Annotated in this window: 57 protein-coding genes (2 of these 57 only partly in view); 19 read left to right on the forward strand and 38 right to left on the reverse strand. The window is 55.8% G+C overall.

Going from position 1 to position 56,512, the window contains the following annotated elements:
- Nucleotides 1–522 carry the 3' portion of a TRAP transporter small permease subunit gene (locus tag H7U06_RS00565; RefSeq protein ID WP_175624295.1) on the forward strand. Its footprint begins 105 nt before the window's first position, so only the last 522 of its 627 coding nucleotides appear in the window; the start codon falls outside the window, past its left edge; its stop codon occupies nt 520–522.
- Nucleotides 519–2,465, forward strand: a complete 1,947-nt coding sequence (locus H7U06_RS00570) for a TRAP transporter large permease subunit (protein ID WP_175624296.1) — start codon at nt 519–521, stop codon at nt 2,463–2,465. The genes H7U06_RS00565 and H7U06_RS00570 overlap by 4 nt, the downstream gene beginning before the upstream one ends.
- 74 nt (nt 2,466–2,539) lie before the next feature.
- Here H7U06_RS00570 and H7U06_RS00575 read toward each other — a convergent pair whose 3' ends face one another.
- From H7U06_RS00575 to H7U06_RS00600, 6 genes are all read right to left on the reverse strand, one after another.
- Nucleotides 2,540–3,469, reverse strand: coding sequence for a hydroxymethylglutaryl-CoA lyase (locus H7U06_RS00575; protein ID WP_175624297.1), 930 nt, complete (start codon nt 3,467–3,469; stop codon nt 2,540–2,542).
- A gap of 83 nt (nt 3,470–3,552) precedes the next feature.
- Nucleotides 3,553–4,572, reverse strand: coding sequence for a biotin synthase BioB (gene bioB, locus H7U06_RS00580; RefSeq protein WP_175624298.1), 1,020 nt, complete (start codon nt 4,570–4,572; stop codon nt 3,553–3,555).
- A 42-nt stretch (nt 4,573–4,614) separates the two neighbouring features.
- The gene (gene bioD / locus H7U06_RS00585; RefSeq protein WP_175624299.1) at nt 4,615–5,325 is read right to left on the reverse strand and encodes a dethiobiotin synthase; all 711 of its coding nucleotides are present in this window, start codon (nt 5,323–5,325) and stop codon (nt 4,615–4,617) included.
- A 2-nt stretch (nt 5,326–5,327) separates the two neighbouring features.
- Entirely contained in the window at nt 5,328–6,512 is a 1,185-nt protein-coding gene (gene bioF / locus H7U06_RS00590; RefSeq protein WP_175624300.1) for an 8-amino-7-oxononanoate synthase, read from the reverse strand.
- Nucleotides 6,509–7,867 carry an adenosylmethionine--8-amino-7-oxononanoate transaminase gene (gene bioA, locus H7U06_RS00595; protein WP_175624301.1) on the reverse strand — a complete coding sequence of 453 codons (1,359 nt, stop codon included), beginning with the start codon at nt 7,865–7,867 and terminating at the stop codon, nt 6,509–6,511. Before bioA ends, bioF begins: the two co-directional genes overlap by 4 nt.
- A 25-nt stretch (nt 7,868–7,892) precedes the next feature.
- A complete protein-coding gene (locus H7U06_RS00600) occupies nt 7,893–8,279 on the reverse strand; it encodes a YchJ family protein (protein WP_175624302.1) in 387 nt (128 codons plus the stop codon).
- A 134-nt stretch (nt 8,280–8,413) separates the two neighbouring features.
- Here H7U06_RS00600 and H7U06_RS00605 point away from each other — a divergent pair, with 134 nt between their 5' ends.
- The gene (locus tag H7U06_RS00605) at nt 8,414–9,478 is read left to right on the forward strand and encodes an MBL fold metallo-hydrolase (protein WP_175624303.1); all 1,065 of its coding nucleotides are present in this window, start codon (nt 8,414–8,416) and stop codon (nt 9,476–9,478) included.
- A gap of 303 nt (nt 9,479–9,781) precedes the next feature.
- Here H7U06_RS00605 and H7U06_RS00610 read toward each other — a convergent pair whose 3' ends face one another.
- The 16 genes from H7U06_RS00610 to H7U06_RS00685 form a co-directional block, all read right to left on the reverse strand.
- A complete protein-coding gene (locus H7U06_RS00610; RefSeq protein WP_175624304.1) occupies nt 9,782–10,573 on the reverse strand; it encodes an SDR family oxidoreductase in 792 nt (263 codons plus the stop codon).
- A gap of 86 nt (nt 10,574–10,659) precedes the next feature.
- Nucleotides 10,660–11,319: a thiol:disulfide interchange protein DsbA/DsbL gene (locus tag H7U06_RS00615; RefSeq protein WP_175624305.1), complete on the reverse strand. Its 660-nt coding sequence runs from the start codon at nt 11,317–11,319 to the stop codon at nt 10,660–10,662.
- Between the two features lie 15 nt (nt 11,320–11,334).
- Nucleotides 11,335–11,931, reverse strand: coding sequence for an SPOR domain-containing protein (locus H7U06_RS00620; protein ID WP_175624306.1), 597 nt, complete (start codon nt 11,929–11,931; stop codon nt 11,335–11,337).
- A gap of 52 nt (nt 11,932–11,983) precedes the next feature.
- Complete coding sequence (argS, locus tag H7U06_RS00625; protein ID WP_175624307.1) at nt 11,984–13,717, reverse strand: arginine--tRNA ligase; 1,734 nt, start codon at nt 13,715–13,717, stop codon at nt 11,984–11,986.
- Nucleotides 13,718–13,794: 77 nt separating this feature from the next.
- Nucleotides 13,795–14,193: a gamma-glutamylcyclotransferase family protein gene (locus H7U06_RS00630; RefSeq protein ID WP_175624308.1), complete on the reverse strand. Its 399-nt coding sequence runs from the start codon at nt 14,191–14,193 to the stop codon at nt 13,795–13,797.
- A gap of 153 nt (nt 14,194–14,346) precedes the next feature.
- Entirely contained in the window at nt 14,347–15,123 is a 777-nt protein-coding gene (locus tag H7U06_RS00635; RefSeq protein WP_175624309.1) for a GntR family transcriptional regulator, read from the reverse strand.
- Nucleotides 15,124–15,149: 26 nt separating this feature from the next.
- On the reverse strand, nt 15,150–16,064 hold the full coding sequence (locus H7U06_RS00640; RefSeq protein ID WP_255485051.1) for an ACP S-malonyltransferase: 915 nt from the start codon (nt 16,062–16,064) through the stop codon (nt 15,150–15,152).
- Nucleotides 16,061–16,918: a triphosphoribosyl-dephospho-CoA synthase MdcB gene (gene mdcB / locus H7U06_RS00645; protein WP_175624311.1), complete on the reverse strand. Its 858-nt coding sequence runs from the start codon at nt 16,916–16,918 to the stop codon at nt 16,061–16,063. Before mdcB ends, H7U06_RS00640 begins: the two co-directional genes overlap by 4 nt.
- Nucleotides 16,909–17,595, reverse strand: a complete 687-nt coding sequence (gene mdcG, locus H7U06_RS00650) for a malonate decarboxylase holo-[acyl-carrier-protein] synthase (RefSeq protein ID WP_175624312.1) — start codon at nt 17,593–17,595, stop codon at nt 16,909–16,911. The genes mdcB and mdcG overlap by 10 nt, the downstream gene beginning before the upstream one ends.
- Nucleotides 17,596–17,606: 11 nt before the next feature.
- Nucleotides 17,607–18,308 (reverse strand): biotin-independent malonate decarboxylase subunit gamma, encoded by a 702-nt coding sequence (locus H7U06_RS00655; protein ID WP_175624313.1) that lies wholly within the window; start codon nt 18,306–18,308, stop codon nt 17,607–17,609.
- Complete coding sequence (locus H7U06_RS00660) at nt 18,301–19,200, reverse strand: biotin-independent malonate decarboxylase subunit beta (RefSeq protein ID WP_175624314.1); 900 nt, start codon at nt 19,198–19,200, stop codon at nt 18,301–18,303. Before H7U06_RS00660 ends, H7U06_RS00655 begins: the two co-directional genes overlap by 8 nt.
- On the reverse strand, nt 19,197–19,511 hold the full coding sequence (mdcC, locus tag H7U06_RS00665) for a malonate decarboxylase acyl carrier protein (RefSeq protein ID WP_175624315.1): 315 nt from the start codon (nt 19,509–19,511) through the stop codon (nt 19,197–19,199). Before mdcC ends, H7U06_RS00660 begins: the two co-directional genes overlap by 4 nt.
- A gap of 6 nt (nt 19,512–19,517) precedes the next feature.
- Entirely contained in the window at nt 19,518–21,176 is a 1,659-nt protein-coding gene (gene mdcA / locus H7U06_RS00670; RefSeq protein WP_370458588.1) for a malonate decarboxylase subunit alpha, read from the reverse strand.
- Nucleotides 21,173–22,681 carry a tripartite tricarboxylate transporter permease gene (locus H7U06_RS00675; protein WP_175624316.1) on the reverse strand — a complete coding sequence of 503 codons (1,509 nt, stop codon included), beginning with the start codon at nt 22,679–22,681 and terminating at the stop codon, nt 21,173–21,175. Before H7U06_RS00675 ends, mdcA begins: the two co-directional genes overlap by 4 nt.
- Before the next feature lie 35 nt (nt 22,682–22,716).
- On the reverse strand, nt 22,717–23,223 hold the full coding sequence (locus H7U06_RS00680; protein ID WP_175624317.1) for a tripartite tricarboxylate transporter TctB family protein: 507 nt from the start codon (nt 23,221–23,223) through the stop codon (nt 22,717–22,719).
- 13 nt (nt 23,224–23,236) lie between these two features.
- Complete coding sequence (locus H7U06_RS00685) at nt 23,237–24,241, reverse strand: tripartite tricarboxylate transporter substrate binding protein (protein WP_175624318.1); 1,005 nt, start codon at nt 24,239–24,241, stop codon at nt 23,237–23,239.
- Between the two features lie 520 nt (nt 24,242–24,761).
- Here H7U06_RS00685 and H7U06_RS00690 point away from each other — a divergent pair.
- The 5 genes from H7U06_RS00690 (at nt 24,762) to H7U06_RS00710 (ending at nt 29,525) form a co-directional block, all read left to right on the forward strand.
- The gene (locus H7U06_RS00690) at nt 24,762–26,072 is read left to right on the forward strand and encodes an ABC transporter substrate-binding protein (protein WP_175624319.1); all 1,311 of its coding nucleotides are present in this window, start codon (nt 24,762–24,764) and stop codon (nt 26,070–26,072) included.
- Nucleotides 26,073–26,144: 72 nt separating this feature from the next.
- Nucleotides 26,145–27,026 (forward strand): branched-chain amino acid ABC transporter permease, encoded by an 882-nt coding sequence (locus H7U06_RS00695; protein WP_175624320.1) that lies wholly within the window; start codon nt 26,145–26,147, stop codon nt 27,024–27,026.
- Complete coding sequence (locus H7U06_RS00700) at nt 27,023–28,054, forward strand: branched-chain amino acid ABC transporter permease (RefSeq protein WP_175624321.1); 1,032 nt, start codon at nt 27,023–27,025, stop codon at nt 28,052–28,054. The genes H7U06_RS00695 and H7U06_RS00700 overlap by 4 nt, the downstream gene beginning before the upstream one ends.
- Nucleotides 28,051–28,818 carry an ABC transporter ATP-binding protein gene (locus tag H7U06_RS00705; RefSeq protein WP_175624322.1) on the forward strand — a complete coding sequence of 256 codons (768 nt, stop codon included), beginning with the start codon at nt 28,051–28,053 and terminating at the stop codon, nt 28,816–28,818. Before H7U06_RS00700 ends, H7U06_RS00705 begins: the two co-directional genes overlap by 4 nt.
- Nucleotides 28,818–29,525, forward strand: coding sequence for an ABC transporter ATP-binding protein (locus H7U06_RS00710; RefSeq protein ID WP_175624323.1), 708 nt, complete (start codon nt 28,818–28,820; stop codon nt 29,523–29,525). The genes H7U06_RS00705 and H7U06_RS00710 overlap by 1 nt, the downstream gene beginning before the upstream one ends.
- Here the strand turns inward: H7U06_RS00710 and H7U06_RS00715 are convergent.
- The 3 genes from H7U06_RS00715 to H7U06_RS00725 all read right to left on the reverse strand — a co-directional run bounded on the left by H7U06_RS00715 (nt 29,522) and on the right by H7U06_RS00725 (nt 32,856).
- Entirely contained in the window at nt 29,522–30,676 is a 1,155-nt protein-coding gene (locus H7U06_RS00715; RefSeq protein ID WP_175624324.1) for an MFS transporter, read from the reverse strand. The genes H7U06_RS00710 and H7U06_RS00715 overlap by 4 nt on opposite strands.
- A gap of 160 nt (nt 30,677–30,836) precedes the next feature.
- Complete coding sequence (locus H7U06_RS00720) at nt 30,837–32,075, reverse strand: iron-containing alcohol dehydrogenase (RefSeq protein ID WP_175624325.1); 1,239 nt, start codon at nt 32,073–32,075, stop codon at nt 30,837–30,839.
- Nucleotides 32,065–32,856, reverse strand: coding sequence for an alpha/beta fold hydrolase (locus tag H7U06_RS00725; protein WP_175624326.1), 792 nt, complete (start codon nt 32,854–32,856; stop codon nt 32,065–32,067). Before H7U06_RS00725 ends, H7U06_RS00720 begins: the two co-directional genes overlap by 11 nt.
- Nucleotides 32,857–33,037: 181 nt before the next feature.
- Between H7U06_RS00725 and H7U06_RS00730 the strand changes: the two genes are divergently transcribed.
- A complete protein-coding gene (locus H7U06_RS00730) occupies nt 33,038–33,721 on the forward strand; it encodes a GntR family transcriptional regulator (protein ID WP_175624327.1) in 684 nt (227 codons plus the stop codon).
- Nucleotides 33,722–33,808: 87 nt separating this feature from the next.
- Here the strand turns inward: H7U06_RS00730 and H7U06_RS00735 are convergent, their stop codons facing one another.
- Complete coding sequence (locus H7U06_RS00735; protein WP_175624328.1) at nt 33,809–34,627, reverse strand: sterol desaturase family protein; 819 nt, start codon at nt 34,625–34,627, stop codon at nt 33,809–33,811.
- Nucleotides 34,628–34,933: 306 nt separating this feature from the next.
- Here H7U06_RS00735 and H7U06_RS00740 point away from each other — a divergent pair, with 306 nt between their 5' ends.
- On the forward strand, nt 34,934–35,701 hold the full coding sequence (locus H7U06_RS00740; protein WP_175624329.1) for a TerC family protein: 768 nt from the start codon (nt 34,934–34,936) through the stop codon (nt 35,699–35,701).
- A gap of 51 nt (nt 35,702–35,752) precedes the next feature.
- Here the strand turns inward: H7U06_RS00740 and H7U06_RS00745 are convergent, their stop codons facing one another.
- Nucleotides 35,753–37,435 (reverse strand): SulP family inorganic anion transporter, encoded by a 1,683-nt coding sequence (locus H7U06_RS00745; protein WP_175624330.1) that lies wholly within the window; start codon nt 37,433–37,435, stop codon nt 35,753–35,755.
- Between the two features lie 132 nt (nt 37,436–37,567).
- On the opposite strand from H7U06_RS00745, the gene H7U06_RS00750 reads away from it, so the two are divergent.
- Complete coding sequence (locus H7U06_RS00750) at nt 37,568–37,786, forward strand: DUF3717 domain-containing protein (protein WP_175624331.1); 219 nt, start codon at nt 37,568–37,570, stop codon at nt 37,784–37,786.
- 1 nt (nt 37,787) lies between these two features.
- On the opposite strand, the gene H7U06_RS00755 is transcribed toward H7U06_RS00750, so the two are convergent.
- Nucleotides 37,788–39,323: a B12-binding domain-containing radical SAM protein gene (locus tag H7U06_RS00755; protein WP_175624332.1), complete on the reverse strand. Its 1,536-nt coding sequence runs from the start codon at nt 39,321–39,323 to the stop codon at nt 37,788–37,790.
- 138 nt (nt 39,324–39,461) lie between these two features.
- Between H7U06_RS00755 and H7U06_RS00760 the strand changes: the two genes are divergently transcribed.
- Together H7U06_RS00760 and corA are read left to right on the forward strand one after the other, a co-directional pair.
- Nucleotides 39,462–40,289 carry a M15 family metallopeptidase gene (locus H7U06_RS00760; protein ID WP_254873102.1) on the forward strand — a complete coding sequence of 276 codons (828 nt, stop codon included), beginning with the start codon at nt 39,462–39,464 and terminating at the stop codon, nt 40,287–40,289.
- 101 nt (nt 40,290–40,390) lie between these two features.
- Nucleotides 40,391–41,356, forward strand: coding sequence for a magnesium/cobalt transporter CorA (gene corA, locus H7U06_RS00765; RefSeq protein ID WP_175624333.1), 966 nt, complete (start codon nt 40,391–40,393; stop codon nt 41,354–41,356).
- A gap of 21 nt (nt 41,357–41,377) precedes the next feature.
- On the opposite strand, the gene H7U06_RS00770 is transcribed toward corA, so the two are convergent.
- Nucleotides 41,378–43,075, reverse strand: a complete 1,698-nt coding sequence (locus tag H7U06_RS00770; protein ID WP_175624334.1) for a methyl-accepting chemotaxis protein — start codon at nt 43,073–43,075, stop codon at nt 41,378–41,380.
- A gap of 192 nt (nt 43,076–43,267) precedes the next feature.
- The gene (locus H7U06_RS00775) at nt 43,268–44,893 is read right to left on the reverse strand and encodes an NAD(P)/FAD-dependent oxidoreductase (RefSeq protein ID WP_175624335.1); all 1,626 of its coding nucleotides are present in this window, start codon (nt 44,891–44,893) and stop codon (nt 43,268–43,270) included.
- 471 nt (nt 44,894–45,364) lie between these two features.
- Between H7U06_RS00775 and H7U06_RS00780 the strand changes: the two genes are divergently transcribed.
- The 3 genes from H7U06_RS00780 to H7U06_RS00790 all read left to right on the forward strand — a co-directional run bounded on the left by H7U06_RS00780 (nt 45,365) and on the right by H7U06_RS00790 (nt 48,467).
- Nucleotides 45,365–45,859, forward strand: a complete 495-nt coding sequence (locus H7U06_RS00780) for a chemotaxis protein CheW (RefSeq protein WP_175624336.1) — start codon at nt 45,365–45,367, stop codon at nt 45,857–45,859.
- A 112-nt stretch (nt 45,860–45,971) separates the two neighbouring features.
- Entirely contained in the window at nt 45,972–47,678 is a 1,707-nt protein-coding gene (locus tag H7U06_RS00785; RefSeq protein WP_175624337.1) for a methyl-accepting chemotaxis protein, read from the forward strand.
- 258 nt (nt 47,679–47,936) lie between these two features.
- Nucleotides 47,937–48,467, forward strand: a complete 531-nt coding sequence (locus H7U06_RS00790; protein ID WP_175624338.1) for an SET domain-containing protein — start codon at nt 47,937–47,939, stop codon at nt 48,465–48,467.
- A gap of 45 nt (nt 48,468–48,512) precedes the next feature.
- Here the strand turns inward: H7U06_RS00790 and sugE are convergent, their stop codons facing one another.
- Together sugE and H7U06_RS00800 are read right to left on the reverse strand one after the other, a co-directional pair.
- Nucleotides 48,513–48,827, reverse strand: a complete 315-nt coding sequence (gene sugE, locus H7U06_RS00795; RefSeq protein WP_124572966.1) for a quaternary ammonium compound efflux SMR transporter SugE — start codon at nt 48,825–48,827, stop codon at nt 48,513–48,515.
- A gap of 734 nt (nt 48,828–49,561) precedes the next feature.
- Nucleotides 49,562–50,131, reverse strand: coding sequence for a DNA-3-methyladenine glycosylase I (locus H7U06_RS00800; protein ID WP_175624339.1), 570 nt, complete (start codon nt 50,129–50,131; stop codon nt 49,562–49,564).
- Nucleotides 50,132–50,360: 229 nt separating this feature from the next.
- On the opposite strand from H7U06_RS00800, the gene H7U06_RS00805 reads away from it, so the two are divergent.
- Nucleotides 50,361–51,602: a TIGR03862 family flavoprotein gene (locus tag H7U06_RS00805; protein ID WP_175624340.1), complete on the forward strand. Its 1,242-nt coding sequence runs from the start codon at nt 50,361–50,363 to the stop codon at nt 51,600–51,602.
- A 4-nt stretch (nt 51,603–51,606) separates the two neighbouring features.
- On the opposite strand, the gene H7U06_RS00810 is transcribed toward H7U06_RS00805, so the two are convergent.
- Nucleotides 51,607–52,620 (reverse strand): AI-2E family transporter, encoded by a 1,014-nt coding sequence (locus H7U06_RS00810; protein WP_175624341.1) that lies wholly within the window; start codon nt 52,618–52,620, stop codon nt 51,607–51,609.
- A 21-nt stretch (nt 52,621–52,641) separates the two neighbouring features.
- Nucleotides 52,642–53,121 (reverse strand): CreA family protein, encoded by a 480-nt coding sequence (locus tag H7U06_RS00815; protein WP_175624342.1) that lies wholly within the window; start codon nt 53,119–53,121, stop codon nt 52,642–52,644.
- Nucleotides 53,122–53,325: 204 nt separating this feature from the next.
- Here H7U06_RS00815 and H7U06_RS00820 point away from each other — a divergent pair, with 204 nt between their 5' ends.
- Entirely contained in the window at nt 53,326–53,628 is a 303-nt protein-coding gene (locus H7U06_RS00820) for an antibiotic biosynthesis monooxygenase (protein ID WP_175624343.1), read from the forward strand.
- Nucleotides 53,629–53,714: 86 nt separating this feature from the next.
- Here H7U06_RS00820 and H7U06_RS00825 read toward each other — a convergent pair whose 3' ends face one another.
- The 4 genes from H7U06_RS00825 to H7U06_RS00840 form a co-directional block, all read right to left on the reverse strand.
- Entirely contained in the window at nt 53,715–54,053 is a 339-nt protein-coding gene (locus H7U06_RS00825; protein WP_175624344.1) for a DUF3144 domain-containing protein, read from the reverse strand.
- Between the two features lie 170 nt (nt 54,054–54,223).
- Entirely contained in the window at nt 54,224–54,676 is a 453-nt protein-coding gene (locus H7U06_RS00830) for a YiiD C-terminal domain-containing protein (protein WP_175624345.1), read from the reverse strand.
- A gap of 54 nt (nt 54,677–54,730) precedes the next feature.
- Nucleotides 54,731–55,159: a VOC family protein gene (locus H7U06_RS00835; protein WP_175624346.1), complete on the reverse strand. Its 429-nt coding sequence runs from the start codon at nt 55,157–55,159 to the stop codon at nt 54,731–54,733.
- Between the two features lie 57 nt (nt 55,160–55,216).
- On the reverse strand, nt 55,217–55,867 hold the full coding sequence (locus H7U06_RS00840) for a DUF2238 domain-containing protein (protein ID WP_175624347.1): 651 nt from the start codon (nt 55,865–55,867) through the stop codon (nt 55,217–55,219).
- A 320-nt stretch (nt 55,868–56,187) separates the two neighbouring features.
- Between H7U06_RS00840 and H7U06_RS00845 the strand changes: the two genes are divergently transcribed.
- Nucleotides 56,188–56,512, forward strand: partial view of a DUF2946 domain-containing protein gene (locus H7U06_RS00845; RefSeq protein WP_175624348.1) — the 5' portion only. The gene runs 74 nt beyond the window's last position; 325 of the gene's 399 nt are visible here — the first part of the coding sequence; the start codon lies at nt 56,188–56,190; the stop codon falls past the right edge of the window.

Raw genomic sequence — 56,512 nt, forward strand, 5'->3', positions numbered from 1 at the left:
GCACGCTATGCGCTGAACAGTCCCAATCCCTGGTCCTTTGACCTGATGATCATGGCGTATGGCACTGCCTTCATGATGGCGGGTGCATACACGCTGGCAAAGAACGGTCACGTCCGTGGCGACGTGCTGTACGGTTTTTTCCCGCCACGCCTGCAAGCCGGGCTGGATCTGACCTTGTACTTTGTTTTCTTTATTCCTGGCGTCATCGCCCTGGTATGGGCCGGCTATACCTACGCCGCCGAATCACTGGCCATCAAGGAACATTCAACACTTACTGCGAACGGTCCGCCGCTTTATCCGTTCAAGATGGTGATTCCGATCTCGGGTGTGCTCCTGCTGATGCAGGGTGTGGTCGAAATCATCCGCTGCATCATCTGCCTGAAAGAGGGTGAATGGCCTTCGCGTGAAAAAGACGTGGAAGAAGTGGACGTAGATAAACTCAAGGCGATGGTACATGTAAAAGATAAAGACATCGCCGCCGTTGACCAGCTCATCGTCAACAACACAGGAGGTAAGCCATGAGGAAAGAAGTCTGGTTCGGCCTGTCCATCCTGATTGCCATTGTTATTGGTTTGTTTGTCCTGATGCCTTCACCCGAGCATATGACCAACGGTCATCTGGGCTTGCTGATGCTGGCACTGGTTGTAGTTGCCATCATGCTGGGTTTCCCTACCGCGTTTACGCTGATGGGCATGGGCGTGATGTTTGCATGGTTTGCGTTCTATAGTCGGGACCCCAGTCTTGCCACGCAGCAGACGCTGGACCTGATGGTGCAGCGTGCTTATTCGGTCATGGCGAATGATGTGCTGATCTCGATTCCCTTGTTCATCTTCATGGGATATCTGGTCGAGCGCGCCAACCTCATCGAAAAGCTATTCAAGAGCCTGCATATCGCCATGGCACGGGTTCCTGGTTCACTGGCAGTCGCCACCATTGTTACCTGCGCCGTGTTTGCCACGGCTACCGGTATCGTTGGTGCGGTCGTCACGCTGATGGGCTTGCTGGCATTGCCAGCCATGCTGAAGGCTGGTTACAGCACCCAGCTGTCAGCAGGTGCAATCACCGCCGGTGGCTGCCTGGGCATCCTGATCCCGCCATCGGTCTTGCTGATTGTGTACGGTGCGACTGCAGGTGTATCGGTAGTCAAACTGTATGCCGGTGCTTTCTTCCCGGGCATCATGTTGGCCGGTCTGTACATAGGCTATGTGATCATACTGGCGAAACTGAAACCCAGCGTGGCCCCACCATTATCTGCAGCGGAACGTCATGTCGACCTGCCAGCTTACGCGGAAAAAATCTCCACCTCCGTCAGCAATAATGTACTGCCCGGTTTGTTAGGTGCACTCAAGGGACGTCGCAATGCAGATGTCTCCACCCGCACCTTGCTCTCGCAACTGGGCATAGCGCTATTGCCTGCACTGGCATTCGCACTGGTCATGGGAACCACCTATCGCCTGGTGACCAGTCCGGAAGCAGCACCGGTCGAAATCATGGAGATGGGGACAGGAGCAGAAGAGAGCGCTACTGAATCCGGCTCGCTCAATGATGGCTTCGGTGAACCACCGGCCGAAGGCGGCCTCAGCGAACCGCCGGTAGAAAATGCAACGGCAAGCACGGCAGAAGCTGCACCCCCGGCAGCTGCGGTAGCTGAACCACCGGCGGCAGCGAGTGCACCGACGGCACCGACCACACCAGCCGCGCCACACGCCAAGGCTGCACCGCAAAGCTACTGGATCGCATTCGGCATAGGTTTCGCGGCAATGATTGTGTTCTACGCGTTCTTCACCTTTGCCCGGCTGGAAATCTTCAAGATGTTGCTGGGTTCATTATTCCCGCTCGCCTTCATGATACTGGCGGTGCTGGGCAGCATTGTGTTCGGCCTGGCAACCCCGACTGAAGCGGCGGCCATGGGTGCATTCGGCGGCATCGTGCTGGCAGCCTGTTACCGTCGCTTCAACTTCGGCATGTTGAAAGAGTCGGCTTACCTGGCAACCAAAACCAGTGCCATGGTGTGTTGGCTATTCGTTGGTTCCAGTATCTTCTCCGCTTCCTTTGCATTACTGGGTGGACAAGAGATCATCAACGACTGGGTACTGTCGCTGGATATGACACCGCTGCAATTCATGATACTGGCGCAAATCATTATCTTCTTGCTGGGCTGGCCGCTGGAATGGACGGAGATCATCGTGATCTTCATGCCTATCTTTATTCCACTACTGGCACACTTTGATATCGATCCGCTGTTCTTTGGCTTGCTGGTGGCGATGAATCTGCAAACGGCATTCCTGTCTCCACCGGTCGCGATGTCGGCCTTTTACCTGAAAGGCGTCGCACCTGCACACGTGACCTTGAACCAGATCTTCCTCGGCATGATGCCCTTCATGGCGATACAGATCTTTGCACTCATCCTGCTTTACATGTTCCCGGCCATAGGTTTGTGGCTGCCGAACGTACTGTATAACTAAGCAGGCGCACGACAAAAAAACGGGATGTCAGCTCAGGCTGCATCCCGTTTTTTATTGGCCAGCCTGATGCAGGCTTAGCCGCAACTTGCCCCGCGTTTAGCCGCGATCGCATTACCGGCACGGCTGACCGCCTTGCGGCCCAGCTGCTCCGAAATAAATTGTCCGGCATCGACCACTATATCGAAATCGATACCGGTCTCTATGCCCAGGCCCTGCATCATGTAGAGTACATCTTCGGTCGCTACATTACCGGTCGCACCTTTGGCGTACGGACAACCACCGAGGCCTGCCACCGACGCGTGATAAATCGTGATACCGACTTCCAGGCTCGCGTAAATATTCGCCAGCGCCTGGCCGTAAGTGTCGTGGAAGTGACCGGACAAACGGTCGATAGGGAATTCCTCTATCGCGCGCTGCATCACCGTTTGCACATGGCGCGGTGTGGCCACGCCTATGGTGTCGGCGATATCGATTTCATCGCAGCCCAGTTCACGCAACTGGCGCACCACATCAGCCACGCTATCAGCTGTCACCTCGCCCTGGTACGGGCAACCGAAAGCACAACTCAGGGCACCACGCAAACGTAAATTGTGCTGCTTGGCCGCCTGCGCGACATCGCGGAAGCGCGCGATTGATTCAGCGATAGAGCAATTAATATTCTTTTGCGAAAAAGCCTCCGACGCCGCAGCAAAGATCACCACTTCATCGACACCTGCTGCCAGCGCGGCTTCGAAGCCCTTCATATTCGGCACCAGCGCCGAGTAGAGCGTACCCGGACGTCGGGTAATACCGGCCATCACTTCGGATGAAGTCGCCATCTGCGGCACCCACTTCGGCGACACAAAGGAAGCTGCTTCGACATTCGCAAAGCCTGCTTGCGACAAACGGTTGACCAGTTCTATCTTGGTCTCGGCGCTGATGGTTTGCGGTTCATTCTGCAAACCATCGCGCGGGCCGACCTCGATGATTTTGACGGATGCTGGCAGTGGCTGGGCAAGATTCAATTGAGGAACCTCAACTTGGCGGTGGAAGGAAAAACGGCCGGTCGAAAGTATCAACCGGCCGCATCAATTTCAAAAGTTACGAATTACGACGGCGTGACATCGCAGCGCGCATCGATAGCGGTACTGCGGGTATGCATGCCGAGTTTTTCCAGCAAGTCCTGATCGGCCATCGCTTCAGGATTACCGGTAGTCAGCAATTTGTCGCCGTAGAAAATCGAGTTTGCACCAGCAACGAAACACAGTGCCTGGATCGCTTCGCCCATTTCGCGACGACCTGCGGACAAACGCACACGAGCTTTAGGCATGGTGATACGCGCGACCGCAACGGTACGCACGAACTCCAGCGGATCGATCGCTTCGATACCGTGCAAAGGTGTACCTTCAACCTGTACCAGGTTATTCACCGGCACCGATTCAGGATAAGGATCCATATTGCACAATTGCGCGATCAGGCCCGCGCGTTGCAGGCGCGATTCACCCATGCCGACGATACCGCCGCAGCAGACTTTGATACCGGCACCGCGCACACGACCCAGTGTGTCGATACGGTTTTGGTAATCACGGGTCGAGATCACGTTCGAGTAAAACTCGGGCGCGGTATCCAGATTGTGGTTGTAGTAATCGAGACCGGCGTTTTTCAGTTTCTCGGCCTGGCCTTCGCCCAGCATGCCGAGGGTGGCGCAAGTTTCCAGGCCCATGGCCTTCACTTCACGCACCATCTCTTCCACTTTTTCCAGATCGCGGTCTTTAGGTTCGCGCCATGCCGCACCCATGCAGAAACGGGTCGCGCCGTGTGCCTTGGCTTCACGTGCAGCGGTCAGGACTTCTTCCAGCGGCAGGATTTTTTGTGCGGTCACGCCGGTGTCGTAGCGTGCAGCTTGCGGGCAGTAGCCGCAATCTTCCGGGCAGCCACCGGTTTTGATCGACAACAGGGTCGCCAGCTCAACTTCAGTCGGATCGAAGTTTTCACGATGCACGGTTTGCGCACGGAACATCAATTCATTGAACGGCAGATTGAACAAGGCCAGCACATCGTCCACTGGCCAGGCAGTAGGGATGATAGGCGTTACTGGCGCTTGGAATGTTACTGGTTGCGACGACATCGAAAAACTCCTGACTAAAATTTAAATCGGGTATTCGCCAGATCAGGCCCGGGGCCAGTTCGGCAAACACGAAAAATCCAGATACGAAGCAGCAGCGGCTGGCAACGGTGCCGGCAAGCGCGGCACACAACCCAGCAAGGGCGCGGACAAACGCGCGCGTAATGCTTCGACATTATCCTCGGCAAACGGCATGGCAGCATCTACTGTATTTGCCACCCAGCCCACCAGCTTCAGGCCGCGTGCGGCAATCGCATCGGCGGTCAATAAAGCATGATTCAGGCATCCCAGCCGCAGCCCGACCACCATTATGACGGGCAAAGCCAGTTCCTGTGCTAAATCTGCAGTATCCGCATGGTCAGACAAAGGCACGCGGAAACCGCCTACACCCTCGACCACCACGGCATCCGCCATCTCACGCACCTGCGCATAACAGCTCTTAATATGCGCGATATCTATAGCAACGCCTTGCAACTCCGCCGAAATATGCGGCGCGCAGGCTTCATTCAGCAAATACGGCGTCGCCAATTCGCGTGGCAAAACCACATTTGCAGCCTGCGCCAGCGCGTCAGCGTCGTCATTGTGCCAGACCTGACCCTCACTTGTCTGAATTGGCGTGGCTCCGGCCGCCACACTTTTGATCGCCGCCGCCCGCGCCCCTTGTTGCACCAGGGCATGTAACAAAGCAGTGGAAATCATGGTTTTACCGATTTCGGTATCGGTACCGGTCACAAAACAATTAAAAGTAGCCGCCATTTTTATCCTCTGAGTTCCAGTTGCTGCAGCGCCTCGACCAGTTGCGTCACTTCAGCCGCAGTATGCGCCGCCGACAGTGTCACGCGCAGGCGCGCCGTATTGGCAGGTACGGTAGGCGGCCGGATCGCCGGCACCCACAAACCTTGTTCATATAAAGCAGCGGCGATCTTCATCGCCTCATCGTTGGCACCGATGATGACCGGCTGGATCGCGGTATCCGAGGCCAGCGTCTGCCAACGCTGCGGCTGCAGTGCGCTACGCCATTGTGCGATCAGTGTTTGCAGATGTGCACGGCGCTCGCTGCCTTCGGCACCTTCTATGATGTCGAGGCTGGTCAGCAAGGCATACGCAATCGCCGGCGGCGCTGCGGTGGTATAGATATACGGCCGCGCGCGTTGCACCAGCCATTCGATCACGCTCTTGTGGGCGGCGACGAATGCGCCAGCCACACCGGCAGCTTTGCCGAGCGTACCCATATACACCAGGTTGGGTGAACTCAATGCATAGTGCTCCAGCACACCGCGACCATGCTCGCCGAGCACGCCAAAGCCATGCGCATCATCGACTACCAGCCATGCATCATGCTGTTCGCATAAAGCCAATAGTTGCGGCAAGTCGGCCAGATCGCCATCCATGCTGAATACGCTATCTGTTACCACCATCTTATTGCTGGCCGTACTCGCCGCCAGCAGGCTGGCGAGCTGGGTCAGGTCACCGTGCGGATACACCTGCACATTGGCACGCGACAAACGTGCGCCATCTATCAGCGACGCATGATTCAGTGATTCAGAAAACAGGTCAGCACCGCTGCCGGACAAAGCGCTGAGTATCGCGATATTCGCCATATAGCCGGTGCAGAAATACAGTGCGCGCGCATCGGCAATCTGCGGCGCGACGAACTCTGCCAGTCGTTCTTCCAGCTCGGCGTGTGCACGGCTGTGACCGCTGATCAGATGTGAGGCACCGCTACCGGCACCGTACAAGCTGGCACCTTCCTGCAAGGCGTTCACGATGCGGGGATGCGCCGCCAGACCGAGATAATCATTGCTGCAAAATGCCAGCATGTCACGACCATCAACCTGCACCCGTGGTGCACATGGCGATTCGGTAATGCGACGGCGACGACGCAAGCTCTGCGCATCGATGTGCGCGAGTTGTTGTTCCAGTCCTGCGATCAGCTTACTCATGCCCGCATGACCTTTTCAAAGACAGTCTGCGTACGTGCAGCCAATCCATCTATCTCTTCATTGCTCAGGATGTATGGCGGCATCAGGTAAACAGTATTGCCGATAGGGCGCAGCAATAATTCATGCTCGAGCGCAGTCGTGAAGAAACGGCGTGAAAAAGTAGATGCAGCGTCCGCGTTATCGATCACCGCATCAAAAGCCCAGATCATGCCGCGCTGGCGGAAGTTGCTGACTTGCGGATGCGCAGCCAACGGTGCCAATGCTTCAGTCAGGCGTGCCGCTTTGGCACGATTCGCATTGATCACATCATCTTCTTCAAAGATAGCCAGTGTCGCCAGTGCCGCACGGCATGCCAGCGGATTACCGGTATAGGAATGCGAATGCAGGAAGCCGCGCGTCACATCACCGTGATAGAACGACTGATAAATGTCATCGCGTGTCATCACCAGTGACAGCGGAAGGTAACCACCGCTAATGCCTTTGGACAAACACAGAAAATCAGGCCAGATCGCCGCTTGTTCGCACGCGAAGAAAGTACCGGTACGACCACAGCCCACCGCGATCTCATCCGCGATCAGATGCACCTGGTACTTATCGCACAGTGCACGTACTTCCTTCAAATAAACTGGGTCATACATCGCCATGCCGGTCGCACATTGCACCAGTGGTTCGACGATGAGGGCAGCGATATGCTTGCCGCGTTCCTGCAGCAGTGTTTCCAGTGCAGCAGCGGCACGACGCGCTACATCGGCAGCGCTTTCGCCGTCGCGTGCAGCACGCGCATCCGGACTCATCACCACATGCGCATGCTGCAGCATAGAGTCGTAGGCATCGCGGAAGATAGCAACATCCGTCACTGCCAGCGCGCCTATGGTTTCACCGTGATAGCTGCCTTTCAGGCAAACGAATTCACGCTTGTCAGCAAAGCCTTTGTTACGCCACGAATGGAAACTCATCTTCAGCGCGACCTCTACCGCCGACGCACCATCCGATGCATAGAAGCAGTGACCCAAAGCGTGACCGGTACGCGCCGACAATTGCTCCGACAACTGCACCACAGGCTCATGCGTGAAGCCAGCCAGCATGGCATGCTCCAGCATATCGAGCTGGGAACGCAGCGCGCTATTGATGCGCGGGTTGGCGTGGCCAAACATATTGACCCACCAGGAACTGATCGCATCCAGATAACGCTGGCCATCGCTGTCATACAACCATGCGCCGCGACCGTGACTGACCGGTACCAGCGGCAAGGTTTCGTGATGCTGCATCTGGGTACATGGATGCCAGACGCTGCGCAGGCTGCGCGCTACCAGATCGTTATCCTTGTGCGGCGCTTTATTAATTGCATCCACCATTGAGTGTCTGCCTCTCTGCAATAATTTATTCGGGGAAGACGCCGTCTATATAAAACCAGCGTCCGTCTTCGCGTACGAAGCGGCTGATCTCGTGCAAACGCTGGGCACGACCACCGCTCTTCGAACGCGCGACAAATTCAACCGTCGCCTCATCCTGCCCGGGTACAAACTTGCGCACTTCCAGCCCCAGCCATTTGGTGGCGGCATCATGCACAAAATCGGTCAGTGGCGGACGGGTCGATGCGTGCCAAGTCGCGTGCACATAGTGCATCAGACCCAGTGCATACGCGCTGTAACGCGAGCGCATCAGTGCTTCGGCAGTCGGCGCAGGCGTGCCGTCGTGATACGGTTTGCAGCACGTCGCATAATCGCCTTTGCCGCAGGGGCAAGCCGTCGTGATTGTTTTTGCCATCTTCTGTCCTGCTTGTTCAAGTTGCAATGACGTAATCCGAACGAACACCGTAGAATGACGTCATGCATTTCCGTCGGCTATTGTAGGCGCGCCTACCGGGAATGTGAATCTTATTGGATTGATACGGGACCGCGATGAATTTGCTTGAAGCACAACTAGCCTATCCATTTGACGACACGTTGCCAGACGTTGGCAGCACATTCGAGGTAATGCCTGGCATCAAGTGGCTACGCATGGGCTTGCCCTTCGCCCTCAACCACATCAACCTGTGGCTGCTGGCCGATGAATACGAAGGTGAAAATGGCAAGGTACGCGGCTGGACCGTGATCGACTGCGGCATCTCCAACGACGCCACCCGCGCCGCCTGGGAAACCATCTTCGCCACGCAGCTGGAAGGCTTGCCGATAGTGCGCGTCATCGCCACCCACTGCCATCCCGACCATGTCGGCCTGGCTGACTGGATCTGCAGTCGCTGGAACGTGCCACTGTGGATGACAACAGGTGAATACACCTTCGCCCGCATGATGTCCGCCGCCTTACCCGGCGCGGACGGCACCTCGATGTTCCCGTTCTTCAAACGTCATGGCCTGGCTGATCCGCAAATGCTGGCCGAGCTGGAAGGCCGCCGCAGCTACTACCCGACGCTGGTACCTAGCGTACCGACTTCATACATACGCATGCATGATCAGCAAAACTTCCGCATAGGTGATCACGCCTGGCGCGTCATCACCGGCTTCGGCCACGCACCGGAACATGCTGCACTGTACTGTGCAGACCTTAACTTATTAATCTCCGGCGACATGGTGCTGCCACGCATCTCAACCAACGTCTCGGTATTCGCTGTAGAACCCGAATCGAATCCGGTACAGCAATACCTGGACTCACTGCTGAAGTACAAAGACCTGCCGGAAGACACGCTGGTACTGCCGTCACACGGCAAACCATTCCGTGGATTGCATACGCGCATACAGCAATTGTTTGACCACCATGCAGCGCGACTGGAAGAAGTACTTAAGGCCTGCGTCACACCACAATCGGCAGCGGACATCGTACCGATTATGTTTGTGCGCAAACTGGATTCACATCAGCTGAGTTTCGCGCTGGGTGAGGCGCTCGCACATTTGCACAAGCTTTGGAAAGATGGGATGTTGAAGCGGATTATTGGTGAGGATGGGGTGATACGGTTTCAGGTTTATTGAACGCGAATCGACAATACTGCAACTCAAATCCTCATGCCTTAACTTCATCTGCCGCTTTTGAATTCCACTGTGACGATGCCGTTTGTGGGGGACAGAAAATGGAAAAAGAAGTGGGTGTGTTTGAGCGCAGCGAGTTTCGCCCACTTCCCATTTTTTGTCTCCCACAAACGGGAACCCCGCAGGGGAAGCGGCGCCGTGGTCGCCTTTCTTTGCTTACTTTCTTTGGCGAAGCAAAGAAAGTGAGTGGCCGCCGGGCCACACCCGGCAAGTCATCACGAAGAAAGACTGGTATTAGCGAAGAAACTAAAGCTTTCTAGCCTTCCTCGGCGCATTAGCAAACAAAAAATCATAAGCCCAATTAGGCAGCAACCTCAGCACCTTAGCCACCACTCCCATCTGCCAAGGAATCACCCGATAGCTGCAGCCCGCAGCTATCGTGGCAGTCGCCACTTCAGCAAACTTCTCCACCGGCATCAAGAAGGGCATCGCGTAATCATTCACCTGCGTCATAGGTGTATCGATGTAACCCGGCGCTATCGTCACGACCTTGATGCCGGACTTTTTCAACTCCACCCGCAGCGATTCGCAGTAGCTGATGACAGCCGACTTCGACGCACTGTAAGCACCTGCTCCCGGCAAGCCACGTATGCCCGCCACGCTGCCTATGCCAACCAGGCGACAGCTGGTATGCCCGGCTGCGGCTTGCGCCTGCATGGTCGCAATGAAGGGTGAGAAGGTCGCAACCGTCGCCGTGACATTGGTAGCAAACACCTGCTCAAAGACCTGCAAGTCTTCCGCATACTCAGTCAGCGTGCCACGCGAGATACCCGCGTTCGCGATGACGATGTCTATCCCTTGCGCGTGCGCGATGAAGTCAGTCGCGGCTTGTGTCAGCGCAGCATGGTCGTTGACGTCCAGTGCGTAGATCTGATGATCAGCTACGTGTGGCAACTCTGCCACCAGTGCCTGCAGCATCTCGCGACGCCGCGCTACCAGTCCCAGCACTGCACCTTGCTCTGCGTATTTACGCGCCAGCGCCGCACCCAATCCGCTGGATGCACCTGTGATGAATACGCGTTGCCGGTTTGTTGTCATGGCCGTTCCCCAATAAAAAATCCGCAATCTTGCGAGTTGCGGATTTTACTCATGCTGCGATGTGCTGAGTACTCAGCACGGTGATTTTACTTTGCCGATTTGGTAACCAGCCAGTCCATGACTTGCAGGGTAGCTTCGTGCAAGATGGCTTCCGGTCGGTTGCCCAGCGATGCGCCGACGATGGATGGCGAGGTGATGTAACGACCGTCAATCGCGATCATCGGTACGCCGTCAACCTTGTATGCGCCTTGCAGTTGGGTTGCGCGTTGTACTTTGGACTGGATGCCGAAGGAGTTGTAGGTTTCAGCAAATTTTTTCGTGTCTACGCCTTGCTTGGCGATGAAGTCAGCGATTTGCTTGTCGGTATCCAGCGGTTGACGCTCTACGTGGATGGCGCGGAATACTTTGCCGTGCAGGGCGTTAACCCAGCCCAGTGCTTCCAGCGTGTAGTAGAGCTTTTGTTGCGGGATGAAGGAGTCGCGGAAGGCAACTGGTACGCGCTTGAAGTTGATTTTGTCGCCTTGCTTTTTCACCCATGCTTCGAGCGATGGTTCGAGCGCGCTGCAATGCGGGCAGGAGTACCAGAAGAATTCGGTGACTTCGACTTTTTTGCCGCTGTCGACTTGCTGGGCTTTTTCCAGCGTACGGTAATCGGTGCCATTAACCGGAGCGGTTGGCGAAGCGCCAGCGGTCGCGGCAAACAAACTCAGACTTGCGACAGCCAACAGGTGTTGAATAAAACGCATGTAAATCCCTTTCAGTTATTTGCCAATGCGCACCACTGCGACATCGACGCCGTTATCAGACAGCTTGCCACGCACTCGGTTCATTGTTTCCAATTGGCCGAATGGACCGATACGTACACGGTGCAATGCACCGGTATCGGCTTGATAGGCAGAGACGCTTGCTTCGAAACCTAATAATGCCAGTTTTGCCTTCATGTTTTCTGCATCGGCACGTTCACGGAACGCACCAGCCTGCAGATAGTAAATCCATTTTTCATCGCTTTCAGCCTTGGCTGCAGCTTCGACTTTAGCCTGGGCTTTTTCCTTGGCCAGTGTCGATTTGTCTACGACCGGGGCTGCAGGTGTGGTCGTCGCTGCCGGTGCGGCAGGAGCGGCCGGGTCTGTCGTTTCCGCAGGTTTAGGCTGCTTCTTGCCGTACAAAGGTTTGTTCGGATCGGACAGGTCGTTGGTCGCTGGCGGCAGCTGCGTCGAACGTTCCGGCTGCGCGCCGGTTTTGTTGGTGAACGGCAGCGGCGTTTTGGAAATCATCAGCGCCACGCCGACCGCAATACCCAAACCGATAATGAGGCCGAGGATGAGGCCGAGCAATGTACCGCCCGCCTGCTTTTTCATGTTCAGCTTGTTTATATCCTGCTTGCTCATATCTCTCATCTCAAATTTTCTGTTACATGCGCGCCGGTGCCGAAACACCGATCAGGGCCAGGCCGTTACGCAATACTTGTCGTGTTGCACTCATGAGGGCGATACGCGCCATCTTCAGTGCTTCATCATCTACCAATACACGTTCTGCATTGTAGTAGCTATGCAATTCGCCTGCTAAGTCACGCAGGTAGAAAGCGACCTGGTGCGGGCCGAGTTCTTCCAGTGCTTTTTGCAGGGTTTCCGGATATTCGGCGAGCTTGGCCAGCAGCGCTGCTTCGCGCGGTGCGGTCAGCGGCGACAAATCAACATTGGTCAGGCTGGCTTCATCGCCGTCTGTCCATTGTGCAAGCACCGAACAGATACGCGCATGGGCATACTGCACGTAGTAGACCGGGTTTTCATCGCCTTGCGTCAATGCGATATCGACGTCGAATACGAATTCGGTATCGGCCTTACGCGAGATGAGGAAGAAACGCACGGCGTCGCGGCCACGGGTCAGGTCACGGACTTCACCATCCACGGTTTCGCCATTCGACCATTCGATCAGGTCGCGCAGCGTGACGTAGGAACCGGCACGCTTGGAAATTTTGACTTCCTCGCCGTTACGCATGACGGTGACCATTTTGTGCAGCACGTAGTCGGGATAGCCTTGCGGGATACCGATGTCGAGAGCCTGCAAGCCAGCGCGCACACGTGCGATGGTGCCGTGGTGGTCGCTGCCCTGGACGTTGATCGCTTGCGTAAAGCCGCGTTGCCATTTGACGGTGTGATAAGCGACGTCGGGTACGAAGTAGGTATAAGTACCGTCGGATTTCTTCATTACGCGATCTTTGTCATCGCGGTAGTCGGTGGTGCGCAACCACAGCGCGCCATCCTGTTCGTAGGTCTTGTCAGCCTTGATCAGCGCCTGCACGGTTTTTTCTACCTTGCCGTCAGCGTAGAGCGAAGACTCGAGGTAGTAGTTGTCGAACTTGACGCCGAAGGCTTGCAAGTCCAAATCCTGCTCGCGACGCAGATAGGTCACGGAGAATTGGCGTATCGATTCGATGTCGTTGATGTCGCCGCTGGCGGTGACCGGCTCGCCATTGCTGGCGGAGACTGTCTTCTTCGCCAGGAAGTCGTTTGCGATGTCCTGGATGTAGTCGCCGTTGTAGGCTGATTCCGGCCAGCCTTCGACACCCGGTTTCAAACCACGGCCGCGTGCCTGTACCGAAGTAGCCAGGGTCGCGATCTGCACACCGGCATCGTTGTAATAGAACTCGCGGGTAATGTCATAGCCTTGCGCCTGAAACAGCGAAGACAAGGCATCGCCCAATGCACCCTGGCGACCGTGGCCGACGTGCAGCGGACCGGTCGGGTTGGCGGAGACGAATTCGATGATGACTTTTTTGTTATTACCCAGATTGCTTTTGCCGAACTCGGCACCTTGCTGCAATACGGTTTTCACCACAGCCTGGCGCGACGCTGCGGTCAGGCGCAGGTTGATGAAACCCGGACCGGCGATGTCAGCCGATTCGATCAAGTCAGGGTTGGCCGGATTATCGAGCAGGGCGGCGACCAGCGCCTGCGCTACTTCGCGTGGATTTTTCTTGAGCGGCTTAGCAATTTGCATCGCCAGGTTGCAGGCGACATCGCCGTGGCTGGGGTCGCGCGGACGTTCCAGCGTGATGTTCGGCTGCAAATCGGTACCGGCCACCAACGGTGCGACGGCGGCTTGGAAGAGTTCGGTGAGGCGTTGTTTTTGTGCTGCGAGCATGGAGTTGTTTCTGACGGTACAAGACCGAATATTGAATTGGAATAAACGTAGACGGAATTATACTGGCTAGCCAGCCCTCATCCGCCCATTTTGTCGCTGCAATACGTCCCTATGAAACGCGACATCTGGAAAGCCTGCGGCTCCCACGGCAAGCCGGAAAGACGCTGTTCAGCCAAAAAGATGTAAGTACACGCTATCACGGTTTCGCCTGATTCTATTACAACATCGACATCTTGGCGGCGATATTCGCTGCCTTCAAACTGATCCAGTGCGGCCACGTCCTGCGGCGTCACATCATAATAAATTACGCCTTGCACCACCGCATCCGCCTGCGCCACCATGCCGGGATAGGTGTCGTCGGCCAGCGCATAGCGGGCGTGATCGCTGAGCGTTGCTGTTGCCGAAAGGTAATTGCCGCGCACGACCCGCTGCCAGATTTCCGGAAACATCAGCGAGCCGTAGGTAAATATATGCATAGGGGGCGAATAAGCAGGACAGTTAAGCGGGCAGGATATGCCGCCGACTTTCGACCAGATATTCTAAGGGAAGTGCCCTACTGCAGTGTGACAGCGGGAGAGAAATGAAAAGGCAGGCCATACGGCCTGCCTCACAACCAAATTACTTCGTGCTTAATGGGCAGATGGATCAGCCGCGATGGCGTCATGTTCATCCAGCACACCTTGCTGCGCCGCCACTTTACGCGCCAGCGCTTCCGCACTATCAACCAGGCGTTCGGTCGCCTCGCTCACCAGGTTCACATTGCCATACGCAATCGCTTCCGCCACCCCGGCGTGCAGCAAGGCCGTGACCGACAGGTAATCGAAGCTGTTGTAATGACAAAACCAGAAGCGCCGTGACAAGCCCTGGATGGAACGCAGGCTGTCGGTGAGGAATTCATTGCGTGCGCAGTTGAGGCACAGTTCATTGAACTCTTTATCGTTACGGATGAAGAGCATTTTGTCATTCGCCGCAGAAGCTCGGCGGAAGTTGTCACCCAGCAGCGCAAACTGGCGGCGCTGCTCAGGCGTGGCACGCCGCGCCGCATGCTGGAATACCAGCCGGTCTATTTCACGACGCACTTCCAGCAGGCGCAGCTGCGCGACCGGATCGACTTCGGTCACAAAGATGCCGCGCTTGGGCTTCACTACCAGTAAGTGTTCGAAGCACAGCTTGCGCACAGCCTCACGTACCGGTGTGCGGCCAAAGCCAGCGACATCGCTGAGAAAGGCTTCGTTTACATCGGTGCCCGGCTGGATTTCCATCGTGACGATGGCTTCCTCTATGCGCAGATAGGCGCGTTCAGACGAGCTCGCGACGGATGGTCGCGGCGAGGGTAAAGGTTGTCGGGTCGGCGTGAGTTCCGGCCCGATGGATACTGGTTTGACTGCAATACGGTTAGTCGCCATAAATATTTTTCTCTTTGTTTCTATGTTCAGGCTAGCCTGGTCTCCACCCATTTGACGATGCCGTCGAGGGTACGAAAATCTTCTGCCGAGCGCGCCTCCACCGTCGCGCCCAGCTCGTCGAACATGCGGCTCAGCGCGCGGCCGGGCCCCAGTTCCAGTACGACAGTGACGCCGCGTTCCAGCGTCGTCTCCATACAATCCTGCCAGCGCACCGGCTCCGCGATCTGCGCCGACAAGGTATTCGCTATCGTCGCTTCCGCACCAGCGAGGCCATTGATGCCAGCCAGCACCGGCGCTGTCAGCGTGCGCGCAGGCACTGTCGTCAACAAATGGCGGAAGGGTGGCACCGCGGCCCGCATCACCGAGGTATGCGAGGGTATCGCCACATCCAGCGCCTTGCACCAGTGACCGGCGGCTGTAATTTCCGCTGCTGCCAGTTCTATTTTCTGCCGCACACCACCCAGCACAAAGTGATCATCTGCATTGATGATTGCCAACTCAAGGTTGTAACATTTGCAGATGTCATCCAGCGCTGTCGCTGCCAGTCCTTTGACTGCCAGCATACCCGCATGAGCTGGTGCGACCTGATCCATCAGCAATGCACGCTGCGGCACCAACAAGCCCAGCTCCTTCACGTTCCACGCCCCGGCACAGCCATAGGCCGCCAGTTCACCCACGCTGTAACCGATGAATACTTCCGGTTGTGGCAAGCGTTCCTGCAATGCAGTCCAGGTCGCGATCTCGGCACCACAGATCAGCAATTGCGCGTTGCGGTTGCTGAATAAATTCTCACCGCTGGCAGCCAGCGCAACGACATCCACGCCAGTGGTTGCGGAATAGACTTCCAGCCAGTCGCACGCTGCTTCCGATTGCAGCGCGAGATCGAACATCTTAGTATGCTGCGCACCCTGCCCCGGACACGCGATCGCCAGGCCGCTCATATCACCGCCGTCCGCTCAGTCAACGCTGCAATGAATAAAGTCGCTGCCAGCAAGTCGGCTGAACCACCCGGACTCAAACTACGCGCGACGAATGCCTGATGGATGTGCTTCGCACGTTGCAACCAGTTCGCCGCGAACACGCCGCCTTCGGCCAGGAAGGAAATCGCTGAAGTGCGTGCATAGTGCAAACCATCGGCTCCGGCCCTATGCAATAGATTGGTATCTTCCAGCGCCGCCATGATGGCGAAGAAGGATTGGCAACGCGCAGCCACGGCATTGCCACCGGCCTGATGGATCGCCGCCAGGGTTGGCAAACCTATCTTGAAGACATGCGGAAAGCCAGCCGCCGCCTCACCACGCGCACCACCGACCGCATATTTGCGGCACACCAGGTTGCCATGACTGGAACTCATGTCCTTGCTGTCGGCCAGCTTGATGTCTGCACCCCAGCTATCAATCACAATCTGCGCGAGATCAGCATTAGGCAAAGCGGCGGCATCCGCCTTGCCTAATGCCGCGCACAACAAACCAAGATTGAAGATGGCACCGCGATGCGTGTTCACACCTGCAGTCGCACGCAACATGGTCGCTTCCGCTGCGATGCCTAGACGCGTCAGTTCAGCGAAGTCTGCATCGCGCGTACCCGCCTGATAAATCGCTGCGAAGTAATGGCGCAGGCTGAACAGGCTTTTGATAAAGGTGGCAGCCTGCATGTCATCGTGACTGCCGTTATCCGTTTTGCTGACCAGCCCCGGCTTCGGATACAGACACATCTCGTCGTACAGCGCGCGCACGGCCGCCCGTGCCACCTGTTGCGTGCGGAGTCTGTGCGCAGTGCTTGCGATCAATGCCATGCCGATTGCTTCCATACTGATTCCAGTGTTGCCAGTGCAACGCCTTCATTACTTTTGACCATGACCAGTCGTGTGTTCGCCAGCAATTCTTTCCACGCGACGGCACGACCATCCGGGAAAATCATTTCACCATCGAGGCGCACGCGACCTTCTTTTTCCACTGCATCCAGCAAGCGCAAACCGGCATGCGCCTGCTCCAGCGTAGCCGGTGCCAGCAACAAATCGACATCCGAGTTGTCCGCCAGGTAGGGCGTACCGGTCACGCATTGCCAGGCCAGCGAACCATAGATACGCAAGGTCAGGCCCAGCTTGGCCGCATCCGTCTGCAGATGTATCAGCGTGTCATACCAGCCGGCTGGCAACGGCGTTTGCTGCAGCAGGGCTTCCGACAAAGTCATCGCATCACTCGCTTCGCGCACCACCGATGCCGGCACGCAAAATGCCAGTGAACGCTGGTCGGTGGTACGCGGCAGGCGCAAGCCCAGTTGCACCATATCGAGCCGGTCACCGGGTTGACGACTGCGCGCGACGAAGGGCAAGCCACGCGCCGCGTGCTGATGTATCGCAGCGGCCTGCACGCCATCCTGCACATGCATGCGTTCGGCAGCTTCCGGCCAGTTCAGCCAGACGCGTGAATGACGCTTGTATACGAAAGACGATGATTGCGGCGCGATCATGTCAGCCTCCGTCAGTGTTCGCGCACCAGTTGCGCCACCCGTGCAGCGCCGGTGCGGCCACCGCGACTGGCACCCAGGGCGCGCCGCTGGTCCAGCCGGTTCTTGCTGGAAAGCGCGTTCAGCAAACACTGATTCAGCGGACCTTCCCAGATTTCTTCGACGGCACCGAGTGCGACGAAGTTATGTGCGCCTGGACCAAGTATGGGCGAGCTACGGCACAAAGCTTCCAGCTCTTCCAGCGGTAGCTTGGTGATGCGTGACATTGCAGGCAGCGCCATCACGCGTATCTGTGCACCGGGTACCGCATAGGTTTCATCTGCAATCATGCCGAGCGAGAGGAAACCGCCACTGACTGCTTCGCTATAGACCACGCTAAGCAACTGATGACCACGCGTACGCGCCACCGCAAAGCATTTCGCCAGGTGCGCGAGGAAAGGGCTGTTGCCTAATAATTCATCACGGCGCGACAACTGCTGTCCCTGTGTATCGACCAGCATGAGGATAGGTATGCGTGGCTGATCGTTCATGATGGCGATCACGGCCTCGGACAATTGCAGCGCGATATCAACACCAATAGCGGCGTGATCCAGCGTGCCTACCACCGCCACCGTTACATCGCCTACACGTCCCTGTCCGGTCAACACCTGGCCACTGGCCGTGACCGTATGCCCTTGCGGGAACAACTGATCACATAATTCTTTCCACTCAAGCATGTTCTTCCCTCCGCACGTGTGCGCTCATTTCCAGGAACTCGGGTATCTCTGCCAGCGGCACATTCTTCGCATCGGCCACACCCAGCGCCTGCCAGATTTGCGTCGCATCGGCGCAATCAGAGAAACGCTCCATGCGATTCTTCAAGGCCGCGTGTTCCTGCGTGACGCTTTCCAGTGTGAGTGGACGCGAAACACCGAGCAGGCTGACTGCTGCATCGCGAAAAGCGGCGATGTCATCCGGCACGATGAGGTCGGCATCGCCCATCAGGTAGCGATGCTTGCCGCCCATGGTGCGCCACACCAACGCGCGATCACGGGCGTCGAATTCTTCCACGCCTTTGGCAGCTTCTATGACTTCAGGGCCGGAGACGGAAAGGCGACCTTCTTCCGAAATGATCATGTGATCACAGCATTTGGCGACGATGCCTATGCCGCCATAACAACCGTTGGAGCCACCTATCATCACGATGACCGGTATGCCGGCGTTGCGGACTTCGAATACCGCGCGCTGGATTTCAGAGATCGCGATCAAGCCTGCATTCGCTTCATGCAAACGCACGCCACCCGTATCGAGCAGCAGCAATACCGCCGCCGGACGCTGTTCTACCGCACGCTCCAGCAAACCAGTTAACTTCGCACCGTGGATTTCACCAACCGAGCCACCCATGAAGGCCGGTTCCTGCGCAGCGATCAAGACTTTGGCACCACTCAGCAAACCGGAACCAATCACGATGCCATCGTCAAATGCGACCGGCTGCCCCAGCACTGGCAAGTGCGGACTGAAGTGACGTTCTGCAGGTGGCAGGATTTCTGCAAAACTGCCGGCATCCAGCAAGTCGGCAATACGCTGGCGTGCAGTGCGTTCGAGGAAACTTTTATGTGCGCCGCTCATGCGTTACCTCGGAATTCTTCGACTGCCTGCATCAGGCGCAGGCTGACGACGGCCGGAGTTGCGCCCGCATCATTGATGGTAATGACGAGGTTGGCGAGGCGATAGCGTTCGGCGCAGGTGCGCGTAACAGCACGCCAGGTTTCATCGAAACCATGCACCGAGGTTTCGATCACGAACTTTACCTTGTCGTCGAGTTCTGCCGGTTCAAACAGTACTTCCAGATTGCCAGAGCCGACGACGCCGACCAGGCCGCTGCCTATGTTGCGATCAGGGTTGGCACAAGGGCCAACTTCAAATTCAAGTGTTTGCATGGGTGCCTACCAGTTTCTGAATCTGTTTGGTGGTTGATAGAGATTGCCTGACCATCTGACCAAATCCTTCATGGATTTGGCGGCCAGCAAATCGCGCGTCGCCAGTGATACATCGACGCCTATGTCTTCCGGCCGCTGGATCACGCCACGGTCGCGCAGATTGTCGACGACACGCTGGTCGCGCTTGAGGCCAACTGCAGTAAAGCCAGCCACACCACGTACCGCCTGCTCACGTTCCTGCGGGTTGCTGCATTTATGCAAATGCGCGATGCCTTCTTCAGTCACGATTTGTGTGACGTCGTCGCCATACACCATGACCGGTGGCAGTTCCAGCGAGAGGTCTTCCATCAGCTGCCATGCATCCAGCTTTTCCGTGAAAGTCGGGCTCATTTTTTCGCGGAAGGATTCGACCATCTGCACTACCAGCTTGCGACCGCGCGGCATGGTCGCACCGGTCGCCTGCGCCGCTTCCTGTCCCGCTTTCAGCCATGGATAGCTGACATGACGACGCGCCCGTGACTCGGAACCGAAGTTGGGTGCACCACCGAAACCGGTGATGCGGTTGAGGGTGGCGGTCGAGCTATTGCCTTGCGTATCGACTTGCAGGGTCGAACCTATGAACAGATCCGAGTAATGACCGGCGATCTGGCAAAACACGCGATTCGAACGCATGCTGCCATCCGGCCCGTTGAAGAAGACGTCAGGGCGTGCCCGCACATACTCTTCCATACCCAGTTCGGAACCGGCGCAATGTATGCCTTTGACGAAGCCGGATTCAATCGCCGGGATCAGCGTAGGGCATGGGTTGACCGTCATGTAATTACAGATCTTGCCGCGCAGGCCGAGCGACTCGGCATAGGTCGGCAAGATCAGTTCTATCGCCGCAGTATCGAAGCCGATGCCGTGGTTCAGACGGGTAACGCCATACGGGGCGTACAAGCCCTTGATGACCATCATCGCCATCAGGATTTGCGTCTCGGTGATCTGAGCCGGATCACGCGTGAAGATAGGTTCGATGTAATGCGGCTTCGGTGCCTGCACCACATACGAAACCCAGTCACCCGGCACATCAACGCGCGGTACGGTGTCTACGATTTCGTTGACTTGCGCGATGATGATGCCGTTCTTGAAGGCAGTGCCTTCCGCGACGGCCGGCGTGTCTTCGGTATTCGGGCCGGTGTAGAGATTGCCGTTGGCATCTGCACTTTGCGCTGCGATCAATGACACGCGCGGCGTCAGATCCATGAAGTAGCGACCATACAACTCAAGGTAAGTATGGATCGCACCGACATTGATCTTGCCCGCCTTGATCAGGCGTGCGAGGCGCACACCCTGGTCACCGGAGTAGCAAAAGTCCAGGCGCGACGCAACGCCGCGTTCGAATACATCCAGATGCGCAGCCAGTGCCAGATTGGATTGAATGATGTGCAAGTCATGCACCAGATTTGCATCCATCTTGGACAAAGCCGTAGCCAGGAAGTCGGCGTGCTTTTGGTTATTGCCTTCGACACACACGCGATCACCGGATTCGATCACCGCGTGCAACAGGGCGGCGATGTTTTCGGCGGCGACTACTTTGCCGTTGGCGTGCGACGCACCGCGCTTGAGGCGCGCCGCAGTGTTACGGGCCAGCGTATCCCAGTGGAAGTCCGGCGACATTTTCATGCTGCCACCTCCACTGCTTTAGTACGCTTGCTGAAAATCCCCGAGATGACTGGCCACATCAGCGTAATCAATGCCAGCGTGGTGATGGAACCGACCAGGTAGTTGGACCAGAAGATTTCCATGCCGCCATGCGACAGCAACATGGTTTGACGGAACGCATCTTCTGCTTTGTCGCCCAGTACCATTGCCAGCACCAGTGGTGCCAGCGGGTAGTCGAGTTTCTTCAAGACATAACCAACAATGCCGAACACGACCATCAGCCAGACATCGAACATCGCACCGTGCACGGTGTAAGCACCGATCGCACACAGCAGGATGATGACAGGCGCAACGATGGTGAACGGTACTCGCAAGATGGCAGCGAAGAATGGCACGGTACTCAGCACCACGATCAGGCCGACGATATTACCGAGGTACATACTGGCGATCAGGCCCCACACGAAATCCTTTTGCTCAACGAAGAGCATAGGACCCGGTTGCAAACCCCACACCATCAAACCACCGAGCAAAACCGCAGCGGTAGCCGAACCCGGGATACCGAGTGCCAGCATAGGCAGCAGAGCGGTAGTACCGGACGCGTGCGCCGCGGTTTCCGGTGCGATCACACCTTCCAGGCTACCTTTACCAAAGTGCTCTTTCTCTTTCGAGAAACGACGTGCGATACCGTAGCCCATGAAGGAAGCCGCAGTTGCACCGCCTGGTGTCACCCCCATCCATGCACCGACCACGAAGCTGCGGACCAGCGAAGCCCAGTAGCGCGGCAGTTGACGCCAGGTTTGCAGCACCACTTTCAGATTGATACCGGCTTGCTTGCCACGGAAGGCCAGACCCTCTTCCATCGTCAGCAGGATTTCACCGATACCGAACAAACCGATCACGACGATCAGGAAGTCGATCCCGCGCAGCAATTCATCGAAACCGAATGTCATGCGCAAGCCGCCGGTGATGGTGTCCATACCGATGGTGGCGAGACCGAAGCCCAGCATCATCACGAGTATGGTTTTGAATGGCGAACCACCGCCCATGCCAACGAAGCTGCAGAAAGTCAGCAAGTACACCGCAAAGAATTCCGGCGGACCGAATTTCAGTGCGAACGACGCCACCAGCGGTGCCAGGAAGGTAATCAGCATCACCGAGAAAAACGCACCTATGAAGGAACCGCTGAAAGCAGCCGTCAACGCTTCCCCGGCCTTGCCTTTCTGCGCCATCGGATAACCATCGAAGGTCGTCGCGACCGACCACGGCTCACCCGGGATGTTGAACAGGATGGAGGTAATCGCACCGCCGAACAAAGCGCCCCAGTACAGGCAGGACAAGAGGATGATGCCGGCGGTCGGCTCCATCGAGAATGTCAGTGGCAACAGGATCGCCACGCCGTTCGGCCCGCCCAGTCCCGGCAATACGCCGATCAGGATGCCCAGCGTGACGCCTATGAACATCATTAAAATATGCTGTCCCGTAAGGGCGACAGAAAACCCATGCATCAAATAGCCCAGCTCTTCCATGAATGTCTCCTTCTATGGATTTTTGTTAGCGAGATTCAGTAGCCGAATGCCGCTTCAAGCGGGCCCTTGATCAACGGAACCATGAATTGAATTTCAAACAGCCAGAACACAACTGCTACCACCGACAAACCTACCGCCAGTGATTTCAACCAACTGTATTTGCCGAGTACACGCATAAAGCCTGCTATGAGTGCCAATGCCGCGATGTACATGCCGAGGAATTGCGCAATCGCGACAAAGCCGAGTATCGGTGCCAGTACTTGCAGCACCGGTTTGAGTTCTCCGCGTGTGACGAACGATGAGGCGTTGATCGCTTTGCTGCGGGTCGCGTTAAACATCACGACCGCAGCAGCGATGCACATGATGATGCCGATGCGGAACGGGAAGTAACCGGACTTCGGTCCGGCACTTCCCCAGCCTGCGCCCCGGTGGTAGCTGTCCCAGATCAGCAAACCACCGGCAATCATGAATGCCAGGGCGCAGGCGAACTCCGCCACACCGTGCTTGACTAAGACACGGTCTTCTTTTTGATTGCTATCCATGTTGCTGCTCCGTTTATTTACCAGCGGCCAGGAAGCCAGCTTTTTTCAGCAAGTCGTAGTGCATGTCGGCATCGGTTTGCAGGAATTTCTGCAGCGCCGGGCCAGTCAGGAAGGCGTCCTTGAATGCGTTGCGATTGGAGAACTCCTTCCACTCCGGTGTCGCTACGATTTTCTGCATTTGATCGACGTAGTAAGCGACCTGGTCAGGCTTGACACCTGTTGGCAGGAACACGCTGCGTTGCATCAGGTAAGTAACGTTGAGGCCTTGCGATTTGCAGGTAGGAATGCTGGACCAGGATTCGGTCGTTGTGACTTTTTCGGTTTGTGCCATCGGCTTGTCGTCGAATACGCACAGTGGGCGCAGCTGACCGGCACGCCATTGCGATACCGCTTCTACCGGATTGTTGACCGAAACGTCGATGTGATTGCCGACCAGCTGGGTAGCGACATCACCGCCGCCTTTGTATGGAATGTAATTGAACTTCACACCTGCCGCTTGTTCAACGGCTGCAAACAACAGATTGTCTTCACGTTTGGAGCCTGCACCACCGGCGCGGATCTGGCCTGGTTGCGCTTTTGCTGCTGCCAGCAGTTCAGCCGCGGTTTTGTATGGTGAAGCTGCATTCACCCACAGCACGAATTCATCCATCACCAGGTTGGCGACTGGCGTCATGTCTTTCCATGAGAACGGAACGTCAGCCGTCAGCGGCAACATATACATGTGCGATGCGGAGATCAGGATTTTGTGCGGATTGCCCGGCGAGGTTTTGAGATCAATGAAGCCTTCGGCCCCGCCGGCCCCACCTTTAGGGGTAACGATGTAGGGCTTCTTTGCCAGGCTGTGCTTGACCACGATGCTGGACATCAGGCGCGCCATTTGATCAGTACCGCTGCCACTACCGGATGGCAACACCATTTCTACTGCTTTGCTTGGTTCCCACGCATAGGCCGGTGCACAGAGCATGGCGGCGGCGACGACAGATAGCGACGCGCGTGCGACGTTAAGGCGATTCAACATTTTTGTCTCCTAGTTTTTTCTTAACTTCGTTTTTAGCCGCGCAAACTCGTGATGCACGGTCTGGTTGGTGGCGCTTTTTTGCACCTGCTTGATATATTCTTCTCATATATTAGTTGTGTCAATCAATTTTGCAGAAATTTTTAATTTATTGACGCGCGGGCAAAATACGACAAGTATCTGGAGTACGGATTTGCACTTAAAAACAGGCATCAACGGCGCTAAAACCGCACCAGGACTGGGCATCTGGCGGATGACGCATAAAGTTGACGGGTGTTGCGGGAACGCCGCAACACAAAGTGCGCAGGTAGCGGGGACGATATTTGCAGTGACAAACAGGGTAGTGAGAGCGCTCACACTCTGCGGAAAACCGTTAAATTACGGGCTGAAAGATGGTTTCCACAGAGCAAGAATTTAACGCAATCATCAAATAAATCGCGCAAAGAAATATTTGTGATATCTTAGATGCACATAATTAATATATAAAACGTTCTGAGACCCAACCCCATCCCCGGAGGAGACTATGAAAAAGCCCGCTTCATCAGTTGAAGTTTCATCAGTTAAGGTTCCATCTATCCAACGTCGTACCGTACTCAAAGCTGCCGGTGCCGGTATCGCTACCGGCTTGCTCGGTATGCCGGCGTTCGCACAAAACAAACCTTTGCGTGTCGGCGTCATCGCACCACGCGGCGGCGTCGCCGGCACTATCGGTGAATGCGGCTTGCGCGGTGTCGAGTGGACCACTGCTCGCATCAATGCTGCTGGCGGCATCGGCGGTCGCAAGGTCGAACTGGTGATCCAGGAAGAGACTTCACCTAAAGACACCATCGATCGCTTCCGCAAACTGGTGCTGCAGGAAAAAGTGGATTGCGTACAAGGCATCGTGTCTTCCGGCGTCAGCCTGGCGCTGGCACCAGCTGCTGAAGATTCGCGCATGCCGACCATTTTCTGGGATGGCACTACACAGGACGGCGTGAAAGAAACCATGCCTAAACCTAAGTATGTGTTCCGCAGCACGGATAACGAGTGCGAAGCCGTGATGGCCTCGCTGCTGGCGATCAAACACTTCAAAGGCAAGTTCAAACGCATCGCTTGCGTCAATCCTGATTACTCATATGGCCGCAATACCTGGACCGCATTCCAGGCACTGCTGAAAAAATACGGCATCGAACACGAAGTCGTGTCCGAACAATGGTCGAAGATCGGCAATCTCGATCTGACCGCCAACGTCGCCGCACTGAAGGCCGCCAAACCTGATCTGATTTTCTCGTCGCTGCTGTTTGCCGATTTGCCGGTCTTCATGAAGCAGGCGCACAACGCCGGCCTGACCGAAGGTACGCGCTTCGTCCTGCCTGCAGCCGGTTGGCAACACACCGCGATGAAGAAAGAGTTCACACCTGAAGGCATCGTCTGGGGTCACAACACGATGTACTTCGATGATCCGAAAGCATCGGCGACACAGAAGGAATTCGTCAAATGGTATGCCGACAAGTACAAGGATTATCCGCACTGGGAAGCTGACCGTGCGTATTTCTCGATGATGGTCTACAAGGCTGGCGTAGAGAAAGCACTGGCAGCGAAAAAATCCTGGCCGACCGCGGAAGAAATCTGTCTGGCCATCCCGGGTGTGCAGGTCGAATCACTCGGCGGTAAAGGTGCGATGCGCGCCGACCATATCGCCAACCAGACTTTCCACCAGGGCTTGTCGACCAATAAGAATAACTACGACTTCCCGACGCTGGCATCAGTCGAGACCATGTATTCCGACCAATTGCAGAAACCGACAGGCGCGGATTTCTGGGAATGGCTGAATACCGCAAACTTCAAGATCTAACACCTGACACAAAGGAGGGAACTTCCCTGGTGGATACTTAGCAATTCGTATCAGCCAGGGAGGGGTGTATCTATGGCTCCGTTTTTCAATATCCTTTTGGCCGGCGTATTCCAGGCAGCTGTCCTGTTCCTGGTGGCGTCCGGCTTGCAACTGATCTTTGGCGTACAGCGCATCATCAACCTGGCGTGCGGTTCGATCTATGCGCTCGGCGCATACTTCGGCATCTTCGTCACGTCGTGGGCGCTGAGCAAAGGTTTACCCGTACACCTGTTTCCGCTGGTACTGCTAGCCGCCGGTATCGTCATCGGCCTGATCGGACTGCCACTGGAACGACTGATACGCACTATCTATAACCGTCCGGAATCATTCCAGTTGCTGCTGACCTTTGCAGTGATGCTGATGTTCCAGGACGTACTGCGTTTCTTCTGGGGTGCCGACCCGCAGCAATTGCCTAACGTCTCCATGACCTTCGGCACCATGTCTGCCTTCGGTGTCAGCATGCCGACGTATAACGTGATGGTGATCGCCGTCGCCATCGCACTCGCGATCGGCATGGCGTACTTCCTCGGCAAAACCAAGACCGGCAAAATCCTGCGCGCAACCGCAGAGAATCGTGAAACCAGCGCCGCGATGGGCATTAACGTGACCCGCGTCTACGTGATGGTGTTCACCCTCGGCACCATGCTCGGCACGATCGGTGGCGCACTCGTCATCCCGAATGCAGCAGCATCGCTGGAGATGGGCGTCGAACTGGTGGTTGAGGCGTTTGCGGTGGTGGTGATCGGCGGCCTCGGCAGCATGAAAGGCGCAGCAGTCGGCGCCCTCATCGTCGGCCTGATCCGCGCACTCAGCGCCATGTATTACCCGGAAGCTGAAATCCTGGCTATCTATGCAATTGTGTTGGCGGTCCTGATCTGGAAGCCGGCAGGTCTCTACGGAAAGGCTGAAGCATGAGAACCGATACCGTACACAGCGCGCCTATTACCGCGCCGGAGGAACTGGAATTTGTCGCGCCACCTCCGATCTCTCGCGCCAAACTGATAGCCGGTGGCCTGGTGCTGGCCGTGCTGGCAGTCGCACCGCTGGTGATCAGCCAGTACTACATGACGCTGCTGATTCCTTTCTTTGCCTATGCCGTGATTCTGCTCGGCTTTAACCTGCTGTTTGGTTATGGCGGTCTGCTTTCTTTCGGCCACGCCCTGTTCGTTGCGATCGGTGCCTATGCCGCAGCGGCCATGGTATCGAAGACGGGCATGGTTTCATTCGAGATGATGTTGCTGACAGCCGTCGTCGCTTCCTTCGTGATTTCGATCCCGATTGCATGGCTGGCGAGTCGCTTTACCGGCATCTTCTTCGGCATGCTGACCTTGTCTTTCGGTATGTTGTTCCACTCCTTCCTGAACAAGTTCTACTACATCACGGGTGGCGACAGCGGCATGCGTGTGCCACGTCCGAGCCTGTTCGGTATGGAGCTGGATCAGTTCGACAAGACGGCTTTCCTCGGCGGCCCGTTCTATTACTACTGTCTGGTGATGGTGCTGCTGCTGACCTGGGTCATGTGGCGCATCGTGCGTTCACCATATGGCATCCACCTGATGGCTTCGCGTGACAATGCAGTCAAGGCGCTGTATCTCGGCGTCAAGGTACGCAGCGTACGTGCCATCGCTTTCGTAGTGTCGGCCGTATATGCATCCATCGGCGGCGTGATCCTCGGTGTCAACACTGGCCTGGCTGATCCGGAGCTGGCTTACTGGACGCACTCCGGTCATCTGGTCTTCATGGCGGTGCTCGGTGGCTATCAGGAATTCCTCGGCCCTGTACTCGGTGCCTTCGTCTTCATCCTGCTGCAGGATGAGCTGTCGTCGCTGACGCAGTACTGGCGCTTCTTCCTCGGTGCCATCCTGGCGATCCTGGTGATCGTACTGCCGGGCGGCATCATGGGTGCCATCCGTAAATTCAAATCCAAAGGAGAGCAAGCATGAGTAGCACTGATGTATTGCTCCGCGCAGAACAGATTTCACGCCACTACGGCGACTTCATCGCGCTGCAGAATGTGGATCTGTCCGTCTCACGCGGTGAGTTTGTTTCTGTGGTCGGGCCGAATGGTGCAGGCAAGACCACACTGGTCAACGTACTGACAGGCTTGCATCAGCCAACCACTGGCCATGTCAATTTCAATGGTTCGAATATTGCCGGCGTCGGTGCGGTCGACCTCGCCACGCGTGGCCTCGCACGCGCCTTCCAGCTCACCAGCATTTTCCCTGAGCTGACAGTGCGCGAGACTATCGCCGTCTCGGCCTGCTCTTACCTGAACCAGCGCTGGAATGGCTTTGGTCATCTATTCGGCAGTCGCAAGATCAATGACATCGTGGTGCGCACCGCTGATGCATTCGGCTTGTCACCGTGGCTGGATACCAAGGGTGGCTCACTGCCACATGGCCGACGCAAGCTGCTCGACGTCGCCAGTGCCTTCGCACTGCATCCGAAAGTGATGCTGCTGGATGAACCGACTGCTGGTGTGTCCACCGCTGACAAACACGGCGTCATGGAAACCCTGTTGCGTGCCGCCAAACATATGGGGATAGAAGCCATCATGCTGGTAGAACACGATATGGATCTGGTATCGCGCTATTCGACACGCATCGTTGCGATGCAGGCTGGCAAGAAGATCGCCGACCTGCCGCGCGATGAATTTTTTGCCAATGAAGAAGTCGTGTCCATCGTGGTCGGCAAAGGAGCGCACTAATGTCTCTCGCACTCGATAAGGTCAATGTCACCCTGGTCGGCAATCCGGTCCTGCGCGATATTTCGATGCGTATCAATCCGGGTGAGCTGGTGTGCCTGGTCGGTCGCAACGGCGCAGGCAAGTCCACCACCTTCCGTTCCATCATGGGTTTCCAGGCGCTGAAGTCCGGCGCGATCAACTGGAAGAACAAGGCGATCAACGGCATGCAAACGCACAAGATCGTGGAACTCGGCCTCGGCTATACGCCAGAAGGCAGCGATGTGTTCGGCGATCTCACGGTCGAAGACAATATCGCGCTGCCGACCTGGACGCGCAAATCAGCGCGCAGCGCACAGGAACGCATAGATGAAGCATATGCCGTCTTCCCCAAGCTCAAGCAGTATTTGCATAGAGGCGGGCAGCAACTATCCGGCGGTGAGCGCAAGATGGTATCGATCGCACGTGCACTCGCGCTCGACCCTGAGCTGCTGTTGCTGGATGAAGCATTCGAAGGCTTGTCGCCTGCCATCATCCCGACCATCAGCGAAGGTTTGCAAAGCATCCTGAAGCAGGGACGCGGTGTGCTGCTGGCCGAATCCAACTTCTATCACCTGCCGCCATTTGCTGATCGGCTGTACGTGATAGAGCGCGGCGAGATTGTGTTTGAAGGAACGCTGGCGCAAGCCGAAGCAGATACCGCAACGATGAAAATCATCAAGGGTACTTAAGGCTTGCGCTTCAATTCATTTTTCAAATAAGGCAAGACACTCAGCAAACCGGCTATGGCCAGCGCAAACCCAAGCCACAAGGGAGCGCGCAGGCCATAGCCAGCTGCGATGCCGACACCACCCAGCCAGGAACCCAGACCCAATCCCATATTGATCACCGATGAATGCATGGTGTGCACCAGCGCACCCGGATGCGCAGTTTTCATAATGCGCGCAATCATCGCCGGATTCAGCGCCACACCGATCAGGCCGATCACAATCAAGGCCACGACGCTGATGATCTGCTTGTGCGCAAAGTATGCGAACACCGCGAGCGCGGTAGCCAGACCCGCCTGGCCCCAGGCCAGGATAGGGAAAGTGTATTTGTCAGCGTAACGACCTATCACCATATTGCCGACCACGTTCGCGACACCATACAAGCCGAGCAACCATGGTATCGCCGCAGCGCTGAAACCACTGAGCTCGGTCAGGATGGGAGCGAAATAACTGAAGGCGGCAAACGCAGCGCCTATGATGCAGCCACTGGTGAGATAAGCGGCCCACAGGTCACGGTTTTTAAACTCCGCCAATTCGGTATCCAGGCTGCGTGCCGCTGCAGCCTGCGAGCGCGGCACCAGGAAAATAATCAGCAGGGCGCACAAGGCAACCAGCATCACCACCAGCCAGAAACTGGCGCGCCAGCCCCAATGCTGGTCGATCGCAGTCGCGGCTGGTACACCCGTCACATTCGCCAACATCAAACCGCCAACCACGATGGACGCTGCACGCGCGCGCGATCCCATCGCAACCACCTCGCCACAAATCGCCAGCGATGCACCAAAGCAGGCGGCCGCCGCCACTCCGGTGACAAAGCGCGCACTCGCCATGACGTCGTAACTATTGGATGCGGCTGCCACGGCCTGCGCGCAGGCGTAGAGCAGCAACAGGCAGAGCAATGCTTTCTTGTTCGAGACACGCAGCTTGAGCAAGGCCACCGTCAGCACTGGCCCGCCTATCACCATACCTATCGCGTAGTAGGAAATCAGATAACCGACTTGCGTTACCGAGACGCCGAATGCCTGGGTCAGCGAAGGCATCATGCCTGCCACCATGAATTCGGAAGTGGTCAACGAAAAGATCGTCAGCCCGAGGATGTAAACGACTAAAGGCATGTGTATAAGGATTCCAGGTAAACAGCCTGTGAAATCCTAACACCATGAACAAGGGGCAAGGCAGCATGTTGCTGGCTTGCCCCGCTTACTCACTATCTGTCTGGCGTGCTAGTTTTTGCGCCAGCATGCATTACAATTTATGCCCCTTGTGCAAAGGGATTCAATCTCCCAGCTTGCCATGCCATGCGGCATCGATGATGCGCGCATAGGTAGCAGGCACATCCGCCACCGGGAATGCTTTCGCCAGGCGTACAACTGCCAGGGCATCACGTGTCAGGTCACCCAGATGTTCACGACCCACACCAAAATCACGCAAATTGGTCGGGATACCAAGCTCACCGATCAAATCACGTATCACCACCGGCACCTGCGCCACCGCAGCCGCAGGATCTTGGGTATCTATGCCGAACAGGCGTGCCACTTCCAGCATCTCGGTCGGACGTTCAGTACGCAAGGCATCCAGCACGTACGGCAACATCACGGCATTGGTACTGCCATGCGTCGCATGTGTGAGTCCGGCCACTGCGTAAGCTATCCCGTGTACAGCGTTCAGGCCCGCACCGCCATATGACAGTGCGGCATAGTGACTGGCGTAAGCCATACCTATGCGTGCTTCGGTATCCGCACCATCCTTATAAGTACGCATCAGGAAGCGCGCGCACAGATCGATAGCTTCACGTGCAAACAACATGGTCAGCGAAGAGCGACCGCTATAGCCCGGATCAACCTGGCCACCGCGATCAAACTCGGCGGAGTCCAACGTCAGGTAAGACTCAACTGCATGTGTCAGCGCATCGATGCCGGAATCCGCGGTCACACGTGGCGGGCAAGTGTAGGTAAATTCAGGATCGATCAATGCAATGACAGGACGCAGCACGTTATCCATCACCGCCACCTTGGTCGCATTCGACGGATCGATCAGGATCGCGCCCGGCGTTGCCTCCGAGCCGGTACCGGCAGTAGTCGGCAGGGCGATCAGCGGCAGGGCCTTAGGTGCGGCAGGCAGCGCGCCGATGAAATTTTTCACCGGCAAACCGTCAGGAATGGTGACGCACAGGGCTTTGGCCAGGTCGATATTGCTGCCGCCACCCAGCGCAATGATGTGATCCGGTTGCCGTGCGCCGATTTGCGCACGTATCAGTTTGGTCGCATCGTCACACAGCGTGGTGGTCGGATCGGCTGCGCCACCGTCAAACACGATGGTGGAAATGCCCAGCGCTTCAGCAGCTGCGATGTATTCGCGCACCCACGGCGTTTGTTTGCTGAAAAAGGTATCGGTAACCAGCACGCCGGATTTGTATCCGAGGCGTTCCAGCAAGGCAGGCAGTTGCGCACGGCTGCCGCAACCGAGTACAACCCGTGCAGGCGGACAAAAATGGATGACATCATTACTTCTCATGGGAACTCCGCAGGGTAGGAATATCAGAAAGAAAAACGCGCATTTCTTCGGCAACGCGCGCCGTGTTTTGCGTCAATATGCTGTGCATCGCATGTTCTATCGTGCACAGCCGGGCGTGCGGCAAACCCTGCTCCAGCAATTGCGCATGCGCATAGGGTGAATCTTCATCATCGCTGCCGTGCACTATCAGCACCGGCAAGTCCATCTCCGGCAACAGTGAGCGTTGATCGCTGCGGCTGATGCTTTGCCAGGTCCAGGCCACCGCATCCCGATCCGCCGCGTCACGCAAACCGAGACGCTGCTCACGCGCGGTAATTTCTTCCAGCAGCGCGCCATGTTCGGTTGCGTGGAACCAGCTGGTCTGTTGTAGTACCGGGCTGCCCGACATCAGGATCAGCGCTTGCGGCAAGGGCACGCCCTGTTTGCGTAATAAATCCATGGTTGCCAGCGTAACTGATACACCCATACTCCAGCCCGCCAGCACATAGCGCGGCGTCGTCACGTAACAAGCGATTACTTTGGCGATTTCGGCGGCGAAGGCTTCCAGGCTGTAGTCATCGCTGCCATGGCCGCGAAAAGCCTGCGCCCGGCCGCGCAAATTCGGCAAAACCCAGCGCACCTGCTCACCCAGCGCCTCGGTCAACGACTGCCAACTGGCGCGCGTGCCCTGGATCCCGTGCACCGCAACGATCGTTATTCCGCCGCCACCGCGACAAACCACGTCCATCGCATCTCCCTGCGTATTTTCTTGTTGTTGCGCAAGCTTATTGAAATTGTTCATACTAGCCATATATAAGATGAATTACAGTAGGCAAAACGACTTTTTAAAACCATAATTGCAGACATGTACAACGCACTGCATCTTTCATCCAGACTGACCACAACCATTTGATCGCCCCATGACAGCTACTAAAAAAGCGCCACGCAAATCAGGTGCCACAAAAACTGCGAAGCAGGCAAAAATGCCCTCTCCTCAATCTGCGATACAAGATATGGCCGAACCCAAGGTAAAGCTGACCGATATCGCTTACGAGCAAATCGAAGAAGCCATCATTACCCTGCGCATACCGCCGGGTTCGGTCATCTCCGAGCTGACCCTGAGCGAAATGCTCAACATCGGCCGCACCCCGATCCGCGAAGCCATCCAGCGCCTGGCGCGCGAACATTTGCTGCTGGTCTTGCCGCAACGTGGTTTGCTGGTTCCCGAGATTGATCTCAGGAAGCAACTCAAGCTGCTGGAAACCCGCCGCGAAGTGGAGCGCCTGATCTGCAAGAGCGCTGCCCGTCGTGCCTTGCCGGAAGAACGTGAACGCTTTGCTCGCCTGCACGATGAGTTCATCCATGCTGCCGCGACTGACGATGACGTTGCTTTCCTGCGCTCCGACCGCGAGTTCAACGAACTGTCGCTGGTTGCAGCACGCAATGAATTTGCCGAAGGTGCGATGCGCCTGATGCATGGTCTGTCACGTCGCTTCTGGTATTTCCACTATAAGCAGGCTGCCGACGTTCCTGAAATGGCCCGTCTGCATGCCGCGGTCGCTGGTGCCATTGCCAAAGGTGATGTGAATGCAGCGGGTGAAACACTGGATCTGCTGCTGGATAACATCGAAACCTTTACCAAAGCCACCCTGATGTCCGATATGTAATCAAAAACTTTTCCCGCTGCGCCGCTACTACTAATGCGACGGGAAACAGAGCAAAAAGCGCCGGGTTATACCCGGCGTTTTTTATAGTCAGATTACGAGACCGCGATCAATGCTCGCTTCTTCTTCCTTGGTCAGCTCCGGGCCGTCCAGCGTCACGCGGGAATCATCGTAACGGAAGCGTTTGATAATGGGCTTGAGCTCTTCCTTGATGTGCTCTTCGCTGTAGCCGTTGAACAGGTGGCCGATCAGACCGCGATCCAGATCGGTGCTGCCCATGACCCAGTCAGCAATCGGGAAGGTCAGGTTCATGTTGTACTTCATCATGATGCCCTGATTGTGATGCGCAGTATGGTGGCGACGTATCGTATTGATGAAAGGCATGTTACGAACGAACCAGTTTTCGTGCACGTGGCAGCAATAGTGGAAGGTTTCATAAATCAGGTATTGCGCCACCATCGTAATGAACAGGATGTAACCGGCATTCGTATTAATCAGTACCGATGCCAGGTAACCCAGGGTCAGACCACCCACACCCAGCGTAATCAATACGCGCCAAGGGAAGAACACAATACGGAATTCACGCGTGGTATCGATAGTTGCTTCATTGTCGGTGAAGTACTGATGATGCTGACGCGTATGGCGATCGTAAATCGCGCGCAAGGCAAATACGTCTATCTTGCGATGCATGACGAAACGGTGCATGCCCCATTCAACAAAATTCCCTGCCAAAAACACTGGGATGACGATCAGCCATTCCCAGCCTGAATTCTGCAACTGCGACACGCAGTACCAGATAGCCGCGATCCCGCTCGCATACATCACTGCGATGTGCAGCAAACCGTTGTACAGCGGGCTGATGTCCGCCTTGTATTGTTCGCGGAATTTCCGCTGGCGTTCACTCATCATGATAAATCTCCTGAAGTAGATGAATTATTCTTATTGTGTATGACTGACATATTAGTAGTATCCGAAAGCACTGTCAAGCGCGCTTTTGGGATTCTGTTGGCGCGACGGCTTTTACCTGCTAATGTGCAAATGCATGGTCAATATGCAAACAGGCAACATAAGAGACAGGCAGTGCTGGCGCGCTTTTCCGCAGCTAAGGGCCGAACCGGGGCAGGCAGCGGATGAGGTCAGTCCACGCCAAAAAAACAACAGATTCCATACAGAAACCAGGGTGCTTCCCTTACCCAAAGTCATTGGAGACTTGCCATGCTTGAACTCATTTCAGACCCACAAATCTGGTTAGCCTTCATCACCCTCACCGCACTTGAACTGGTGCTGGGCATAGACAACATCATTTTTATTTCCATCCTGGTCGACAAGTTGCCGGTCGAGCGCCGCGAATTCGCCCGCAAACTGGGGTTGTTCATCGCCATGTTCATGCGCATAGGCTTGCTGATGGTATTGGCCTGGATAGTGGGACTGACGGCACCGTTGTTTACAGTGCTGGGGCAGGAAATCTCAGGGCGAGACCTGATATTGATAGGCGGTGGGCTGTTCCTGATATGGAAAAGCACCGGCGAGATCCATCAATCACTGGAAGGTGAAGAAGGGCATGCTTCCAGCGCAGTGAAGGCGACTTTCACCGCCGTCATCCTGCAAATCATGGTGGTGGATATGGTGTTTTCGCTGGACTCGATCATCACCGCAGTCGGCATGGTGGATCAGATCGAAGTGATGGTGGCCGCCGTGATCGTCTCGGTCGCACTTATGATGCTGTTCGCCGGCCCTATCGGCCGCTTCGTCTCGCGCCATCCGTCGATCAAGATACTGGCGCTGGCCTTCCTGGTCGCGATCGGCGTGATCCTGATAGCGGAAGGCTTCGACCATCACATCCCGAAAGCATATATCTACTGCGCGATGGGCTTTGCGCTGGTGGTGGAAATGATCAACATCCGCATGCGTTCACGCACCGCGAAACCGGTGCACCTGCATGCGCAGTACGCCAACGACGAAACTGCGCATGACAATAAATAAGGAAGGATATGGTGTGACTGCAGCACGCGCTGTGGTCACACCATCACTGGCTCAGGCCAGCTTGCGCATCGCGAGGATGGCTTCGTGGTCGGTCATGAAAATATGATCATCACCCAGTGCCTTGATCCAGCCTGCATGATCCAGCACATCCCACACCTGCTTTTTGATATTCGATGCATACAGCTCTATGCCCAGCCCCTGCAAGGTAATCTGCAGGGACTCCAGGGTTTCCACACCGGTCGCGTCTATATCATTGACCGCGCCTACACATAGCAGGACGTGGCGTATATCGTGATCGCTGCCGCATTGCGTCACGATGAAACGCTCCAGCGCAGACCCAGTCAGGAAATTGAGTGCCGCATCTATGCGCACCGCCAGCACACCCGGCGCCAGTCGCGGCAAATCGAAGCGCTGGCTATCGCGCAAGGTACCATCGCCATGCTCGCTGACTTCGATAATGCGCGGCTGCATATGGCGGTACAGATAAGACACCATGGTTAACGTAATACCTGCCACCACGCCCCAGTGCAGGCGCGGCATGGCAACTATCGTGACGACAAAGGTAACGATGGCGATCGCCGCATCATCGCGCGAAATCGCGAACAAACGCTTGAACGCAGAGAAATCGAACAGGCCAAATACCGGGATGATAATCAGCGCTGCCAGTACCGACCGCGGCAGGTAGTACAGTAAATCTGCCAGGAAGATCAGGCTGAACAATACGCACAGCGCGCTGAACAAAGTCGACCACGCACTGGTTGCACCTGCATACAGATTCAGTGCCGAGCGTGAGAAGGAGCCGCTGACCGGGAACGCGCCACTCAAACCGCTGGCCGCCTTGGCCAGACCCTGGCCTATCAATTCCTGGTTTTCATCCCAGCGTTCACGGCGCTTGCGTGCCAGCACACGGCAACTCGACATCGCTTCGGTAAAGCTGATCAGCGCCAATACCAGCGCTGCCGACCACAACTCACGATGATGCTCAAACGGAATCGCCGCAGGCAAAGCCAAAGGCGGCAAACCCTTGTCAATATCACCGACAATGGCGGCACCGGTCGCAGCATAGCCGACCAGCCAGCTCAAAAAAGTACCGAGTATGGTCACCAGCAAAATGCCGGGGAAGCGCGGGAACAAACGTTTGATAACAACCAGCAAGATCAGCGTCCCGAAACCAAAGGCACTCGTCATCAGCATGATGGACGGTGCATCTATGACGCGCTGGATTACCTTGCCGATATCAGCAACGAACAAATCCGGCACGCCTATCAGCGCAGGCAATTGCGACATCATGATGATGATGGCTGCTGCGTTGATAAAACCAATGATCACTGGCTGCGACACCAGATTGGACAAGCGTCCAAGGCGGAACGCACCCAGCATAAACTGGATCACGCCGGTATATATAGAGAGCCAGATCGCCAGCGTCACCCACTGCATGCTGGCCGGAGCCGCCATAGGCGACAGCGAGCCAAACACCAGCAAGCTGGTCAGCGCCGCCGGACCCACTGCCAGCAAGGCAGACGAACCCCACAAAATCCCGATGACGCTAGGCAATAGTGCCGCGTACAAGCCAGTCGCCGCCGGCATACCAGCCAGCGTCGCATATGCCACCGCCTGTGGAATCAAGACCAGGCCGACACTGATACCCGCCCAGGCATCGCTTTTCAGGGATGCCATCGTAGGCCGCGGCCAATTCAGGAAAGGGAAGAAACGCTTGATATCGAATGCACTCATGGAATCGCAAGGCCAGGCAAAGGGATGCAGAAGGGCATAGTTTACTCGCATTGCATTTGCCCCAGTGCAAAGCTGGGCAGCAACTTTTTACACCTGCTTACCGCCACAGCTGTGCGAGCGTACAATGAGGCGATGGACATCACCCTAGCCGACCTCGAACAAGCCATTAATCACTGGCGTCACCGACGTCCCTCCACCGGGGAAGAGCGGGCCTTGTCGCCTGAGGTCAACATCCTGGCCAAAGTCTATGCGCTGATGATCTTCCATCAGCAAAAGAGTATCGCGCTGGAAACCATCGAACCGGCTGCACGCCAGTTAATCGAGGCCTGGCAGCAACAACTGGCCGCTTGAATTACGAAGCCATATGCCGCGCCTGCCGCCGCGTAAGGCTGGACAGGGCGTCCTGCAGCACAGCTTGTTTCTCTTCTTTAACGGCCTGCTTGTGCACGGCCTCGGTCTTTAACTTGGTATTGGCTTGTCCCGCATAATCGCTGCGCACGACTTCGGCTGCCGCTTCTTCATCCATACCTTCCAGCACCAACCATTGCCGCACCAGTACCGCCAGACGCTCCAGCGCAATCCGATTGGTCGCATCGGTAGTCGAGTAGAGCCAGTTCGATAAGCGCATGAAGTTGGCGAACGGCGTCTCGCGCAAGATCAGCGGCAAGGTATGTGCGAAACGGCCGGAGTTGGCGATCAGATCCCAGTAACGCGCAAAGCGCACCAGCTGCTGCATTTCATTGAAGTCTATGCGATCCGTCGCGAGGATCGTATAAGGCGGATAAGGATCGAACACCAGGCCGTAGTCCTGCGTATGACGAATGATAGGCGTGCCGCGCAAACGCTTGAGGATACCGAACTGAATTTCATGCGGCCCCAGCTCCAGCAGGCGATCAAAGCCACACGCAAAGCTGGCCACATCTTCACCCGGCAAACCCGCGATCAGATCGACGTGCAAATGCGCGTGCGAGTTCTCGCATAGCCAGCGAATATTCTCGGCGGCTTTTTCATTATTCTGCTTACGGCTGACCAGGGTCTGCACTTCCGGGTTGAAACTCTGGATGCCGATTTCAAACTGCAAGGTACCCGCCGGGAATTTCTTGATACCTTCTTTCAAGGCGTCGGGCAAATGATCCGGCACGACTTCAAAGTGTGCATAGACCGGATCTTCCGGATGTGCTTCCAGCTTGTCGAGGAAGAACTGCATGATCTTCAGGCTGGATTTGATATTCAGGTTGAAGGTACGGTCGACGAATTTGAACAGACGTGCACCACGTGCATGCAGCGTTTCCAGCTCACCGAGGAAGAGGTCGAGGTCGTAAGGCCAGGCCGTCTTGTCCAGCGCCGACAGGCAGAATTCGCATTTGAACGGGCAGCCACGCGACGCTTCCACATACAGCGTGCGGTTCTTGATGTCTTCATCTGAATACAGGCTGTAAGGCATGGTCAGCTCGGCCAGTGGCGGCTGCACACCTGCGTGTATCTTCATCAACGGCTTCGGGCCGTGCAGTATCTGTTTGCACACTTGCGGGAAGGTCACATCGCCCCAGCCGGTAATCAGGTAATCGGCCAGCTGCACGATGGTCTGCTCGGACGACTCATACGACACTTCCGGCCCACCCAGCACGATCACCACTTCCGGTGCCACCCGCTTGAGCAGGGCGACCAGTTTGGTGGTTTCTTCCACGTTCCAGATATAGACACCGAAACCGATGATGCGCGGCTTGCTTTGCAACAGCTTCTCCGCCATATCGGTGGTGCGCGCGCCGATCACGAATTCCTGTATCTGCGTGACGTCCTGCAAATCGCCCATGTTCGCCAGCAGATAGCGCAAACCGAGGGAGGCATGCGTGTAACGGGCGTTTAGCGTGGAAAGCAGTATGGTCATGAGGCGAGGACAGGCGAAAACTACGGCGAAGCGGCCATTTTACGCTGCCCTGATGGAAACCAGCGCGGAATTGGTATAACTGGCAACATGGCGCTCATATAATGAAACACGCCTTTTCGGAACCGCCATCACGCATCCATGAAACTATTTCCGCTTTTACACCGCTACACCGCCGTTGCCCTGCTATGTGTCGCAACGACCGCCCAGGCCGGATCATCGATTTCCGAAGTTAGCCCTGCCGCCTGTAACACCATGCGCCAGCAAGGCGTCATGCAAAAAGATGCACCGGTTACCTGCGCGCAATTGCGCATCGTGCATTTCTCTTACCTCGATTTCGACGGCAAGCTGCGCAACGATGGCGAGATCATGGTGCTGGCTGCGGTCGCCGAGCATGTACAAGCCATTTTCGATACGCTGCTGCAACGTAAGTTCGCCATCGCCCGTGCGCGCCTGATGGATCACTATCGCGGCGATGATGTGGCCTCCATGCGCGACAACAATACCTCGGCCTTTAACGACAGGCGCATCACCAATGGCAAAGCGCCATCGCTGCATGCCTACGGCGTCGCCATCGATATCAATCCCTTGCAGAATCCCTACGTGCAGTTTGAAGCCGACGGCAAAGCACTCTACAGTCCGCCCGGCGGCAGCAAGTATGCGAACCGACTTGCGGTGCGACCCGGCAAGCCTGCACGGCAGGGCATGGCGGAAGAAGTGGTCGAAGTCTTTGCCCACCACGGCTTCCTCGGCTGGGGTGGCAACTGGGATGCGCCGATCGACTACCAGCACTTCCAGGTCAACCGCGCGCTGGCCTTGCGCTTGATCGCCTTGCCGGTGCCTGAGGCACGCAGCTTGTTCAACGCTTATGTAGAACGTTATCGCCAGTGCGTACAGGGCAGCAAGGAAGCTAAGCGCGCCAGCGTGCAAGCCAGCTGTGCAACTTCAGTGGAACGCGGCGGTCAATAATCAAACACAGCCTGCATGGAAAGCTTGACGGAGCGACACAGTGAGTGTGTACTCTCAGCTAAACACAAGAACAAGCGGCCCCAATTTCGGAGACTTTATACATGCTCATCAACTGCGTCGTCTATCAGGACGGCAATAAACTATCCGACATCCCTATTGATGAAATCAGCGACTACCTGGTACGTCCGGATTGCTTTGTCTGGGTTGCGCTGAAGGACGCCGAGCCGGCTGAGCTGGCGCAGATGCAGGAAGAGTTCAATCTGCATGAACTCGCGGTCGAAGATGCACGCAACGGTCATCAGCGTCCCAAGATAGAAGAGTACGGTGATTCACTGTTCACAGTCGTGAAGACTGCAGAAATGGTGGATGGCGAATTGCACATAGGCGAAATCGATATCTTTACCGGCAAGAACTACGTGCTGTCGGTACGTAATCGCAGCAACCAGGGCTTCCTCGGCGTACGCGCACGCTGCGAACAGGAACCGGAGCAATTGCGCAAAGGCTCGGCCTTCGTGCTGTATGCATTGATGGATGCAGTCGTCGATCGCTACTTCCCGGTGGTGGAAAGCCTGGAAGCGGAGCTGGAAACCATTGAAGGCAAGATCTTCGACAAAGGGCTGGCACGCCTCAACATCGAACGCTTATACGACCTGAAGCGCCAGGTCGTGATGCTCAAGCACGTGGTCGCACCGCTGATGGAAGCGGTCGGCAAACTCTCAGGCGGACGTGTACCGGCACTGTGCGAAAGCACGCGTGATTACTTCCGTGACGTCGGCGATCATCTGTACCGCATCAATGCGCTGACCGATGCGATCCGCGATACGGTCGCCACCGCGATCCAGGTGAACCTGTCGATGGTAACGATTGAAGAAAGTGAAGTGAATAAGCGGCTCGCTGCATGGGCCGCTATCTTTGCGGTAGCCACTGCCTTCTTCGGCTTGTGGGGCATGAACTTCAAGTTCATGCCCGAACTCGACTGGAAGTATGGCTACCCGGCTTCGGTGCTACTGGTGGTTTGCGTCTGCGGCTATCTCTACTACCGCTTCAAGAAGTCCGGCTGGTTATAAGCGATAAGCAGCCGACGCTACTCAGAACTGCTCCCACTCGTCACCGACTGGTGCCGCACCGTTAGCCCGCAGTTTAGGCTGCGGTGCCGGTACCGGAACTCCGGACGATTTCGTAGCGCTCTTACCTAGCTGAACCACACTCGCTGCACGCGGTACAAACGCTGCTTGCGCATCGCTGAGTTTGAACGCACCCACCACTTGTCCCAGCTTGCGCGCCTGATCCTGCATGGATTCCGCAGCAGCCGCAGCTTCTTCCACCAGCGATGCATTCTGCTGGGTGACATGATCCATCTGGCCTATGGCCTGGTTGATTTGCTCGATACCCGCGCTCTGTTCCTGGCTGGCGGCCGTGATCTCGCCCATGATGTCGGTGACACGACGTATGCTGCTAACGATTTCATCCATGGTTGCGCCCGCTTCGGTGACCAGCTTGTTGCCGGTATCAACCTTGCCTACCGAATCCCCGATCAGCGCCTTGATTTCCTTGGCAGCACTGGCAGAGCGTTGTGCCAGACTGCGCACTTCGGTCGCCACCACCGCAAAGCCACGCCCCTGCTCACCTGCACGTGCAGCTTCGACCGCTGCATTCAGCGCAAGGATATTGGTCTGGAAGGCGATGCCATCGATGACGCTGATGATGTCGACGATCTTGCGCGAGGATTCATTGATGGAACTCATGGTCTCGACCACTTGCGATACAACCTCGCCACCCTTGGTCGCGACTTCGGATGCCGACGCTGCGAGTTGATTCGCCTGCCGTGCATTATCTGCATTTTGCTTGACGGTCGAGGTCAGCTCTTCCATAGACGAAGCAGTTTCTTCCAATGAACTGGCTTGCTGTTCGGTGCGGGAAGAGAGATCCATATTACCTGCGGCGATCTCGTTGGATGCAGTGGTAATCGCATCAGTACCCAGACGGACTTCACCGACTATGCGTTGCAGGCCGTCGTTCATGTCTTTCAACGCTGCGAGCAATTGGCCGCACTCATCTTTGGATTCAGCCTTGATGTCATTCGTGAGGTCACCACCGGCCACACGCCGCGCTGCGTCGACAGCTGTTTTCAACGGACGTGTAATGCCTATGGTCAGACGCCATGCGCAAAACATGCCGAATGCCAGCACCAGTGCAGACAACAGCATCAGCTGGCGTGCACTCGCTGCTTCCACTTCACTCAGCTGGGCAGTACCGGCATCCATCTGCTTGCGTTCCAGTTCGACAAATTCGGTGAAGTGATTCTTAAAGCTATCTGCGGCAGGCAGGAAAGTCGCATCGAAATATTTCGCTGCTTCTGCTTCCTTGCCTTCGGTCTTCAGCTTCATCACGCCTTCACGCCCCGCGAGGAAGGTTTTACGGACGTCGAGGATTTTTGCGTACAACGCTTTTTCCTGTTCGGTATTCAGCAGAGGCTCCAGCTTCTGGATGATCTCCATCGACTGCTTGCTGTCATCGGCCGCAAACTTCGCCGAGAACTGTGCCAGTGAAGGATCAGCACTTTTTGCCACGCTGATGGTGCGCGTGATGCTGGCCTTGGTGATCGCTGACCAGTCACTGACCATGCGTTCCTTGGCGATCGGCATCTCCAGCATGCTGCGTGTGATATCGGATACCGCGTGCAACTGGTGTATGCCGTCTGCTGCAATCGCGATGGACAAGGCCAGGACCACGCCAAACCCCAGCGTCAGTCGTGTACCGATTTTCATGTTTGAAAAATTGATCATTGTCTATCCCTTAGGTGGTGGATCTTGTTACGACCAGCCAGGCGGATAACTTGATGCAACTTGAGGCCACGCAGGCAAATACGCACTATTCACAAAAATGATAGTGAGCGGTCATGCACTGCAGAGCTAAGGATGACGCGCCGTGACGTGTGTTTACACACGCACGGGCAGGACTACGAAATGGACAAATATTTAACGCGTGGTGCCGCGGCTGACGCCGTCCAGCATGCTAAGTGCGACAGCTTCAGCCACGCGTATGCCGTCTATCGCCGCCGACATAATGCCACCAGCATAACCAGCGCCTTCACCGGCCGGGAACAGGCCACGTGTGTTCAGGCTTTGCAAATCGTTGTCATTGCGCTTGATGCGGATAGGCGATGAGGTGCGGGTTTCGATACCGGTCAGTACCGCGTCGGCCATCGAGAAGCCTTTGATCTGTTTATCGAAAGCAGGCAAGGCTTCACGGATTGCGGCGATCGCATAGTCAGGCAGCGATGGATTCAGGTCGCCCAGTTTGACGCCTGGCTTATAGGAAGGCAGTACCGAACCGAAAGCTGTCGATGGACGGTTCGCGATGAAGTCGCCGACCAGCTGGCCCGGCGCATCGTAGTTACTGCCGCCGAGTTCATAGGCACGTGATTCCCACTGTCGTTGGAATTCCATACCGGCCAAAGCATGACCCGGATAATCAGCTGGCGTGATGCCGACCACGATACCGGCATTCGCATTGCGTTCGTTACGTGAGTACTGGCTCATACCATTGGTCACGACGCGCCCCGGCTCCGAAGTCGCTGCCACCACAGTACCGCCCGGGCACATACAGAAGCTGTAGACCGAACGACCGTTGCTGGCGTGATGCACCAGTTTGTAATCGGCCGCGCCGAGGATTTCATTGCCCGCATTCGGACCGAAACGGCAGCGATCGATCAGCGATTGCGGATGTTCGATGCGGAAGCCCATGGAGAATGGTTTCGGCTCTATATAAATACCGCGTGCATGCAGCATCTGGAACGTGTCGCGTGCGCTATGGCCGATGGCCAACACGATGTGATCTGTTTCAATGTGTGTACCGTCGGCCAGCTTCAGCCCGCGTACCTGGCCGTTTTCGACTTCGATATCGTCGACCTTGCTCTCGAAACGGAATTCACCACCCAGTTCTTCGATAGACGCACGCATCAGCTCCACCATCTTCACCAGACGGAAGGTGCCAATGTGCGGCTTGCTGACGTACATGATTTCTTCCGGCGCATCGGCTTTGACGAATTCGGTCAAAACCTTGCGACCATAATGCTTGGGGTCCTTGACCTGGCTCCACAGCTTACCGTCCGAGAAAGTACCGGCACCGCCTTCGCCAAACTGCACATTCGATTCCGGATGCAGCTCGCGCTTGCGCCACAGGCCGAAGGTATCTTTGGTGCGTTCACGTACGGCTTTGCCACGTTCAAGGATGATAGGGTTGAAGCCCATCTGTGCCAGGATCAATCCGGCAAAAATACCGCAAGGGCCGGTACCGATGACGACCGGACGTGTTTTCAGACCCGCCGGGGCCTGTGCCACGAAGTGGTAACTGGTGTCCGGGGTCAGGCCGACATGACGATTGCCCGCCAGGCGCTTTTGCACCTTGGCTTCATTCTTTACTTCCACATCCAGTGTGTAGACAAGTGTGATCGCGCTCTTTTTGCGCGCGTCATAGCCACGACGAAATATCGTGTAGGCAATCAAATCATCTGCAGCAATACCCAGCCGCGCGAGGATCGCGGCTTTGAGATCTTCTTCTTGATGGTCGAGTGGGAGTTGAACGTCGGTCAATCGCAACATGCTTGTTTCCAGCCAGGCCCTGTAAAAAACTGTGCTGCCGCCAGGGTCGTGTCGGTCGGCAGGGCGCTATTTTACTCCAGCTAAGCCCTGCGACCACGATGCATATCGGCGCTATCAGGCCGCATACATAGGGTGCGGAGACCGTCATTCCTGCTGGCTCCTGACTTATTTAACAATCTTTTGCCTTCCGGCCCAACATCGGCAGGGGCTAGCTATACACGCATGACATGCGCACATCCTCCTATGACAAAGCCTGTCGGCACCTGCAAATGATGCCAGATTTACGGCTCTCCCCGCACCAGATCTGGCCTCCAGCCTTGTTGACGCAAGGAAACTAATTGTTTAAGGTGGCTGTGCAAGGCTGCAGCAGCTAGTTTGGTCTTGTGGCAATCGCTCTACATCCATTAAAAAATCGACGTTAAAAATTAGACGTTCACAGAACGCTTAACAGAGACCGCAAGGAGGGTGCACATGGCCACACTTAGCACGCAATCCGCCAATTCCAGTCATGGCGAAACACTCGAGTACCTGGCATTCACGCTAGGCCAGGAAGAGTACGGCGTTTCCATCCAGAAGGTGCAAGAACTGCGCGGCTACGATGCCGTCACGCAAATTGCCAATGCCCCCGAGTTCATCAAGGGCGTCGTCAACCTGCGCGGCATCATCGTGCCCATCATCGATATGCGCATCAAGTTCAATCTCGGCACCCCGACCTATGACCAGTTCACGGTTGTTGTCATCCTCAATATCAACAATCGTGTCGTTGGTATGGTGGTCGACAGCGTGTCTGACGTCATCACGCTGACACCAGAGCAAATCAAACCGGCACCGGAAATGGGTGGCGCAGTCGACACCAATTACCTGGTCGGCCTCGGCACCGTCGATGAACGCATGCTGATCCTGGTTGATATCGACCGCCTGATGTCCAGCAACGAGATGGGCCTGATCCAGCAACACGCGGCCTGAACCCAGCCGGCCCTTATTCCTTGTCCGTCCGTGAGGATGGGCGTGCGCCTGTGCACGCCTAAGCGGCAAGTTTTCTTCCATTCCTGTCGCAATTCACTTGTCCGAGAGCATCATGTTGAAGAATTTAACGATCAAATCCCTGCTCCTGTCCGTCATGGGCATACTCTCCCTGCTGCTGGTCGGTACCGGCGTACTGGGCCTGACTTCCTTATCCGTCACCAACAACGCGCTGAAAACGGTGTACGAAGACCGCACCACGGCGCTGGGCGAATTGAATACCGTCATCACATTGCTAACCATCAATCAGCTTGATCTCGCCACTTCGATTTACGGCGATCCGAACCTGGTGCTGCCCAAAATGGATGCCATTGAAAAGCGCGCGAAAAAAATAGAAAGCACCTTCGCCGCTTACTCGCAAACCGAAGCTACCGCCGATGAAAAAGCACTCACGGATAAATTCCGTACCGATTACAAAACATTTGTCGACAAGGCGCTGATCCCGGCGATTGCAGCATCACGCGGCGGCAATGTGCTGCGCGTCACTGAAATCGTGAATGAAACCATGGAAGGGCTGATCACACCGGTGCGCAATGACGTCTCCGCACTGATCGATATCCAGCTGCAAGAAGCAAAGCATGCGTTCGAAGCATCGCAGACGCGCTTCACCTTCGTGCGCGGCATTTCCATCGCCGCAATTATTTTTGGCGTGCTGCTGGCAGGCTTCATGGCGTTCTGGCTGCTGCGACTGATTGTGCGTCCATTGCGTGAAGCAGTCGGCGTCGCCCGCAGCGTGGCGGCAGGCGACCTGACCCAGCAAATCCAGGTACGCTCCGGCAATGAAACCGGGCAACTGCTGCAAGCCATCAAGGACATGAACGACAGCCTGGCGCAAACCGTCAGCGCAGTACGTCACGGTACCGAAACCATCACGCTCGCATCCGGCGAGATAGCATCCGGCAATGCCGACCTTTCCAGCCGCACCGAAGCACAAGCCGGTTCGCTGGAAGAAACGGCGAGTTCGATGGAAGAGCTGACGTCAACCGTGCGCCAGAATGCGGACAATGCACGCCAGGCCAATCAGTTGGCCGCCTCGGCTTCCGAAGTTGCAGTCAAAGGCGGCGTCGTAGTGTCAGAAGTGGTGCAAACCATGAGTTCCATCCAGGATAGCTCGCGCAAAATCGTCGACATCATAGGTGTAATCGACGGCATCGCTTTCCAGACCAACATCCTGGCGCTGAATGCCGCAGTTGAGGCAGCACGTGCCGGTGAGCAAGGACGCGGCTTCGCGGTCGTCGCAGCCGAGGTGCGTAACCTGGCACAACGTTCAGCTGCCGCTGCCAAGGAAATCAAAATCCTGATCGGCGATTCAGTCGATAAAGTGGAAGCGGGCAGCAAGCAGGTGAGCCAGGCCGGTACCACCATGGACGAGATAGTCAGCAGCGTGCGACGCGTGACCGACATCATGGCCGAGATTACTGCGGCCAGCCAGGAACAGACTTCCGGCATCGAGCAAATCAACCAGGCCATCACGCAAATGGATGAAATGACCCAGCAAAATGCCGCGCTGGTCGAACAAGCTGCAGCGGCCGCCGCTTCGCTGCAACAACAGGCTGATGGCCTGTCGCAGGTGGTCGGCACATTCAAGCTGAATGGCGGTGGGCCCAGTCTGATGAGTGAGGTGCGTCACTACACACCTGAGCGGCAAGCGCAGATAGCAGGCAGACCCAGCCACCAGGCGCTGCCAGCCAGGAGTAACAGCGCCCCGGCACAGAAGACGGCCACCGCCGATCGCACCGGCGACGACTGGGAAGAGTTCTAACTGCACGACGGCTGCGCGTGCAATGCGCGCAGCCAGCTTTTATTCGTCCGCTTTTATTCTTCCTGTCATACGCTTGTCATCTCAGTGTTTTTACACTGACTCTGTAGCGTATCTGCACTAATCTCCCGATAAAGCCATGCGCTCAATTGTTCTTGCACGCGTATTGATGGACAATAGCGCGCGTAGCAAGTGGAACGCTACTTGCAGATTATTGTCGGACTCAAGCAAGCCTGAAAAACTCTTCCCTTTAGATTCAACATGACCAAATCGAGCAAGACCCCAACTGCGGCATCCTCAGATAAACCTGCATTCCTCGTCAGAAATTCACCGGTACACGGCCGCGGTGTTTTCGCGACACGCAATATCAAGGCTGATTCGATGCTGCTGGAGTATGAAGGCGAGCGCATCAGCGACAAGGAAGCACTCAAGCGTCACGGCACTGATCCGGAAAATCCGTACCACACCTTTTTCTTCAGCCTCGAAAGCGGAAAAATGATCGATGGTGGTGCAGACGGCAGCGATGCGCGCTGGATCAACCACGCTTGCGAACCTAACTGCGAAGCACGCGAAGAAAAAGGGCGCGTCTTTATCTACACACTGCGCGATATCAAACGCGGAGAAGAATTCAATTACGACTACGGCCTGATCGTCGAAGACCGTCAGACCAAGGCTTTGAAAAAAGCTTACGAATGCCGTTGTGGCGCGGAAAGCTGCCGCGGCACCATGCTGGCGCCGAAAGAAAAGAAATCCGGCAAGAAGAAAAAGAAGAGCAAAAAGAAAGACAAATAAAAAAACGGAGCCATGCGCTCCGTTTTTTATTAGTGCATCAATTATTTAGCTGAAGTACTTCAGACCGGCGATGCCGGAAACAATCAGCATGATGCAGAGTATGCGCACCACGGTGACCGCGTCACCCAGCAGGATCATGCCGAGGATGACCGTGCCAACGGTACCGATACCGGTCCAGACTGCATAAGCAGTTCCTACCGGCAGCGTTTTCATCGCCACGCCCAGCAAGGCGACACTGATCACCATCGCCAGTACCGTCCCAACGGTAGGCCAGAGCCGGGTAAAGCCCTCGGTGTATTTCAGGCCGATCGCCCAGCCAATTTCAAACAAACCCGCAATAATCAGAATAGTCCAAGACATAGTGCTACTTCCTATAGTGTCGAGGCCGTCCTCAATTGATGATGGAGCGGTGGGGTCGTCCCCACTTCCTTATATTTAACGGCCCGGCACCTGAACCAGGTAGCGGCACCTGCAACGATGCAACAAACAGCATCGTTTTGAATCAGCCAGCGGATATTAGCAAATTTTTTAAAAGTGCACCGGACGCGAAAAATGCGTTTCGGCTAGTGAAATGATGCGGGGCTGACATATCTAAGAGGCTTTTTGTCCGCGGAACGCGACAAAGATAGAGACAGTATGTGAGCAGTTACTGTGATTTAGAGAAAGGCTGTAAGGGACTTTAGAGGCAAAAAGTTGCCATATATGAATATTCTATAACTGATATCAGAAAAGGAAAGTGGCCTCCAGGCGCGCCCATCCATATACTTCAGTTGTCTCCTCTATGTCTCCTCCTTTGATATAGATTTAGCCCGCCACCTGCGCGGGCTTTTTTTTTGCCCAAGAATAAGCGATCTGCCAACTTCTCGCAATTTCTTGCAGCACTTCACTGACATATCAAAATAGCTATTTTCATTGTTATTCGCATTGTGAATATCGGATATCAGAAAAGGAAAGTAGCCTGCAAGCACAGCCATCCATATACTTCAGTTGTCTCCTCTATGTCTCCTCCTTTGATATAGATTCAGCCCGCCTTCTTTGAGCGGGCTTTTTTTTGCCTGTCGTTCGCGCAAGTCCCAGCGGGCCTGGCTTACACCCTATTTCTTCCCCTTGTAGCAAAAGCAGTCGACCGTGTGATCGTCGACCATGCCTATCGCCTGCATATATGCATACATAATTGTCGATCCGACAAACTTGAACCCGCGTTTCGCCAGATCCTTGGACAATTGATCCGATATAGCCGTCTTTACCGGCGCATCCTTGATGGTTGCCCAACGGTTTTTGATCGGTTTGCCACCCACATATGCCCACAGATAAGGATCCAGGCCGCCGACTTCGTCACGCAGGCGCAGATATGCCTTTGCATTGCCTATGGTGGCAGCAACCTTGAGCTTGTTGCGGATAATGCCCGGATTGGCCAGTAACTCTGCAACCTTCTTGTCATCGTAGCGTGCGATTTTCTCCGCATCCCACTGGTCGAAAGCGGCACGATAACTTTCTCGCTTGTTCAGTACCGTCAGCCAACTGAGACCGGCTTGCGCACCTTCTAGGTTCAGCATTTCAAACAGGCGGGTTTCATCATGGCAGGGTATGCCCCACTCTTCGTCGTGGTAAGCCACATAAAGCGGACTGTCGAGATTGACCCAGCTGCAACGTGTACGTGTCATGATGGCTTCCTATAGCTTGCAATGAATTGATGTCAGACGCGCATTATCGCCGATAGCGAATATTTGATTTATTGAATACTTGAGCTTGAGAAAAATCCGCCCATGATCAAGAATGGCGCCTTCGCTGCTGCGAGCAATTGCACCAGCCTTCATCCGACACCAGACTCCATGTACACAGCCGCTTACCATCTGATTCGCAACACTCCGTCCTTGTTGAAAGGGTGTGCAGATGCCTGAGCTGCAGAAATATACCGTCGCCATCATCGGCGGTGGCCCTGCCGGATTGATGGCGGCCGAAGTATTGATCGCACAAGGCGTGCAAGTCGATTTGTACGACGCGATGCCATCGGTAGGGCGCAAGTTCCTGCTGGCAGGCAAAGGCGGCATGAACCTGACGCACACCGAAGCTGAACCAGCCTTCGTCGCACGCTACGGCGCACGCGCCGAACAAATCGCGCCCATACTGCAAGACTTCAATCCGGAAGCCTTGCGCGCATGGGTACACGAACTGGGGATACCCACCTTCGTTGGTACATCCGGGCGCGTATTCCCGACCGATATGAAAGCCGCACCTCTGTTGCGTGCCTGGCTTAAACGTCTGCGCGATGCGGGCGTGCGCTTCCATATGCGACACCGCTGGCTGGGCTGGGACGATGCAGGACAATTACATTTCAGCACGCCGGAACAGGAACTGCATATCAAACCCGATGCTGTCGTGCTGGCGCTGGGCGGAGCTAGCTGGGCGCGCTTAGGTTCTGATGGCAAATGGCTGGCAACGCTGGAACAGCAAGGCATACACAGTGCGCCATTACAGCCAGCGAATTGCGGTTTCGAGGTCGCGTGGAGTGCACACTTCCGCGAGCGCTATGCGGGCCAGCCCATCAAGCCCGTGATCGCCACTTATCTCGACCAGCAAGGGCAGTTACAACAAAGACAGGGCGAGTTCGTCATCAGCGAGAGCGGTGTCGAAGGTAGTCTGATCTATGCCTTGTCGTCTGCGTTGCGCGAACAAATCAATAGCACCGGTAGCGCCACACTCACGCTGGACCTCGCTCCCGGCAAGTCAGCCGAACGCGTACTGGAAGAAGTGTCGTATCCGCGCGGCTCACGTTCCATGGCCAGCCATTTGCAAAGCAAGGTCGGCATCGCCGGCGTGAAGGCAGGCTTGCTGCATGAATATCTGACTAAGGAAGAATATACCCAGCCGGCCAAACTGGCCGCAGCGATCAAGGCTGTACCGCTGCAACTGCTGGCGGCACGTCCGATAGACGAAGCCATCAGCAGCGCCGGTGGTGTGTTGTTTGAAGCGCTCGATGCGCAACTGATGGCACGCAGCAAACCCGGCGTATTCTGCGCCGGTGAAATGCTGGACTGGGAAGCACCTACCGGCGGCTATCTGCTGACCGCCTGCTTCGCCAGTGGTCGCACTGCAGGCCAGGGCGCGCTGGACTGGCTGCGCGCGCAAGCCTGAGTCTTTACACCAGGCCTCTATCCATCAATTCTTTTTTGACATAGGCATAGAACACCGGCGCGGCTATCACGCCGGGTATGCCGAATATCGATTCCATCACCAGCATCGCCGTCAGCAATTCCCAGGTACGCGCATTGATATGTGTACCGATGATCTTCGCATTCAGGAAATACTCGAGCTTGTGTATCACCATCATGAACACCAGCGAACTCAATGCGACATGCACCGAGTGCGACAGTGCGATGACGACCAGTATCGTATTTGAAATCAAATTGCCGATCACCGGCAGCAAGCCGACAATGAAAGTCACCACCACCATGGTTTTGCGCAAGGGCAGGTCTACCCCGGCCAATGGCAATATCACGATCAGGTAAATGCCTGTCAACAGCGCATTGATGGCAGCGATGCGCACCTGCGCAAAGACGACATTCCGGAATGAAGCATGCAGCGCGATCATGCGTTCATGCAGAGCCGCTGCCAACGGTTGATACACCCGTGTGGTAGTGGTGTCGTACAAGCCTGCCATCGCGCCTATGATCATGCCGATCAGGATATGCGCCAGAATGCGCCCCGCCTCGCTACCCATGGTGCGCGCTTCCAGCGCATGCGTGTGCAGCCAGCTTGTGATCATGCTGCGCAAGGCTTCCGCATCCACCGGTACATAGGCAGCAATCCAGGCCGGGATCTGGCTGCGCGTCGCCTCCAGGATATCGGCCATCTTTTGCAGCAACACCGACAATCTGCCAACGTCACTGCGGAAGAAGGCAACTGAGCCCCAGACCAGCGCAAACAGGATGATGACGATCAGCGCACTGAGTAAAGCGACGGCAGCAACCTTGCCCTTTTGTCCGACCAGCTTGCGGCCCAATCTCGGTGCCAGCATCTGCACCAGTGAATACACCAGCAAGCCGGAAAACAAGGCTGCCAGCAAACCCTGATGCATCACCAGCAGCAGGGCGAAAGCTGCCAGGAAATAGGAAGCGGTGACTACATGGGAATTCTTGATCGGCGTGGACATGGTGCTCCGCGTGGTGATGGCTTACTTGATAGGGATAGGATTGCTGCGCGGCACCGGCACCGCGGTCACGCCATTTTTCGGACTGCCGTCTATCAACTTATCGGAGTAGGTCAGGTAGACCAGGGTGTTGCGTACCGGATCAACGATGCGCACGATATGCAGGCGTTTAAACAGTATCGACTGCCGCTCGGAGAATACATCTTCCTGTTTGGGTAATTTTCCCTTAAATGTCAGGACGTCGCCGACCTGACGACAGGCGATAGACGCGTCCGCCGTGTCTTCAGCCAGACCCACCGTGCCGCTGACACCACCAGTGCGCGCACGGGATACAAAGCAGGAAACGCCCGTCACCTTGGGATCGTCATAGGCTTCAATCACGATACGGTCATTCTTGCCGAGGAAGCGGAAGGCGGTACTGACTTCACCTATTTGCTGCGCATGCAGCGGCAGCGCTGCCATCGCAATGCCTGCCAACATCAGGCCAACCAGAATTCTTCGCATACTTGTTCCTCTCGTGTAATTCATATTAGAACTCATGTCATAAATATCCGCATCTCACGGATATTCATGACATGAGTTCTAAGCTTACGCACATCGCTGCTGGCTGAACAGTAGCCGCACCGGTATGGAAAACAGCGAAGTGATGCAGCCCACCGGGCAAAATGTAATAATTCCGCATTCACCACACTATTACAGGAAGCAAACATGATTCTCGAACTCGTCGATATCCGCATCCAGCCTGGCCAACAAGCTGAATTTGACGCTGCCGTACAGCGCGGCCTGGAACAAGTGATAGGCAAGGCGACGGGCTATCAATCGCACGTCATCAACAAATGCATAGAAACACCAGAGCGCTACGTCATCCAGATTTACTGGGCGACACTGGAGAATCATACCGTTGATTTCCGTGGCTCACCTGCCTTCCTCGAATGGCGCGGCATCGTCGGCCCATTCTTCGCTTCGCCGCCAGTCGTGGAACACTTCAACATCCTGTCGAAATCGGCCTGAGCCATTCCCGACCAGACACAAAAAAGCCTCGCTGCTGTTTAACAGGGCGAGGCTTTTTTTATCAGTGCATGGCTGGCTGCTTAAACTCAGCTTTTTTCCGGGTGATAGCTTTTGAAGTTCTCAGCATAATCACGGAAGTTTTCACGCAACATCTTTTCAAACTCGGTACGGAAGTAAGCAACTGCAGGGTCCGCTTCGGATTTGAAAACTGCGCCGCTCGGTGCATCAACTGAAGCGGTAAACGCGTTGAAACGTGCCGCTGCATACATCATCGCTGCACAAACCTGGCCGCGCTCAGCACCCTTGCAGTTTTCATTGGCAAGGTGGATGAAGGTGTCTGCGATATCCCAGAATTTGGCATTAGGATCCGGTGCTTTGGTGCTAGGACGGGTAACGTCCCGTGCATTGAAATTGTCGTCGCTCATGATTTAAAAGTGATATCTGATTGTAAATATTACGTATTCATCTGCAGGAAAATGGGCGTTTTTACTGGGCTAGAAACACCGCCCGGGATATGCTGATTTCTTGCGTGTGCAGCACTATAGCCTAAAAACGGGCAGACGCTGAGCGCGGCGCAGGCTGTCTACAGCCATTATCAGGGCGCTTCCGGTGCCAGCGCGACGAATTCCCCGTGCAATTTGCCGGCTTGCTGCCCCTGAAATTCCAGCACCGAACTGACTGAAATCCGCGACCGGCCCTTGCGCGCCAGCGTACGCAGGAAACGCGGCCAGTCGGCATCCGGCTCCAGATAGGAGCGCGCGGTAAAACTACCGGCGATGGGTAATTCATACTGCATGGTGTTGCTCTGGATAACCAGGCGACTACTGATGCCCTGATGCTGCAAGCGTACATGCAGCAAGGACCATGCTGCCAGTATCGCTACCGCAGAGGCGCTGCCGCCGAATATCGTTTCCTGGTGATTGATGTTGGGCGGCAAGGGCGCGGTGAGCAGCACGCCATCCGGCTGGGCGCTGAGTACTTCGACCTGCATCGCCTGTGACAGGGGGATGTGATCGTATAAATATTGCCGCAAGATACCCTGATCCACAGTCAGCCCCTGTTTGTCATATTGCGTTAGTCGGAAGAATACTGATGCAGCACATCATTGCCACGGGTCGTAAGTGCCGACACTCCACAAACGACCTTCGAGATCGCGGCAACTGAAACCCCGTCCGCCGTAATCTTCAAATTTGATATCGATGACAATCTCTGCGTCGCGCTTCAGTGCACGCTCGTAAACCTGATCTGCATCCGCCACCACCAGATACGGACTTTGCGTTTCATCACCGCCGATATCATCCGGCTGGCGTATCAGTTTGCCCCACTCGCTATCGGCCACCACCGACCCGATCATGAGCATGCCACCGCCCAAAGTCAGCTGCGCATGGGCCACGCTGCCATCCGGATTGGTATACACCGCCTGCTTTTCAAAACCAAAGACTTCGCACAACCAGTCTATTGCTGCCAACGCATCGCGATAACGCAGGCATGGAATGATAGTGGATTTCGTTGCTACCGCAGATTTGCTCATGATGATCTCCTCAGCTCAGGACGAAAACAGATGACAACATCAGCTTGCCACAGTTCCTCAGTGATGACTGATCACGCGGTCGATCTGTCTGTCATGCCATCTGGCAAGCAGGATAACGGCTATCATCGCGCCGAAGAAAGCCATGCACATATCCGACTGCGTATCCCACTGGTCACCTTGCGTACCGAGGAATTCATCCGCGCCTTGCCCCATGATGACGGCGGCCCACCACTCGATCAGTTCATACCAGGCACTGATGGCCATCGCCACACAGATGGCGAGGAAGGCGACCATCTTCTTGCCGCTGACAAACTGCCTGCGCACGAATATTTCCTTCGCCACCAATGCCGGTACCAGTCCTTGCCACAGGTGTCCCAGCTTGTCGTAAGGATTGCGCGCCAGCCCAAACAAATCCTGCACCCAAAAACCGACAGGTACGTGCGCATAGGTATAGGTGCCGCCGACTATCAGGATCAGCGCATGCAGGAAAATCAGGAAGTACAACAATGGCGTCAGTGGAAAACGCTGATAAGTGAATCCCAGCAAAGGCAGGGCGATCAATACCGGCATGACTTCCATCAACCAGGTCAGGCGTTCATGCGGATTGATAAAAGAGATGGCCAGCGCCAGCACGATCAGTGCGCCTGCGGCCAGCAAGTAGCGCGGAGATGGCGAAGATAACTGCGTAGATGGAGGCAGTGTAGGCATGTATGGGTATGGTTAATGAGCCAGCATCAACCATACCTTTTTTGTTCCGTTACTGCATGTCTGAGGCGTTATTCCACATTTCTGTGTAACCGCTGGCACTTCAGTGCAAGGAATTCAAACGACAAACAAAATTATTATTTTTACAAGTGAACATGCATATAACACGCAATTCCAGCGTATATATGTGCGCATATCCAACATGATTTATAGCGCCGCCACTATCGCTTTCATTCGAAGCACGGCTATAATCAGCCGCGATAAGTCGCCAGCCGTCAACAAGATGGTTGTCTAAATTTCCCTTTTTCCTTGATGCCCGCGCCATGCGAATGACGAAAGCCAAGCATAGATGGACCACCTGGATCGCATGTTTTGCGATCCTGCTGGCGTCGCTTGCACCGTCGATCTCGCATGCAGTTGCTGCCGCCAAAGGTGCGCCAAATGCCTGGGTTGAAATTTGTACGGTAGACGGTAGCAAGATGATGATGGTCGACCAGGACCAGAATTCACAGGCACCGAAACCTGCTGAAAGAGCCATACACTTTGAACACTGTGCGTTTTGTATGACGCACGCAGGCTCGGTAGGCTTGCCGCCTCCGGCCGATTTCGTGATGCCGGTAGTCAGCGGCGATCACGTCCTTCCTCCAC

Origin of the sequence: Herminiimonas sp. Marseille-P9896 (assembly GCF_903993245.1) — a bacterium.
In the GTDB taxonomy this organism is placed as follows: domain Bacteria; phylum Pseudomonadota; class Gammaproteobacteria; order Burkholderiales; family Burkholderiaceae_D; genus Oxalicibacterium; species Oxalicibacterium contaminans.

Coding starts and splice junctions, on each gene's coding strand:
- H7U06_RS00615 (WP_175624305.1), bottom strand. CDS start 11,319: ATGCGTTTTATTCAACACCTGTTGGCTGTCGCAAGTCTGAGTTTGTTT.
- H7U06_RS00810 (WP_175624341.1), bottom strand. CDS start 52,620: ATGTCCACGCCGATCAAGAATTCCCATGTAGTCACCGCTTCCTATTTC.
- H7U06_RS00815 (WP_175624342.1), bottom strand. CDS start 53,121: ATGCGAAGAATTCTGGTTGGCCTGATGTTGGCAGGCATTGCGATGGCA.
- sugE (WP_124572966.1), bottom strand. CDS start 48,827: ATGTCTTGGACTATTCTGATTATTGCGGGTTTGTTTGAAATTGGCTGG.
- H7U06_RS00750 (WP_175624331.1), top strand. CDS start 37,568: ATGGACATCACCCTAGCCGACCTCGAACAAGCCATTAATCACTGGCGT.
- H7U06_RS00655 (WP_175624313.1), bottom strand. CDS start 18,308: ATGCTTGAGTGGAAAGAATTATGTGATCAGTTGTTCCCGCAAGGGCAT.
- H7U06_RS00745 (WP_175624330.1), bottom strand. CDS start 37,435: ATGAGTGCATTCGATATCAAGCGTTTCTTCCCTTTCCTGAATTGGCCG.
- bioF (WP_175624300.1), bottom strand. CDS start 6,512: ATGAGTAAGCTGATCGCAGGACTGGAACAACAACTCGCGCACATCGAT.
- mdcB (WP_175624311.1), bottom strand. CDS start 16,918: ATGGCATTGATCGCAAGCACTGCGCACAGACTCCGCACGCAACAGGTG.
- mdcA (WP_370458588.1), bottom strand. CDS start 21,176: ATGAAAATGTCGCCGGACTTCCACTGGGATACGCTGGCCCGTAACACT.
- H7U06_RS00835 (WP_175624346.1), bottom strand. CDS start 55,159: ATGAGCAAATCTGCGGTAGCAACGAAATCCACTATCATTCCATGCCTG.
- mdcC (WP_175624315.1), bottom strand. CDS start 19,511: ATGCAAACACTTGAATTTGAAGTTGGCCCTTGTGCCAACCCTGATCGC.
- H7U06_RS00840 (WP_175624347.1), bottom strand. CDS start 55,867: ATGCCTACACTGCCTCCATCTACGCAGTTATCTTCGCCATCTCCGCGC.
- H7U06_RS00600 (WP_175624302.1), bottom strand. CDS start 8,279: ATGGCAAAAACAATCACGACGGCTTGCCCCTGCGGCAAAGGCGATTAT.
- H7U06_RS00710 (WP_175624323.1), top strand. CDS start 28,818: ATGTCTCTCGCACTCGATAAGGTCAATGTCACCCTGGTCGGCAATCCG.
- H7U06_RS00690 (WP_175624319.1), top strand. CDS start 24,762: ATGAAAAAGCCCGCTTCATCAGTTGAAGTTTCATCAGTTAAGGTTCCA.
- H7U06_RS00770 (WP_175624334.1), bottom strand. CDS start 43,075: ATGATCAATTTTTCAAACATGAAAATCGGTACACGACTGACGCTGGGG.
- H7U06_RS00635 (WP_175624309.1), bottom strand. CDS start 15,123: ATGGCGACTAACCGTATTGCAGTCAAACCAGTATCCATCGGGCCGGAA.
- H7U06_RS00695 (WP_175624320.1), top strand. CDS start 26,145: ATGGCTCCGTTTTTCAATATCCTTTTGGCCGGCGTATTCCAGGCAGCT.
- H7U06_RS00730 (WP_175624327.1), top strand. CDS start 33,038: ATGCCCTCTCCTCAATCTGCGATACAAGATATGGCCGAACCCAAGGTA.
- H7U06_RS00605 (WP_175624303.1), top strand. CDS start 8,414: ATGAATTTGCTTGAAGCACAACTAGCCTATCCATTTGACGACACGTTG.
- H7U06_RS00720 (WP_175624325.1), bottom strand. CDS start 32,075: ATGAGAAGTAATGATGTCATCCATTTTTGTCCGCCTGCACGGGTTGTA.
- H7U06_RS00780 (WP_175624336.1), top strand. CDS start 45,365: ATGGCCACACTTAGCACGCAATCCGCCAATTCCAGTCATGGCGAAACA.
- mdcG (WP_175624312.1), bottom strand. CDS start 17,595: ATGATCGCGCCGCAATCATCGTCTTTCGTATACAAGCGTCATTCACGC.
- H7U06_RS00725 (WP_175624326.1), bottom strand. CDS start 32,856: ATGAACAATTTCAATAAGCTTGCGCAACAACAAGAAAATACGCAGGGA.
- corA (WP_175624333.1), top strand. CDS start 40,391: ATGCTCATCAACTGCGTCGTCTATCAGGACGGCAATAAACTATCCGAC.
- H7U06_RS00610 (WP_175624304.1), bottom strand. CDS start 10,573: ATGACAACAAACCGGCAACGCGTATTCATCACAGGTGCATCCAGCGGA.
- bioB (WP_175624298.1), bottom strand. CDS start 4,572: ATGTCGTCGCAACCAGTAACATTCCAAGCGCCAGTAACGCCTATCATC.
- H7U06_RS00825 (WP_175624344.1), bottom strand. CDS start 54,053: ATGAGCGACGACAATTTCAATGCACGGGACGTTACCCGTCCTAGCACC.
- H7U06_RS00775 (WP_175624335.1), bottom strand. CDS start 44,893: ATGTTGCGATTGACCGACGTTCAACTCCCACTCGACCATCAAGAAGAA.
- H7U06_RS00620 (WP_175624306.1), bottom strand. CDS start 11,931: ATGAAAAAGCAGGCGGGCGGTACATTGCTCGGCCTCATCCTCGGCCTC.
- H7U06_RS00805 (WP_175624340.1), top strand. CDS start 50,361: ATGCCTGAGCTGCAGAAATATACCGTCGCCATCATCGGCGGTGGCCCT.
- H7U06_RS00570 (WP_175624296.1), top strand. CDS start 519: ATGAGGAAAGAAGTCTGGTTCGGCCTGTCCATCCTGATTGCCATTGTT.
- H7U06_RS00760 (WP_254873102.1), top strand. CDS start 39,462: ATGAAACTATTTCCGCTTTTACACCGCTACACCGCCGTTGCCCTGCTA.
- H7U06_RS00630 (WP_175624308.1), bottom strand. CDS start 14,193: ATGCATATATTTACCTACGGCTCGCTGATGTTTCCGGAAATCTGGCAG.
- H7U06_RS00735 (WP_175624328.1), bottom strand. CDS start 34,627: ATGATGAGTGAACGCCAGCGGAAATTCCGCGAACAATACAAGGCGGAC.
- H7U06_RS00755 (WP_175624332.1), bottom strand. CDS start 39,323: ATGACCATACTGCTTTCCACGCTAAACGCCCGTTACACGCATGCCTCC.
- H7U06_RS00790 (WP_175624338.1), top strand. CDS start 47,937: ATGACCAAATCGAGCAAGACCCCAACTGCGGCATCCTCAGATAAACCT.
- bioA (WP_175624301.1), bottom strand. CDS start 7,867: ATGGTGGATGCAATTAATAAAGCGCCGCACAAGGATAACGATCTGGTA.
- H7U06_RS00680 (WP_175624317.1), bottom strand. CDS start 23,223: ATGGATAGCAATCAAAAAGAAGACCGTGTCTTAGTCAAGCACGGTGTG.
- H7U06_RS00660 (WP_175624314.1), bottom strand. CDS start 19,200: ATGAGCGGCGCACATAAAAGTTTCCTCGAACGCACTGCACGCCAGCGT.
- H7U06_RS00820 (WP_175624343.1), top strand. CDS start 53,326: ATGATTCTCGAACTCGTCGATATCCGCATCCAGCCTGGCCAACAAGCT.
- argS (WP_175624307.1), bottom strand. CDS start 13,717: ATGCTCGCAGCACAAAAACAACGCCTCACCGAACTCTTCCAAGCCGCC.
- H7U06_RS00800 (WP_175624339.1), bottom strand. CDS start 50,131: ATGACACGTACACGTTGCAGCTGGGTCAATCTCGACAGTCCGCTTTAT.
- H7U06_RS00675 (WP_175624316.1), bottom strand. CDS start 22,681: ATGGAAGAGCTGGGCTATTTGATGCATGGGTTTTCTGTCGCCCTTACG.
- H7U06_RS00715 (WP_175624324.1), bottom strand. CDS start 30,676: ATGCCTTTAGTCGTTTACATCCTCGGGCTGACGATCTTTTCGTTGACC.
- H7U06_RS00705 (WP_175624322.1), top strand. CDS start 28,051: ATGAGTAGCACTGATGTATTGCTCCGCGCAGAACAGATTTCACGCCAC.
- H7U06_RS00785 (WP_175624337.1), top strand. CDS start 45,972: ATGTTGAAGAATTTAACGATCAAATCCCTGCTCCTGTCCGTCATGGGC.
- H7U06_RS00640 (WP_255485051.1), bottom strand. CDS start 16,064: ATGAGCGGCCTGGCGATCGCGTGTCCGGGGCAGGGTGCGCAGCATACT.
- H7U06_RS00740 (WP_175624329.1), top strand. CDS start 34,934: ATGCTTGAACTCATTTCAGACCCACAAATCTGGTTAGCCTTCATCACC.
- bioD (WP_175624299.1), bottom strand. CDS start 5,325: ATGGCGGCTACTTTTAATTGTTTTGTGACCGGTACCGATACCGAAATC.
- H7U06_RS00700 (WP_175624321.1), top strand. CDS start 27,023: ATGAGAACCGATACCGTACACAGCGCGCCTATTACCGCGCCGGAGGAA.
- H7U06_RS00685 (WP_175624318.1), bottom strand. CDS start 24,241: ATGTTGAATCGCCTTAACGTCGCACGCGCGTCGCTATCTGTCGTCGCC.